This is a genomic window from Singulisphaera sp. GP187 (assembly GCF_900129635.1).
In the GTDB taxonomy this organism is placed as follows: Bacteria; Planctomycetota; Planctomycetia; order Isosphaerales; family Isosphaeraceae; genus Singulisphaera.
Genome location: NZ_FSRB01000001.1, coordinates 828,186 through 885,469, shown reverse-complemented (window position 1 = coordinate 885,469; position 57,284 = coordinate 828,186). Strand labels below are relative to the sequence as shown.

The following is a 57,284-nucleotide window of genomic DNA, read 5'->3' as shown; positions in this document are numbered from 1 at the left end:
TCCCAAGTTTCGTTTCGTTCAAGACGGCTTGTTAACCACTTTGTGTAATTTGACGACCCTGCCCCAATCCGCTTTCCAGCCCCGAGCGGTCATGAAATCCTCAAAGTACTGACCACTTCCGTACAACACATCGTCCGTTGCAAGCCAAACGGTGTCGCACTCCGTACACATGAAGGCCTGCTGATCCAGATCTTTGAGAAGGACTTCCCAAACGTAGTCCTGCCCACAGTACGGGCAGATCAGCCACGAATCGCCTTGGCTCTGGGATGGGGATGGGGATGGGGATGGGGATGGGGATGGGGATGGGGATGGGGATGGGGATGGGGATGGGGATGGGGATGGGGATGGGGATGGGGATGGGGATGGGGATGGGGATGGGGATGGGGATGGGGATGGGGATGGGGATGGGGATGGGGATGGGGATGGGGATGGGGATGGGGATGGGGAATGCGGTGACGTCATTTGTGTTCCATCTCTACAGCGGTTTTCGTTGTCATATGGAATATTGTTAATTTTTTGCATAAAAGCCCGCTACACCTCGTCCACAGACCCAGCAAGTCTTAACTCCATCAACTTACTAAATTCCAGGGGCTTGTGCCCCTGGTCATGATTCGTCGTTGACCGATTCACGGCCCCTTGGTGTGGAAGATGAGCAGGTACGGCACCGCGGAACGCCCCTCGGCATCTTTGAAATTGCCGAACTTCGGAGAATTGAGCCAGAGCGCGTACGTCTTGCTCGGCTCGAGTTTCACCGGCAACACGCAAGTCCGCTCGTCCTTTGTGTAGCTGGGCTCTCCCGCGAGTTCAGGGAACGTCTTCTTCGAGTGCTGAGCCCATGACCAGCTTTTATTCATCATCTCCTTGCTGAATGTCACCTGGATCTGTTTCAGGCGGGGATCGACATCGGTCGTGCCCGTGGGCGGGACGGTCTTGACCACAACCGCGGGGAATGGCCCGAAGACATCCTCATCCGCGTCGGCTTTCGATGGTTCGAGGTTCGACGCGAGTACGGTGGTAACGGCGACCGTCGGCTTCGGGGTCGGCGCTTTCCGGGGGATTGACGCCGCCTGTTGGTTGCGCGCGGGCGGACGAGATTCCGCCTGCTGGCTCGCGTGGGTCGCCATGCCGATGAGAGTGCCTGCCAGCAGCGACGCGAGGATTGCGATCTTCGTCATAGCCATCGTCCTCAACACTCCAGCAACTAAGATCTCGACGCTGACCGGGACCACCCCGGCCAGCGACCGACCGGCCACGAGTCGCGTCGCGGCCTGGACGGTCGTGCTGAACAAGGGCTCGGGCCGACCCGACGTCGGAATCAGCACCGAGGCGAGCATCGAGGCCTCCGGGGCGAGTCCCCGGCGCTCCAGACGAGACCGCAGTAAGTCGCGGCCGCGGGCGAGGCGACTCCGGACCGTACCGACCGGGCAGGACAAGCGACGGGCGGTCTCTTCGTGGGTGAGCCCCTCGAAGTAGCACAAAAGGATGGCCAAGCGATATCGCAAGGGCAACCGCCGCAGTTCCTCGTCAATCCGCAGGCGCACTTCGAGATCCGGGTCAGCGACTCGGGCGGCAGGCTCCGCCAGTTCCGCATTGGTCCGCTCACGTCTTCGCCGGCGGATCGCGACGGTGCGCGCCCGCTTGGCCACGCGGATGCTGACCCCGTAGAGCCAGGGACCGAGTGACTCGTCAACCCGGACCGAGGCGGCCCGCCGAACCAGGACGAGGAAGGTGGCCTGGAACGCGTCTCCCGCGTCGGCGTGGTCCCTGAGGACGCGCTGGCAGACCCCCCAGACCATCGACCCATGCCGGTCGATCAAGCCCGCAAACGCTGCCTCGTCATGTCTTTCAACGAACCGCTCCAGCAACTGACGGTCCGTCAGGCCGGAGACCACGCCCCCGCCGAAAAGGCTCTGAAACTCGCGTAGTGACCCACTCGACCACTTGTTTGCCATCAGGCCGGCCCTCGTGACGATGCTCGTCTCTTGGCACTATGCACGCAACTCGGCGAACCAATCCCAAAGATTCCGCGGATTCCCCTTTTTTTTCCTGGCCCATCCCATCGATCTGAAGTGAAGGCTCGCCTCACCCCTCCCAGAAAGATTCACGCAATTCCAACAATTGGACCTAATCACCTGTGCCGCCTTGGATCAACAAGACCAGCGGACGGCACGGATCGGATTTGGTAAAATCGCCCCCCGCAGTCTGCTGACATTGTCCAGGAGCGACCCCAGATGCAACGCCTGTTCGCCGGGACCCCCTTCGATCGGCCCCCCACCTGCGAGCGCTGCGGGCGGTTGGAAGCGGAGTGCACGTGCCCCCCTCCGATCCTCGAGCCGGTCCGGATCGCTCCGGACAAGCAGACCGCTCGGGTCCGTCTTGAGAAACGGGTGAAGGGGAAGGTCGTCACGGTCGTGGCCAACCTCTCCGCGGAAGGGAATGACCTTCCCGAGCTTGCCGCGAAGCTGAAAGAGAAATGCGGCTCGGGAGGGACGGTCAAGGACGGCCTGGTCGAAATCCAAGGGGACCACGTCACGACCGTCGAGAACGCGCTGAAAGTCCTCGGTTACCGGACGAAACGCGGATGATTCGCCAGGCGCGAGCGACGGCGTTCGGCTTGGGCTTGGCGGTACTCGGCTGGCAGGGGTGGAACGCGCACCAGGGCCGATTCGTCCACGCCTTTCTCGTCGCCGATCTCGTCGTCGGTCTCTTCCTGGTCGTGGCCGCCGCGTGGCCAAGCGATCGGACCGCGACAGCGCTCATGATGGCTGGGTTCTCGGCGATGGCGGCGGTCTTTCTGTCCGCCACGACGGGGCGATTGCTCCTGGGCAACGCCTTCGATCCCGGAACCGTACTGACGACCGTCGGGCTGGTCCCTTGCCTGGTCGGAGCCATCGTCCTGGGGCAGCGCCTCCTGCTTCGCTGAGAACGGATGACCCGCGAGTTGGCTCCGGCTGAGGCGGCTGGGCTCTCGGTTGCTCGGGGTCGTTGGGATTCCATCGAAGCTGCGGGAGTTGCGGTCCCGAAGTTGCCAATCGGCCGAGGGAAGGCTTTAATGGTCCAAGGGCCGGCCTGAACCTTGCGCCTCGTCGGTCCCCCCTCCCCATGATTATTGTGCTGTCGTGCCTTCTGCCGGATTCTCGAAACCTCGGAGATCGGACCCGCGATGACCGTTCATGCGATGCCGGTGATGCTGGGCGTCCTGGCCATCTTGGCCGTGGCCTACCGCTACTACAGCGCCTTTCTGGCAGCGCGGGTCGCGGCGCTCGACGACTCGCGGACGACCCCCGCGCATCTCCAATACGACGGCCAGAACTTTCACCCCACCAATCGCTGGGTCCTGTTCGGCCACCACTTCGCCGCGATCTCAGGAGCAGGTCCGCTGATCGGGCCGGTCCTGGCGATCCAGTTCGGCTACTTGCCGGGCCTGATCTGGCTGATCGTCGGCGTCTGCCTCGCCGGGGCGGTGCAGGACATGATGGTGCTAGCCGCGTCCGTGCGCCGCGGTGGCCAAAGCCTCGCCGGCATCGCGCGGGCGGAGATCGGCCCGGTCGCCGGCGCGGCCACCACGATCGCGATTCTCTATATCATCATCATCGCCCTGGCCGGCCTGGGCATCGTCGTGGTCAAGGCCCTCGGGGGCGAAGAGGTGCCCATGAAGGCGGGCACCAAACTGATCTACCCCGCCGACGCCTCCTTCAGCAAGGAAATCACGAAAGGGCAGCCGACGATTTACCCCGTTCCGCCGGGATCGACCTACCGGTTCGGTGAGGCAGCCGACGAGGAGATGACCTTCCAAGAGCCGTTTCGACTCGCCGTCCCCGCGGGTTCGTGGCTCGAGCCGAAGACGGGGGGCTATGTCTTACCCAAGGACTCCAAACGGCTCGTTCCGGGCAGTTCCTGGGGCACGTTCACGATCGCCTGCACGATTCCGATCGCCCTGTTCGTCGGCTGGTATATGTACAAATTCCGGAAGGGCAAGGTCGTCGAGGCCTCGATCGTCGGTGCCATTGCGGTCCTGGCCGCCACCGTCGCCGGGGCCTGGATCCCCGACTCGAATCTCCAGCCTTTCTTTGAGCTGACGCGCAACCAGACCATCGGCGCGATCGCCGCCTACGGGTTCATCGCCTCGGTCTTGCCCGTCTGGCTCCTGCTCTGCCCGCGCGATTATCTCTCGAGCTTCTTGAAGATCGGCACGATCGGCCTGCTCGTCATCGGCGTCATCGTCGCCAACCCGACGCTGGAAGCGCCGATGGTCAACGCCCACTTCCAGAACGGCGGCGGCCCCTACTTCGACGGGCCGATCTTCCCTTACGTCTTTATCTGCATCATGTGCGGCGCCATCTCGGGGTTCCATGCCCTCGTTTCCTCGGGAACCACGCCCAAGATGGTCGACCGGGAATCCGACATCCGGATGATCGGCTATGGCGCTATGCTCATGGAAGGGCTCGTCGGCATCGTCGCCCTGATCGCCGCGGCGGCCCTGCCGAACTCAATGTATTACGACATCAACATCGACCTCGCTAAACGCCCCCAGTTCGCGCAACAGCTCAAGGCGATGGAGGCCGACCACGACGGCCATGGCGGCGATGCCGGTGAGCTCGTCGCCATGGAAAAGAACGTGCAAGAGTCGCTCCACGGCCGGACCGGCGGAGCCGTGACCCTGGCCGTCGGCATGGCGCGAATCTTCTCGCGGGCGATTCCCAAGATGGACTGGCTGATCAAGTACTGGTATCACTTCGCGATCATGTTCGAGGCGCTCTTCATCCTGACGACGATCGACACGGGGACCCGGATCGGTCGGTTTATGGTGCAGGAGTTCCTCGGCAAGTTCTGGAAGCCGCTGGGAGACCTCGATTGGCTCCCCGCCTCGATGCTGGCGACGTCCCTGGTCGTGTTCGGCTGGGCCTACTTCATCTGGTCAGGGTCGGTTGAGACGATCTGGCCGATGTTCGGCATGGCGAACCAACTCTTGGCGGTCATTGCCCTGGCGATCGCGACCACGGTGCTCGTGAACTCGGGCCGAAGCCGCTACGTCCCGGTGACCTTGCTCCCGCTCGTGTTCGTGGCGATCACCACGACGTCCGCGGGTTATTACGAGATCACGGGCAAGTTCACCAAGATGATCCAGTCGGGCGCAGTGCTCCGTGGCTGGCTCAACATCGGCCTGACGCTGATGCTCTTGACCTGCGTTTCGGTGATTCTCATCTCGGCGCTGATGAGGTGCGTCTCGGGCGTGAAGCCCGTCGAAGCCGAGGTGGAGGCGGAGGTCTGAACGGCCAAACTCAGACGATGCGAACGCTCGGCTTTGGCGAGCGAGCGAAAACCCTTCGATCCGCATGACGCGGATCGAAGGGGGTTAAAGTTCTCTTGGCTGAGCTTTAGACCAGCTCGTTATCCACGGAAACCGTGACGGGCTTTTCTTGGCCGAGCCGGCTGTGGTGCATTCCGTACAGGAAGTAGATCGCCAGGCCGATCGCCATCCAGACGATGAGGCGGAGCCAGGTATCCCCGGGCAAGCCGGCCATCAAAAAGATCGCGAACAAGGCACCGAGGGGAGCCGTCACCCAGACGAGTGGGGTCTTGAACGGGCGTTCGATCTCCGGTTGAGTAATCCGAAGGACAAGGACGCCCACGCAGACGACGGCGAACGCGAACAGCGTCCCGATCGAGACGAGTTCGCCCACGATGCTGATCGGCAAGACGGCCGCCGCGACCATGACCACCAGGCCGGTGATGATCGTCGTGATGTACGGCGTGCCAAACCTCGGGTGGAGTTTCGACACGAACGCCGGCAGCAGGCCGTCGCGCGACATCGAGTAAAAAATCCGCGGCTGGCTCAGCAGCATGACGAGGATCACCGAACTGAGCCCGGCGATCGCCCCAAGCTTCACGATCGGTGAGAGCCACTTGAGTCCAATCGCGTCGACGCCGACGGCGATCGGGTCCGGGACATTGAGCTGCTTGTAGTTCACGACCCCCGTCAGCACGAACGAGACAAGGATATAGAGGATCGTGCAAATGACCAGCGACCCGAGAATGCCGATCGGCATGTCGCGTTGCGGGTTCTTGGCCTCCTGGGCCGTGGTCGACACGGCATCGAACCCGATGAACGCAAAGAAGACGACCCCCGCGCCGCGGAGGATACCGCTCCAGCCGTAGACCCCAGGGCCTTCGTTGGGCGGAATGAACGAACCGCCCCAGTTGTCCGTCGAGACGAAGCCGATGCCGGCCGCGATAAACAAGAGGACGATGCCAACCTTGATCACCACGATCACGTTGTTAACGCGGGCCGACTCCTTGATCCCGAAGACCAGCAGCGTGGTCACGGCCGCGACGATAAACATCGCCGGAACGTTGAGAAACGCGGTGGAATGGGCGAATGAGCTCCAGTCAATCTTGTTCTTGACCAGGAGATTCTCAACCCCGGAGAGGGCCATCCAACCCGAAGCCAGATGGAGCTTGGCGGCAATCGCGTCGGGGATGTTGATCATCTTCGTCCCGGGCGCATTGGCAAAATGCGGCGGGATGTTGATGCCGATGTTGTGCAGAAAACTGACGACGTATCCCGACCAGCCGATCGCCACGGTGGTGGCGCCAAGCGAGTATTCGAGAATGAGGTCCCAGCCGATCAGCCAAGCAATGAATTCGCCCATCGTTGCGTAAGCGTATGTATAGGCCGACCCACCGATCGGCACGGTGGAGGCCATTTCAGCATAGCAAAGCCCGGCGAAGGCGCAGGCGACTCCTCCCAGGACGAACGAAAGCGCGATCGCCGGTCCGGCGTTGGACGCCGCCGCGGTCCCGGTCAACACGAAGATCCCCGCGCCGATGATCGCACCGATGCCGAGCATGGTCAGGTCAAACGCCGTCAGCGACCGCTTCGGTCCCTCCAGATCGCTCGCCTCCGCTTCGGCCTTGAGGGAGGCCATTGACTTTCGAACAAACAGATTCGCCATCGTCACCTCTCAAAGATTTGCGTCGCGCTCCGAAACTGGCTCTCCCCCTTCGGGACGAGCTTCGGGCGAACCCGTGAGCTCGCCCGAAGTTCTCCCCTATCATAATCTCTTTCCGACGACCGATCACTTCGAGTCGGGCAGTTCCATGACTTCGACCTTGCGAATCGTCACTTTGCTGCCGGGGTCGTGCTGCTGGAAGGCGAAGTGGCCCTCTTTCCAACTCCGGTTGTGGTCGAGGAACTCGTAGAGCACCTCGCCATTGACCGAGACCTTGATATGCGTGACGATTTTGCCCCGATAATCCTTGTCCACAACCTCCACCTCTTGGGTGAAGAACGTGTCGGGAGGAACGAGCTGCTTATACACGTGAACGAACGTATAAATCGAACCGGTCTTGATCGGGTCGGTGTGACTGCTGTTGACCTGGATCTCGTAACCCTTGGTGAACGTCGGCTCCTTGGGAGTCCGAATGTACATGCCCGAATTGCCTTTGTCGTTGATCTTCAGCTCAGCGCGATAGCGGAAGTTCTTGTAGTGCCCCTTGGGGCTGAACAGCATCGACTGCTTGCCCGTACCCTCGATCAGGCCGTCCTTAACCACCCAGTGGCTCGTTCCCTTGCCGGCGAGTTCCAGCGAGGTCCATCCTTCGATCGATTTGCCGTCGAAGAGCGAGACCCACTCCCCATCCGCGGCACAGGCAAAGCCCGGCGCAACGAGTCCCAGGACTAACCAGCAGCAGCCGCTCCGAAGCAGTCGGTTCATGCAACGCGTCCCTTCAAATCAAAAAAAATCTGGTGGAGACCGTGAAGTCCGTCGCGGAACGCGGCCCGCTCGATTTTCGGACGAGAGGCGCAAGGCGTTCCCCTGGCAAGGCGAATCTTAAGCGCCGAAGGTGGCGTGTGGCTAGGGGTTAGTGGTGAAATGGGGGACGAGATACGGAGGAATTCGGTGTTGAGGAGAAACGGCGTTCCCATGGACCACCAACCGCGACCAACCGTCCTCGAAGTGATTGCCCAGCGCCGGACGGTTCGCCGGTTCGATCCCGGTCGTCCCTTGGCCGACGACCTTTTGAGGCAAATCCTCCACGCGGCGACGCGCGCGCCCTCGGATGGCAACTTGCAGCCCTGGCGATTCCTCGTGGTCCGCACCGAGTCCAACCGCCGGCGGCTCCGCGGCTGCGCGTTCCAGCATCCGCGAGTGACCGAGGCCCCGGTCATCGTGATCGCCCTGGGCTACCACCACCCCCATCGCAGCCATCTCGACGCCATGCTCGAACGCCAGCTCGCCCTGGGAGCGATCACCCGAGCCGAGCACGCCGAGATGCGTGCCAGGACGGCCCGTGCCATGGAACGCAGGAACGACTTACCGCTCTGGGCGACCCGCGCGACGATGCTCGCCATGGCCACACTGATGCTGGCCGCCGAATCGTTGGGGGTCGGCTCGTCCCTACTTGAGTTGTTCGATGGGGGGAAGCTCAGGGAGGCGTTCGGGATCCCCGACGATCACACCGTCTCCGGCCTGATCGCGCTCGGCTATCCGGCTCGAGACGTTCCCTTTCCCGGGCGATTCGGCCTGGGGGAGGTCTGCTTCGAAGAGCATTTCGGCCAGCCCTGGACGATCGACGAAACAGGCCCCGCGCGGCCGCTGGACCAGGCCAGACGCGCCGAGTAGGATGGCGAGCCTGGTGTCGGACCCCGGTCGGTCCACGGCACATTTTTTTGTCCCCTCCGTCGTCTCGGAAAGGTTCGCGATATGCACGGGCTTTCGGGCAGCCTGAGAAGTCGAACACTCGTTCTGGCGCGGGCAATCACGCTGATCGCCGTCGTCACGGGGCCGTCCGCATGGGCGCAAACCGCCCCGGAATCGTCCACCACCCCCGCGCCGCGGGCCGGGTTGTGGATGCAGCGTCACGAGGCGTTTCTCGAACGCGCCAAGCAGGGAAACATCGACCTACTGTTCCTGGGCGACTCGATCACGAACGGCTGGAGCGGGCGCGACAAGAACGGGGAAGGACCGATCGAGGTCTGGGAGCGGCACTACGCCCCCCGCAACGCGGCCAATTTCGGCATCGGTGGCGACCGCACCCAGCACGTCCTCTGGCGCATCGAGAATGGCGAGATCGACGGCATCAGCCCCAAGGTGGCGGTGCTCATGATCGGCACGAACAACGCCGGCGCCAACAGTTCGGATGAGATCGCCGAGGGCATCGAGGCGATCGTCAAGTCGCTCCGCCAGCGGCTCCCCCAGACCAAGATCCTCTTGCTTGCCGTTTTCCCTCGCGGCGAGAAGCCAGGCCCGGTGCGCGAGAAGCTGGCGGCCGTCAACGAACGGATCGCCAAGCTCGACGACGGCCAGACGGTCAAGTATCTCGACATCGGCCCGAAGTTCCTCAATGAGGACGGCACGATCTCAAAGGAAATCATGCCCGACTTCCTTCACCTGAAGCGCAAGGGCTACCAGATCTGGGCCGACGCCGTCGAACCCACGCTCTGGTCGCTGCTCGACGAAGCGACGGTCAAGCCCTGATTGGTCCCCTGAGGCCACAAGCGTTTTGCTCGCACGTGCGTGGAATAAAACCAAATGGATTTGATTTGAATTCCCCTGGGACCGCAGGCGGCCCGCCCGCTCTTGAATTGTATTGGAATTGAATGGAATCACATTCATTGCGGTGTCGGGCGTGCCAAGCAAGTGAAACCCTTCTCCCCAGGCGCAAGAGAAACGATTGGCGCTCTACAGCGGTTTACGTTTGGGTGGATCACAGGCCGAGCGATCAGGGTGGCTGGGGTCCGTACTCGGCCCCCGGTCTTCATGATGGCTCGCGTACCGGGGTCCGAGTACGGACCCCAGCCACCCTGACGTGCGCCATTCGAGGGTAAACCGCTGTAGGATTGTAAATTGTTCCCCAACTTACGGGGAGGTGTACTTAGTAAGCGTCGGCGGAGATGACTTCACCGCCGTTTCTGGTCGCAAGGGCCTGGAACACGAGGCTCGACGGCGAATAAATGGTGCTCCCATCCGGTCGCTCGCCCGAGTCTCTGAGCACCGTTTTCAGGAAGTGGACCGAGCCATCCGCGAAGACGAAGTTCCCGCCGCCGGGGTGGCGGCTTGAGAAGTCATCGAGCCCACCGTCGGTGTCGGTGTCGGTGTTGAGCAGGTGGGCGTGGGCCTGGATGAGCGTCGCGGCGGGATAGAAGAGGGCACCGGTCGTTGGGCAGGGGTTCTGTTGGCCGCGGCGGGTGACACCGTTCGTCACGACGCCAGCCCACGTGCCTTTCGCGTTCGACCACGCCCGCTCGCCGACCATGAAGGTCTGGCTCGCACCGTCCGTGAGGTCGGCGAGACGGATGCGGCTGTTCCGGAACATCACGCCGCGGCCGAGACCGTCGTTGTTGTTCCCGGTGGTGGTGTCGGTCTCGTCTCCTCCTACGGACGCCGCGTAGCTCGACGGGCTTGCCTTCGCCAGCACGTTCCCTGAAGGGTCGGTGACATCGAACGGACCGCTCGTCAGGTCGGACGGGCAAAGGTAGGCGGTCATCGCCGTGCCGATGACGGTCGAGTTCTGCGGGGCTTCGACCGGGAGGCCGAAGTTCACGGCATTGAAGATCGGCCCCTGTTCGAGCTGGGGCAGAATCATCGTGCCCCATCCCCATCCGGGTGCCGTGTCGGTCGCTCCGTCGGTGAATCGGCTCCGAGAGGCGTAACCCATCGGGAAGGCTCCGAGGGCGTCGTGGTAGTTGTGGAGAGCGAGGCCGAGTTGCTTCAGGTTGTTCGTGCACTGGGCCCTTCGTGCGGCCTCGCGGGCGGCCTGCACCGCGGGCAAGAGCAGGCCGATCAGAACGGCGATGATGCTGATGACAACAAGAAGCTCGATGAGCGTGAAGCCGCTTGTGGCTCGCGTTGGAATCGGGGTGCGACTCATGGCCGATGGGTCTCGATGCAAAGAGTCCGGAATCGCCGGACCACGAGGGGGGAACTAAGCACGCCCGCCGGGACTTGGGCCCCACGATCGCCTGAACGCCAAGCGGAGTGAGGCCACGACGGCCGTAATATCAGTTGCAACTTCTCCTCTCCGTCCGTGTTCGGGACGGTGCTTCTTCAGTAGGCGTCGCTACTGATGACCTCCCCGCCTCCCACCGTCCCCAGCCCTCGCCACGTCTGTCCGTTGATGCTGTCCTTGATGAAGCGGACCGAGCCGTCGCCGAAAAGCACATTGACCCCGCCGGGGTGGTAGCTGCGGGAGCCGACGGCGGCGAAGGTGGGCCCGCCCTTGCTCTCGGAGGCGCCGACGATGTTCAGGTCAGTCCGCCGGTCGGGGCCGCCGGGGACCTTGAAGTTTGGCGGCCAAGTGGTCGTAAAACCGGATTGGTGGACGGCCCCTTCGACCCACTCGGTGTGGCCGCTAGTGCTGATGGTGCAGCCGCCCGCGTACTCCGCGGGGCGGCGGCGAGCGGGTCGGCATTCGGGGGCGGGATGTTCGCGGGACCCGTCACGCCCGACGGTCGGCAGCCCGAGACCTGGGACTGGTACGCCTTGACCTCGGCGACGACGACCGTGTTGCTCAGGCCGTCGGTGAAGTCGGAGAGCTTGCGGCTGCGGTTGGGGCCGAAGGCACTCCGATTCTCGGGGCCGTTGAAGCCGCCCCAGACGTACCAGTCGCCCATGGCGAAGCCGTAATTCGTGACGCCGAACCGGCTGCCGTCGGCCCGCGGCCGGGGCTCGGGCTTGATTTCGCTCGGGCAGACGAAGACCGCGACGTGGGCCCCGGCGACAGTCGAGTTGTCCGGGGTGCCGTAGCTCAGCGTAAAGTTGATGGCGTTGAACATCGGGCCCTGCTCCAGGGAGGGCAGGATGCGGCCGTGGATGCTCCAAGCCCCCCACCATGTGACGGTCGAGCCCGAGCCGGACATGACGACCACGGGAGGCAGGGCCCCCATTCCGCTTTCGTAGTTTGCGAGGCCGAGCCCGAGTTGCTTGAGGTTGTTGATGCATTTGGATGCGGCGGGCGGCCTCACAGGCGGCCTGGACTGCGGGCAGGAGCAAGGCGATGAGTACAGCGATGATGGCGATGACCACCAAAAGCTCGATGAGCGTGAAGCCGCGTGTCTCAACACGGGTTCGCACGGAACCTACCCCTCTCGTCAAAACGTAGGTCTCCCCGGCTGGACCAGGACCGGCGGGTTGACACGGCAAGTTGCTACTGAGATTCAATCTCAGCTCGACCGAGATCTCGAGTATCCGGATCCCTCGGTCCGGCGTCAAGAGGCCGCTCGCGAAAATTCGCGCCGGTTACCCCCAAGCGGGCCATGACCTGGGGATCACCCGGGTCTCAACCGGGCAGGCCGAGCTTGAATTACATGACTACTTCTTGATTTTATGAGGGTAGGCGGACGGCGACGTTTGCCGCGATCTTCTTTGAGAATGACCAAAGCGAGCACCGATTGAATAATTAGCGAGATTGGTTGTCCGTGTGAGGAGACCGTTCGAGATGCGGCGAGTTGGCTCGACACACCTGGTACAACGGCTCGGGATCACGCTGTTGATCCTCGGCCTTGCTCATGTGCCGCTGCCGATCGTCGACATTCATGTCGTTCGCCATACCCACGGTAAGGGCCAGGTCTGCCCGATGCACAACCACCTGCTGCGGTGGCACGCGTCGGACGCCTCGCCGGAACGGGCCGTCCTTCACTTCCATTGGGCATTTCTCGCGGGTTCACCGCCCGTCGATGCAACTCATGGGCCGGCCATTCACGCCGACGCGCCCGCCCCCTTCGGCCTTGGAGTGCGTGACGACGTCCCTGAGCCTTCCTGCACGGATCCGGAGCAATCACTCGTCGCAAAGCCTCTGCTCATCCTCCTCGCCGATCTTCTTCCCTTTGCCGATGCCGATCGGGTTCGACAAGCCATGTGTGCTTGTTCCGCCCCGCCGTCGCGCAACTTCGGCACGACCTTCCCGCCTCGCCACTCCGTCGCCTCCCGCCTCCAGCGCGGGGTTTGCTGACGCCACCGAGCGGAGTGTGATTCCGAGCATCCGCGCCGGGCGTGCATACGCGTTATTCTCTCGCGAACGCAAATGCTCGGGCTTGCTTCGCCCCGTGCGTCTTCGCCAGGCCATCTGATGGCTTCGCGACTCCATGCGCACGGTTGCCGGACAACAAATCCATTCGAACCTCCGTTGATGAGCGGCCTCGGCCGTGAATCGGCGAGTTCTGGCTGACCCATCATTCCTAGATTCATTGGCGTTCACACGCCGATCGGAGGCGGCCCATGCACCGGGGCACCATTCAAGCGCAGCATGATGCTGGCTTCATCGATCCATGGATGAGGAATTCGGACGACAACGACGGCGTTAACGGGCGGGAGTGGCCGGACGGACTGGCGATCTTCGGCCTCGTTCATGTCCCAGGGGCAGGCGACTCGGCTGGGGATGAGCTGGCGCGCTTGGGACTCTGTTGGAAGGTCCTCGAAGTGAGGAGCGACGGTCGTTTGATGTAACCCGATCCGAACGGCGTCGGCGGTCGACGACGAGAACGCCGACGCTTTCCGGCATGTTCAGCACATGCATTGCCGCGAAATCCTGTTAATTATTTGATGAATGTAGTGATGGCAAAAGCAACGAGGATCGTTCTGGTCGCTACATTCCTCCTCGGGTGCGGCCTCGAGGCGTCGGATCCCCTCACGGCCGGGAGCCAAGCGGTCTTGAGCGACCCGAGGAGCTCGCCGCTCGACGTCATCGTGTTCGATTACCCCCAGGACGGCGGGGAACCCACGCATCGCACTCGAACGAGCCCGCACTGAGTGTACCGGCGGGCGCGGTGATCGAGGTCGACGGCCGCCCGGCGGTCTTTATCCCCAACCGCGACGGCCATTCCTTTGCCCTCCGCCCGGTCGGGGTCGGCCGTGAGTCGGACGGCCGGCGGGTCATTACGGCCGGTCTTCGGGCCGGCGAGCTCGTGGTGGCAAACGGCACCTTCCTGCTCAAAGTTAGGCATCTCGGTCGTGACGATCGTCTTCCACGAGGGAACCAGCCTCTATCTTGCCCGACAGCTCGTCAGCGAGCGGCTCGTGAAGGCCGCCGCGGAACCCAGCCGACCCCCTGTTCGGGGGGAGGACGGTGCTGGTCAGCGTGATGCAAGGGCTGAGCGTCCTCTCCGTCGTGCTCGCGGTGTTCGCAATCGCCCTCTATCGGGGCCAAGGCGAGCACGATGCACGGGCCCTGACGTTCACGACGCTCATTGTCGCCAACCTGGGACTCATCCTCGCCAACCGCTCATGGAGTCGGACGCTTCTCGAGAACCTACGAATACCGAAGCCTGCGATGTGGTGGGTCTATGGGGGAGCGACCGTCTTTCTCTTCGCCGTCCTGTTCATCCCCTTTCTCCGCGACCTCTTCCATTTCTCGATTCTGCATCCGAACGATCTCCTCCTCTGTCTGGCAACAGGGGTCGTGAGCCTGCTCTGGTTCGAAAGAGTGGAAATTCGTGCGACGTCGGGGACCTTCTCAAGAAGTGGGCTGATAGTGAGCACTCCGTCAGCTAAAGCAGACGGCTTCTTGGGCGACGCATGCCGGTGCTACGTTACCGCCCACTGGCCCGCTCCGGGCCAGCCAGCCCGCGAGGGCTGGGGTTCGCTCCGGGGCCGTCTCCCGACGGTCCATCGCGTAGAGGAGGTTGACCCCCGATTCTTGCACGGGTGGTTACGGCGAAGCCATCGGAACGAACAACAGTGTTCTTAAGTTTACTTGATTTCGCTTATTGACTCAAGGGCGGCGATTCCTCCGTTGCTTAAAAGCAACGGTCCCCTCGCCGAATTTTATGGCTGGGATTGCGGACGGGACGCCCGTGGTACCAGGGAAGCAAATCCAATCGAAGAGGTCGGGACGCCCGCGGTACCAGGGGGGGGGAAGCAAATCCAATCGAAGTGCGGGCGGGGCACCCACGGTTCCAGAAGGAATGCCCGACCAGTCCATGTCAAGAGTGGCATGTCCGTTGGGATTGTTCAAGAGAGTTGGAGTTGACGATCCGCCAACCCGTCTCCCGCACAGCCCGGTTCGCTTGACCGTCCGGCGTGTTAGCCTGTAAGATGCCGTGGGGTCTGGCCTTTCAGAAATTCAATAGGATACTCCCCGTCTCCGATCCGGGGAATAAATCGAGGCTGAGGATGAAAGACGAGCCGCGCACGCCGTTGAAGCACGAACATGAACACGCGGTTCCGACCGTTATTCACCATCCCGAGGAGGATCTTCCTCTGCTCGCGCGCTGGTTGAAGCACGCGATGGAGAACCCGCTTCGGTTCTGGAGCCTGATCATCGGCCTGGTCGTGGTCGTGGTCGGACTCTCGCTGCTGAGCACCGGGTTGGGATCGGGCCGCACCGCCTCGAATGTAGCCTGGACCGAGTTGGAGGTGGCCAAGACCGCCGGCGAGCGCGTCGAGATTGCAAACAAATACCCCAATACGGCGGCGGAACGCTGGGCCCTGCTCCAGGCGGCCACCGAGTACTACAATACGGGCTTCGCCGACCTGCCGGCCAATCGCGATGTGGCGCTCGCTCAATTGAAGCTGGCGCTCAAGTATTTTGAGCAGGTCGCCAAGGAGTCGCCGAAGGACGCCCCGCAAGCTCGTGCCGCCGCGTTCGGAGTCGCGCGAACTCACGAGGCCCGCAACGAGATCGAGAAGGCGGTCACGCAATACCAGTCGGTCGCCAAGTCGTGGCCCGACACCGAGGAAGGGCGCGAAGCGAAGAAGCTGGCGGAACTGCTCCAGAAGCCCGAAAACGTGGCGTTCTATAAGGAGTTGTACGCGTTCAAGCCGGTGGAAACGACCCTGCCGCCGCTCGGTCAGGGATCGATCCCCCTGCCCCCCGGCCATCCGTCCACCGGTACCGGTTCGCTGCTCCTGCCCCCGCCGCCGCCCAGCAGCGTCGAGACACCCAAGATGCCCGCCGGCGACGAGGCCACCAAGGCCCCCGCACCCGCACCCGCCGGCGACGAGAAGCCCAAGGCGAACCCGGCCCCGGCGTCCGGTTTGCCCGACGATGTCTTTGCCCCGTCGGCGACGACCCCGACCCCAGCCCCGGCGCCGACCACCACCCCCACCCCCGAGCCGAAGAAGGATGAGCCGAAGCCTTGATCTTCGACCTCGAAGGTGGCGAATCGGCCGGATCGCGGAATGCCTCCCGAACTCTCCAGCACCCCCTGTGATTTTCAGGTCAAGGCCCGGATGGTGGGCAAGCGGATCGACGCGTACCTCGCGAGCCGCTATCCCGACTATTCTCGGTGCGTGATCCAGAAGGTGATCGACGCCAAGGCGGTCCTGATCAATGGGCAACCGACCAAGGCGTCCTACAAGGTCCGCCTCGACGACGCGATTCGCGTCTGGCTTCCCGAACTGGCCGACGAGGCGCCGATCCCCGAGGAAATCCCGCTCGAGGTCGTCTACGAGGACGAGGCGCTGACGGTCGTCAACAAACCGCCGCGGATGGTCGTTCACCCGGCCAAAGGACACTGGAGCGGCACCCTGGTGAATGCCCTCCAGTTCCACTACGACACCCTCTCGACCGTGGCCGGTGAGAACCGGCCCGGCATCGTCCATCGCCTCGACCGCGACACGACGGGGCTCTTGCTCGTCGCCAAGGACGACTTCGCGCACCGCAACCTCGCGAAACAGTTCGAGCAACGCACCGTGCGCAAGGAATACCTCGCCATTGTCTCGGGCGTCCCCTCGCGCGATAGCGACTACATCGAGAAGCCGATCGGGTTCCACCCGACCAATCGCGAGAAAATGGCCATCCGGCTCCCCGAAGACGGCGCCAAAGAGGCGGTCACGTTCTACGAAGTCCTCGAACGGTTCGACGGTTTCGCCTACGTTCGCTGCAAACCGAGGACCGGCCGAACCCACCAGATCCGCGTCCACCTCGCCCACATCGGCCACCCGATCGTGGCCGACAAGGCGTATTCAGGCCGCGATCACCTGACCCTGGGCGACTTGCTCGGCGCCGGGACCGCCGACGCCGATCGGGTCCTGATCGATCGCCAGGCGCTCCACGCCCACAACTTGTTCATCCGCCACCCGTTGTCGGGCGAAGACCTGGCGTTGAACGCCCCCCTGCCCGATGACATGGCCACCGTGCTCGCGGCCCTGAGGTTGCATCGGCCCAAGCCCCAAACCGGTCATCGCTGAACCGGCGAACCCGCCGGCCGATCCCCTTCGCTCCGTCAGACTTGCCCTAAGCCGTTGGCCTCGGTTTGCATTGAGTTTCTGATGGGCGAGCGCAGGGATGCAAAGGCCGCTGGGTGCCACGGGTTGGACTCAACCCGTGAGCGATCGCCCAGGTTTCTGGCTCACGGGTTGAGTACAACCCGTGGCACCCAGGGCCTGCACATCATTTCACGCGATCACTCCCTGAACGACCTTTCCTTTCACGTCGGTCAGGCGCATCTCGCGACCGGCGTATCGGTAGGTCAGCTTCTCGTGGTCGAGCCCGAGCAGGTGCAGGATGGTCGCGTGCCAGTCATGAACATGGACAGCTCCTTCGACGGCCTCGGAGCCGTACTCGTCGGTTTTGCCGTAGGCGAGGCCGCCGCGGACGCCTCCTCCCGCCATCCAGATGCTGTATCCCTTGTGGTTGTGGTCGCGACCGTCGTTCCGCTGCGCATAGGGGGTTCGCCCGAATTCGCCCCCCCAGACCACAAGCGTGTCATCGAGCAAGCCACGCGACTTCAAGTCGGTGAGTAAACCGGCGATCGGCCGGTCGATCGCCAGCGCATTTCTGGCGTGAGCCTGCTTGAGGTTGAAGTGCTGGTCCCAGCCGCCGTGACAAATCTCGACGAACCGGACCCCGGCTTCGGCGAACCGCCGCGCCAGCAAGCATTGCCGGCCAAAGTCGTCGGTCGTCGACTCGCCAATCCCGTAGAGCTTCCGGGTCGCTTCCGACTCATGGGTGAGGTTCATCAGGTCGGGCAACTCGCCCTGCATCCGGAAGGCCAGCTCGTAAGACTCGATCACTCCGTCGATCGCCGGGTTCACCCGGTCGCGCTCGAGCGTCTCACGGTTGAGCGTCTGCACCAGATCCAGTTGCCTGCGCTGGTCTGCCCCCTGTCGTTTCGGATTCTTCAGGTTGCTCACGACCGCATCGGCGACCGGCATCCCGCTGTAGCCGATCCGGGTCCCTTGGTAGATGGCCGGCAAGAACGAGCTGCCGTAATTGGCCGACCCACCGTTGTTGATCGGGGGACAGATCGTGACGAACCCAGGGAGATTTTCGTTCTCCGTGCCGAGCCCGTACTGCAACCAGGAGCCCATTGAGGGGCGAGGAAACTGGAAGATCCCGGTGTGCATCTGCTGAAAGGCTTGCGGGTGATTCGGCAGGTCGGTCTGCATGCTGTTGACGACGCAGAGGTCATCCGCGCATTGGGCGACCTCGGAGAACAACTCGGAGATCCAGAGCCCGCTCTGCCCGCGCTGGCGGAATTCCCAAGGGGAACCGAGCAACTTGGCCGAGGCCGCCCGCCCCTTGCCGAAGGTCTGACCGTCATCACGGGAGAGCTTCGGCTTGTAGTCGAAGGTATCGACATGCGACGGTCCCCCTTCCATGCAAAGAAAGATGACCCGTTTGGCACGCGCGGGGAAGTGAGTCGGTTTCGGCCTCAGTGGGCCGGCCTCTTTCTCCGCGGCCCAGGTCGAGAGGCCCGCGAAGGCGAGGTAGCCGAACCCCGAGGATGCCGTCTTGAGCAAGGTGCGCCGGGATAGGATCGAGGCGTGAGGGTCCTGGTTCATCCGAATTCGTCTCCTATGACGGGAGCCTGTGGGCCAGATCAGGCGGTCAGCTTCGATAGAGGAACTCAGCGCTGGCGAACAGGGCCTGGCAGAACGCCGCCCATCCGGCTCGACCCGGCTCGGAACCGGCCGGCCGGCGCGGCGAACCGTCGCCTGATTCACCTTCCAAGAAGGCCCGGGCCGCCCTCTGCTCCTGGGCGGTGGGGGGCCGGCCGATGGTCCGCAAATAGGCCTCGGCAATCCGATCGCCATCGTTGGGAACGTCGCGGAGCAAGCCGTCGGCGAGCGCCTCGGCCTGGCGAATCACAAACGGGCTATTCAGCAAGTACAATCCCTGCGCCGGGACCGTGGTCGTGGCACGTTGGGCGATCACCAGACTCGGGTCGGCAAAATCAAAAAGCGCGAGTGATTCCAAGAAGTGATTGCGAATCACCGGCAAGTAGACCGAGCGGCAGGTGAGCCGCAAGTCGTAGTTCCCTCCGAACCGTTGCAACGGGGCGGTGTTTCCTTCCCCAGCGCGGGCGACCGGAGATCCTTGGGGAGGCTCAAGTTTGAGCTCACCACTGATCGCCAGCATCGCATCGCGGAGCGCCTCCCCTTCGAGCCTCCGCTTGCTCATCCGCCAGACCAGGACGTTGTCCGGGTCGGCCTCGTTGTTGGTGGCGTCAAAACCCGACCCCATCTGATAGGCACGCGTGAGCACCACTTGACGGATCAGCCGTTTAACGGACCAGCCATCCTCCATGAACGAAACGGCGAGGGTATCGAGCAATTCCGGGTGACTCGGCGGCTGACCGGCCGCTCCGAAGTTATCGGGGGTCGGGACCAGGCCGCGACCGAACAGATGGAGCCAGACCCGATTGGTGAACACCCGGGCCGTCAGCGGATTTTTCGAGGACGCCAGCCAGTCCGCCAGCTCGAGGCGGCCGCTCCCTTGGCGAATCTCGGGGTTCTCCCGGCTCACCACCCGCACCAGGCCGCGCGGGACCACGTCGCCCGGCTTGTCGATCTCCCCGCGTTGATAGAGTGGGCTGTCGACCGCGGCATCCCGGTCACGCACGCCCATGGCACGCGACTTCGGGGTTCCGTCGGACTCAAACGAGTTCAGGCGACTCTGGAGTAAGGCGAGCCGGATCGTCGTCATCAGGCCTTGCTGATTGCCGAACAGGTTTCCATTTTTGATCAAGTCGGCACGTGTCTTCTTGAGCTGATCGATTTGCCGCTGGAGTTGGTCCCGCGCCTCGGCCGTCAGAGGTTCCTGGGCGGAGGCTTGGCCGGAATCTTTCGGGAGAGTCAGCAGGTCGGCCGCGTTCGGATTCTGGATGACCCGGACCGTCCCGTAGCAGGTCTCTGTGCTCCGGAAGATTCCGGCCAGTGCGTAATAGTCGCTCTGCGGGATCGGGTCGAACTTGTGGTCGTGACAGCGAGCGCAGGCGATCGTCAAACCGAGGAACGCCTGCGAGGTCGCGTCGATCTGTTCGTCGACCAGATCCATCCGGAACTGCAACGGGTTGCGTTCAACGTGCGACTTGGGGCCGAGGGCGAGAAAGCCCGTGGCGATCTGCTGCTCGGCGCGTTGCCGGTCTCCGTTAGCCGGCAGCAGGTCGCCCGCCACGTTCTCGCGGATGAAGCGGTCGAACGGCTTATCTTCATTCAGGGCGGCAATCACATAATCACGATAGCGCCAAGCGTTGGGATAGTTAATGTTCACCTGCTTGCCGCTCGACTCGGCGAAGCGAGCGACGTCGAGCCAGTGCCGGCCCCATCGCTCGCCGAACCGAGGCGAAGCGAGGAGCCGGTCGACAACGCTCTCGAAGGCGGTCGGAGATTGATCGTCGAGGAAGGCCGTGACTTCGGCGGCGGTGGGGGGCAGACCGATCAGGTCGAACGAGACCCGGCGGATCAGGGTGCGTTTGTCCGCATCGGCGCCCGGCTTGAGGCGGTTCGCCTCGAGCTTGGCCAGGAGGAAGCGATCGATGGGGGAGCGCGGCCAGGCCTCGTCCTTGACCTCGGGCGGTTCGCTCTTTTTTGGCGGCTGGAACGCCCAGAACCGGCGGCCCGCTTCGACGTCGATCGCCTTCGCCGCCACCGACGACGTGCCGTTGCGTGGGTCGGGCGCTCCCATCGCGATCCAGCGCTCGAAATCCTCGATCACCGCGTCGGGGAGCTTCTGCTTGGGCGGCATCTTCAAGTCGTCGTCCGTGTACCGGATCGCCTGCAGGAGGAGGCTCGCGGCCCCTGGGTCGTCCGCGACGGCGGGGCCGCTGTCCCCTCCGCTTCGCATTCCCTCGCGGGTGTCGAGAACGAGTCCTCCCTTGATCTTCTTGGCCGAGGAGGCGTGGCATTCATAACAATAAGTCACGAGCGCCGGGCGGATCTTGGTCTCGAAGAAGGCGAGTTGTTGGGGCGTGATCGGCCCCTGCGGCTTCGGGTTCCCCAGGGGGTCGCTCGGCTTGGCTTCCCCCGTCTTCGCCTGCGGTCGCGCGGCCTTCTTCATGAGCCCCGGACCGCCCGGACGAAGCGTTCCCAGTTTCGCGAGTTCGCGAACCGACAACGAACCACTCTTGTCGGAATCAAGACGAGCGAAGACCGGGTTGATCATCTCGGGCCGGGCCTTGAACTGCGGCCGATTCGCTACCAGGGTTTGAAACTCGTCCCGGCTGAGCGCACCGTCGCCGTCGAGATCGCCGTAGAACAAGGCGTTCTGGGCGCGGGCCTCGGCTTCATCGGCCTCGTCATCGGCTGCGCGCGTCAGGCCCAGCAGGACGCCGAACAGTAAGAGGCCGACCGAGGCCCCCGTGATCGTGTTGCGGATCATCACGTACGCCCTTCCCCGTTGTTCGTTCCGGGAACCCGGCCCTCGAATCCGATCGGCCTGGCGGAGAGGTAGGGCCGATCGATCTCAAGGCGGATCCTCACCACCGGAACCAAAGCGCTCACTCTTGTTGGGTCGAAACGTCCAAAAGAAGAGGATCCCCTGCCGCAGCATCGCGACCTGAGATTCGAGGGGAGTAAACCACCCGATCCGAAAGAAGTGTCTCGCCTCTCGCAATTATTTTTTCGAGGCCAAGGCCTCCCCACCCGCTCTTGTCCGAAATCCTTGGGGGAATCCAACCGCCTCCATGACGTCGTGTTTCGAGAGCCTTGCAAACGCACCCAGCGGACCGACCTTCTCGATCGACTCAGACGAATTACAAAAGACTCATCTCTTTTCCTGATTCTCTCACGCGGCTCAACGGCTCGGGGCGAAAATGGCAAATTCTCCCCAACCCTAACCTGCTGTTCGTGTTCCGTATGCCAGCCCGCGGCACGAATCTCCGACCTCAACCCACCCGCTCCACGCCACTCGAGCGGTTTATTTTGGAAGAACCCTCTTGACGGCGGAGGTGGGGACTCGGTTTAGTATTATGAATTCCGATATCTCATTCAGCGCAGTATCAGCGAAATGCCGATAGGCAAGATGTAGGGCATGCAGTTCGAATCGATCAAGATCTTTTGCGACGTGGTGCGTTGGGCCAGCTTTTCGCGCGGTGCGGCGGAGAATCAGATCTCCCAGTCGTCGGCGAGTCAGGTCGTCCACCAGCTTGAGACGCGTTTGGGAGTGAAGCTGATCGATCGATCGAAGCGTCCCTGGGTGCTGACTCCGCACGGCAAGGTTTATTACGAGGGCTGCAAAGAATTGGTGGGTCGCTACCTGGAAGTCGAGAACCGGGTCAAAGCACTGGAAGACGACCACAACGTGGTCGGCACGGTGCGGCTCGCCTCGATTTATTCCATTGGTTTGCACCACATGAGTCAGTATGTCCGGACGTTTGGAGAGCTCTACCCAGGCGCGACCGTGGAGTTGGAGTACCTCCACCCGACGCGGGTGGTGGAAAGCGTCTTGGCCGAAGAGGCGGAGCTCGGCCTGATCTCGTTCCCTCGCAAGTGGACGGACCTCACGGTCACCCCCTGGCGGGAGGAAGAAATGGTCTTGGCGGTTCATCCCGGTCACCGGTTTGCCGGGTGCGCGAGCGTCTCGGTCGCCGACCTCGAGGGTGAGACGTTCGTCGGTTTTGACGCCGACTTAGCAATCCGGCGGGCGATCGACCGGTTCCTGCGCCATCACGACGTCCAGGTCCGGGTCGCCGTGGAATTCGACAACATCGAGAACATCAAGCGGGCGGTGGAGATCCCGGCCGGCGTGGCCATTCTTCCCGCACCGACCCTGGCCCGCGAGGTCAAGGCAGGATCGCTCACCGCGGTTCGTCTTGATGGCCAGGACCCTTCGCATCGGCTGACACGTCCGCTGGCGATCATTCGCCGACGGAGCCATCAACTCGGTTTGACGGCGTCGCGGTTTCTGGAACTGCTGACAGCCACTGAAGAGAGTGTTCCGGCGACGGCCGGCGCCGCGACCGGTGCGAGCGCCAGTCCAACCGAACGTAGCGACGCGAACGCTTGAAACCAGCGCGTCGGGAAGGATCCCGGGGACAGCGCCCGCACCCGCAGCGGTGGGGTGGTGTCCGCTGGATCGGCTTGGTTTGTGCGACGAGTTTGCAGTGCCGTTGATCCCGATCGTTCCAGGTCACGGATAGCGCCGTGAGGGGTGAGTCATCATGAGTTCAGGGTCTCCCAAGCAACAAGGCCTCTATGACCCGCAGTACGAGCATGATAGCTGCGGCGTCGGCTTCGTGGTCGACCTCAAGGGGCGGAAAACGCATAGGCTGGTCCACGACGGCCTGACGGCGCTGATCAACCTGAACCATCGCGGCGCTTGTGGATGCGAGGACAACACGGGCGACGGCGCGGGGATCCTGATCCAGATCCCGCACGAGTTCCTCGTCGCACGCTGCCGGGAAGCTGGCATCGAACTGCCGGCCGCCGAAGAGTACGGCGTCGGCGCGTTCTTCACCTCGCCCGATCCCGAGCAACAAGCCTTCGGCATGGGCCTGTTCGAGCAGATCGTCGTCGAAGAAGGCCAGCAATTCCTCGGCTGGCGCAAGATCAAGACCGACAATTCGCTGCTCGGCGACGGCGCCCGGTCCGTTGAACCGACCATGTATCATGCCTTGATCGGTCGTGGGCCGACCATGACCGACGCCGATCGGTTCGAACGCAAGCTGTTCGTCATCCGCAAAGTCTTCGAGACCCGGGTCGAGCGCTCGGGCCTCGATGATCATAAGTTCTTCTACTTCTCGAGCCTATCGTGCCGCACCGTGGTCTATAAGGGGATGCTCACCCCCAACCAGGTCGGACCTTATTTCGCCGACGACCTCGACGATCCGCTGCTCAGCAGCTCGCTCTGTCTCTTCCATTCCCGGTTCAGCACCAACACGTTCCCGAGCTGGGAGCTAGCGCACCCCTACCGGATGATCTCCCACAACGGTGAGATCAACACGCTACGAGGCAACATCAACTGGATGCGGGCCCGCGAAGCCCTCTTCGAGTCGGATCTCTATGAGCCGGGCGACGTCAAGAAGCTCTTGCCGATCATTCGTGAAGGCCTGAGCGATACCGCATGCCTTGATAATGCGGTCGAGCTGCTCGTCAAGTCGGGCTTCAGCCTGCCCCACGCGATGATGATGCTGATCCCCGAAGCCTGGGAAAATCATGAGACCATGTCCCAGGTCAAGAAGGATTTTTATGCCTATCACACTTGCTTGATGGAAGCGTGGGACGGACCCGCGTCGATCGGCTTCACCGACGGCAAGAACATCGGCGCAGTCCTGGACCGGAACGGCTTGCGGCCGAGTCGCTACGTCGTCACGAAGGACGGCCTGGTGATCATGGCCTCCGAGGTCGGTGCCCTGGACATCGCCCCCGAGGACGTCGTCCTCAAGGGACGGCTCGAGCCCGGCAAGATGTTCCTGGTCAACCTCGAAGAAGGCCGGATCGTCGACGACGAAGAGCTCAAGCACTCGATCGCCACGGCCAAGCCGTACGGCAAGTGGCTCCGCGAGTTCATGGTCCCGCTCGCCGAGGTGCCCCCCGCGCCTCACGTGCCCGGTCCTGACCACGAAACCTTGCTCCACCGCCAACTGGCGTTCGGGTACACGCTCGAGGACCTGAAGTTCATCCTCGGCCCGATGAGCAACAACGGCGAGGAATCGCTCGGCTCGATGGGGACGGACACCCCGTTGGCTGTCCTTTCCGACCGCTCCCAGCCGCTGTTCAACTACTTCAAGCAGTTGTTCGCTCAGGTGACCAACCCGCCGCTCGACGCGATTCGCGAAGAGCTGGTCACCTCGGTCTTGACCGGTGCAGGGGGCGAGGAGAACCTGCTCCAACCGACCCCGGAGAGCTGCCGTCAGATCGCCCTCGACTTGCCGGTCCTCGACAACGACGACATGGCGAAGTTGAAGCAATTGGAAGGTTGGCGCGGGTTCAAGTCGGCCGTCCTGCCGATCCTCTTCCCCGCCGCCGAGGGGGCGGCCGGGCTGGAGCGGTCGCTCGACCAGATGTTCGAGAAGGCGGTCGCGGCGATCGAAGCGGGGTCGAACCTGCTGATCCTCACCGACCGGGGCGTGGATGCCGACAACGCGCCGATCCCTTCGCTCCTGGCCTGTGCGGGGCTGCACCATCACCTGGTCCGCCGGGGCTTGCGGTCCCGCGCCGGCGTGGTGATGGAGTGCGGAGACGCTCGCGAAGTGCATCACTTCGCGCTCCTGCTCGGCTACGGAGCGGGTTCGATCAACCCCTACGTGGCCTTCGAAACGCTTGACGACATGATCAATCAGGGTCTGATCCGACCCGAGATCAATCATGCCGAGGCGGTCTATCGCTATCGCAAGGCGATCAAGAAGGGGGTGGTGAAGGTGATGTCCAAGATGGGCATCAGCACCATCCAGAGCTATCGAGGCGCCCAGATCTTCGAGGCGATTGGGCTCAACAAAGAGTTCATCGACCGCTACTTCGAGAAGACTGCGTCGCGGATCGGCGGCGTCGGACTCGAGGAGATCGCCCACGAGACGCTGACGCACCACCGGGTCGCTTACAATGCTCGCGAAGTCGGGCCGACGATCCTCGAAGAAGGGGGCCAGTACCAGTGGCGCCGGGATGGGGAATTCCACCTGTTCAATCCCGAAACCGTGTACCGGCTCCAGCATGCCACTCAGGCGGGTCGATTCGACATCTTCAAGAAGTATACGTCGCTGATTGACGACCAGAACGAGCGGCTCTGCACGCTCCGCGGGCTCTTCCGCTTCAAGTTCGACGACCGCACCCCGGTTCCGATCGAGGAAGTCGAACCGATCGAGGCGATCCTCAAGCGGTTCGCCAGCGGAGCGATGTCATACGGCTCGATCAGCGGCGAGGCCCATGAGACCTTGGCCATCGCCATGAATCGGCTCGGCGGCAAGAGCAACACCGGCGAAGGAGGCGAAGACTCCGCCCGGTTCACCCCCCTGCCCAACGGCGACAGCAAGCGAAGCGCCATCAAGCAGGTCGCCTCAGGCCGCTTCGGGGTGACGAGCGAGTACCTCGTCAACGCCGATGAGATTCAGATCAAGATGGCGCAAGGGGCGAAGCCCGGCGAAGGGGGACAGCTCCCCGGTCACAAGGTCTACCCTTGGATCGCCAAGGTCCGGTACTCGACGCCCGGCGTCGGCCTGATCAGCCCGCCCCCGCACCACGACATCTACTCGATCGAAGACCTGGCGCAACTGATCCACGACCTCAAGAATGCGAACCCGAGAGCGCGGATCAGCGTCAAGCTCGTGGCCGAGGTCGGCGTCGGCACGGTCGCCGCGGGCGTGGCCAAGGCGCACAGCGACGTGGTCCTGATCAGCGGCTTCGACGGGGGAACCGGGGCCAGCCCGCTCACCTCGCTCAAGCACGCCGGCATCCCCTGGGAACTCGGGCTGGCCGAGACCCAGCAGACGCTCGTGCTCAACCGGCTCCGCGACCGGATCGTGGTGCAGGCCGACGGCCAGATGAAAACCGGCCGCGACATCGTGATCGCCGCGCTGCTGGGGGCCGAGGAGTATGGATTCGCAACCGCGCCGCTGGTCGTGATGGGCTGCATCATGATGCGGGTCTGTCACCTCGACACCTGCCCGGTCGGGATCGCGACCCAGAACCCGAAGCTCCGCGAGAAGTTCGCCGGCAAAGCTGAGCATGTGGTCAACTTCTTCAGATTCATCGCCCAAGAAGTCCGCGAGCTGATGGCCCAACTCGGTTTCCGCACGGTCGACGAAATGATCGGGCGGAGCGACTTGCTCGACATGAAGCCGGCCCTCGACCACTACAAGACCCGCGGGCTCGACTTCAGCAACATCTTCTACCGGGCGCCGATTGGCCCTGACGTCGCGGTTCGCCAGATCCACGCGCAGGACCACGGGCTCGACAAGGCACTCGACCAGGAACTGCTGGTCCTGGCCGCCTCGGCCCTGGAGTCCGGCACGCCGGTCGAGATCAACCTGCCGATCCGCAACGTCAATCGGACCGTGGGGACGATCCTCGGCAGTGAGCTGACCCGCAAGTATGGCGCGGCCGGATTGCCCGACGATACGATCAAGATCAAGTTCAGCGGCTCCGCCGGCCAGAGCTTTGGCGCGTTCGTTCCTCGCGGAATGACGATGTCCATCGAGGGTGACGCCAACGACTACGTCGGCAAGGGACTCTCGGGCGGCAAGCTGATCCTTTATCCCCCCAAGAACGCCAGCTTCGTGCCCGAGGACAACGTCCTGATCGGCAACGTCGCCCTCTATGGAGCGACCACCGGCCTGGCCTTCTTCCGCGGTCGCGCAGGGGAACGGTTCTGCGTCCGCAATAGCGGAGCCCGAGCCGTGGTGGAAGGGACCGGCGACCATGCCTGCGAATACATGACCGGGGGGATCGCCGTCGTCATCGGCCCGACCGGGCGGAACTTTGCCGCCGGCATGAGCGGAGGTTCGGCGTTCGTCTTCGATGAGTCGGGGGATTTCCCCCAGCGTTGCAACCTCGAAATGGTCGACCTCGAGCCGCTCCGTGAGCCCGAGGATATCGAGATCATCCGTGATTTGCTGTTCTCGCACGCGGGGTACACCGGCAGCAAGGTGGCCGCTCGGCTGCTTGGCGACTGGGACTGGGCCGTCGAGAAGTTCGTGAAAGTCATGCCCGTCGACTATCGCCGGGTTCTCGAAGAACAGAAGAAACTGGCCGAAGCCAAGCGACTGGACGCGCTGCAATTGGAGGTGAAAGGTGGGTAAGCCGACCGGTTTCATGGAGATCCCTCGCGAGTTACCGACCCGGCGGCCGATCCCGGATCGGGTCAATGACTACCTCGAGGTCTACAACCCATTCGCCGAAGACAAGCTCCGGGCCCAAGGGGCCCGGTGCATGGATTGCGGGATCCCGTTCTGTCACCAGGGCTGCCCGCTCGGCAACCTGATCCCGGACTGGAACGACCTGGTCTACCGCGATCAGTGGCGCCTGGCGCTCGAGCGTCTGCACGCGACCAACAACTTCCCCGAGTTCACCGGCAAGCTCTGCCCGGCGCCTTGCGAAGCCTCCTGCGTTCTCGGGATCAATAGCGATCCCGTGACCATCAAGCAGGTCGAGGCGAACATCATCGAGAAGGCCTGGGCCGAGGGCTGGGTCGTTCCCCTGCCCCCCAAGGTTCGGACCGGCAAAACCGTGGCCGTCGTCGGTTCCGGCCCTGCCGGACTGGCCACGGCGCAGCAACTCGCCCGCGCCGGGCATACGGTCACGGTCTTCGAGCGCGACGACCGGATCGGCGGCCTGCTCCGCTACGGCATCCCCGACTTCAAGATGGAGAAGCAGCACGTCGATCGCCGGGTCGCCCAGATGGAAGCCGAGGGGGTGATCTTCCGGGCCGGCGTCAACGTCGGTGTCGAGATCACGGCCGAGCAACTGCTCGCCGAGTTCGACGCGATCTGCCTGTGCGGTGGGTCGACCATCGGACGCGACCTCCCGATCGAAGGGCGCGCACTCGATGGCATCCACTTCGCCATGACGTTCCTCCCGCTCCAGAACAAGCGGGTCGCGGGCGACGTCATCGACGACGCGAACTTCATTTCCGCCAAAGGTAAGGACGTCATCATCATCGGCGGCGGCGACACCGGCGCCGACTGTTTGGGGACCGTCCACCGCCATGGCTGCAAGAGTGTTCATCAGTTCGAGATCGTGCCCCGGCCGCCCGATACCCGCACGCCGACCAACCCTTGGCCGCAGTGGTCGAACGTCTTCCGGGTCTCCTCCGCACACGAGGAAGGGGGCAGTCGCGAATACGCGATCAACACCAAGCGGTTCCTCGGCGAGAATGGCCGCGTGACCGCTTTGGAAACCGTTCGCGTCGAAATGAAAGTCGAGAACGGCCGGCCGCAGTTCGTCGAGATCCCGGGGAGCGAGAAGCAATACCCCGCGGACCTGGTCTTGCTGGCCATGGGGTTCGTCGGCCCCCAACGCACGGGTCTCCTCGAGCAGTTGGGCGTCGAGCTCGACCGGATGGGCAACGTCAAGGCCGGCCCCGACAAGCGCACCAGCGTCGATAAGGTCTTCACCGCGGGCGACATGACCCGCGGCCAGAGCCTGATCGTCTGGGCGATCGCCGAAGGGCGGCAAGCCGCCCACTCGATTGATGAGTACCTGATGGGAGAGTCGCTCCTGCCCCAGCCCCTCGAGCATGGCAACTCCGCGCGACCGTTCGTGTGAGCCGAGTGGGAGACCGTTGATCCGGTCTCCCCCCAAGAGTCAGAGGCTTTCCCGTTGGGCGGCCCGGGCACCTTGTTGTCCCTGGCCGCCCTTTTTTTTTCGGGATTCCAATGGCGAGGGGCATGCCCCAGGTGCCGCGAGTTGTCTTGGCACCGAGGCCCACGCCGCCAGCAAACCGAGAATCGCGACATTCAACCCAGCAAACAGCAACGGGGCTGGAGTAACCAAATCCACCCAGCCCTCTTCTCCAGGCAGTCCCTCCCAGTGGAAGAAGACGGAGGGGATGGGAGTGTCAATGCCCCTGAGCTGTGGCAAAGCCCGGTACTCGAAGAAGAAGCCGCCGACCACCCCCAGGCACCCTCAGCAATCCACGCAACGGTCAGTGCGGTCCACCAACCTGACCCACGGCCTTGGCAACGCTGGAGGCCCACGTTGATGCAGGCGAGTGGGACAATGCCCACGTAGATCATCAGGAATCCCATGGCACATCCGGGATCGTGCGCGTTGTGAAGTCCACCGGGATGGATGGGTTGGGATGGGGAGCGTTTTAGGATCTGTTTCCGGGGAGGGGGGGGCAGATCGGAACGCGATCGAAGGATTTCGCCGCGAGAGCGGCAACGCCTCGCGGCAACGGCCCGCGAGGCGTCAAGCTGGTTGTGCCGGGCGGTGAGTCAGTCGAACTTCGGCTCGGCAACCGGGGGTACATGACGCCAAGGACGAGAGGTTGCCTCCAAGTAGACGTCACGCCGCTTCGCGTGCCATGCCGCCGACTTGCGGGCCGCCTCCTGTTTTCTCTTGGGGAAGAGATCGTCGTCGAGCTTGAACGTCGCGATCTGTCGCGAGAGGTCGTGATAGAGCGCATCCCTCTGGTACGCCCGCGATCGATGCTTCATCGCTACGCCCCATCGGACTGCCGCCCCCGCGATTGCGACCAAGGCCACCGCGAGCAATGCCGTGCGGAGCCTGAATCGGAATTGCATGACTTCCTCCTCATACAATTGTATAATAAGCCTCGCTGGTGTACTCAGTGAACGTTTGAATATTTGTGGGGTCGTCCGGGTCAACCAGCGTGATCACGGTTCCCTTGATATTGGCGATTACCTGATCCACAAGACGGTTGACCTCCGTCTTGATATCCTTCAGGTCCTGCAACGCCTTCTTGGCTAAAGTGAGGTTATTCGATGCTTGGATCGCAAGTTCCCCCCACTTGTTCGCTTCCGCTTGGAGTGTGGGATCGCCGGGATTGGCCACGAACGCGGCGTCGACTGCCGCGTTAATAGGATCCACCTTGGCCTTCAAAGCCGTCGCCCGATCAACGGAGGCCTGGCGGCCCGCGATCTTCCCATCAATTTCCTGGTTGAACTGGTTGCGCAAACCATTAATCACCGCGATTTCTTCGTCCTTGTCGAACCTGTCCATCGCCGCGATGATGAGTTCGACGGACGCCTCGCTCGAATTGCCGAACTGATCGATCTCATCTTTGATTTCGTCATACTGCTCATCCGTCGGAGAGTCCGCCGGCATCGAGCCGTCCAATAATCTACGGGGCTCCAAGCATTCGGTGGTGAGGCTCGGGCGGAAGGCACGGGATCGCCTGTTCATGACATACGCCTTTTATATCGGGAATGCTTAGTGAATTGACGATTGCAAGCAGAGTAAATGCATCTACAGGCGTCAAGGAAAATTCGGGCGGGGGCCACGAATTTCATGTGTGCGATGCTGACGTAACGAGAGGAGGGCTTCGAGAATGCCCGGGCCGGTTGCGTGCGTAACATGTGTCGTACGGGTGGTTTAGAGCAGGGAGGCGAGCGAAAGGGGCATGGGGCGTTATCGGGGAAGGGCCGACGGTTAACAGACTGCCGGACTAGAGGACGGTCAGGCCCCCAAAGAGGGTACGCCGCGATCGCATCCACCTGCGACGGGCCGGACGCCCCCAAGGAGGTCGCGTCACGGGCGCCCCGCGCATGCGTAATCCAAGGGATGCAGCCCCGGTCTGCTGCAACGATTCCGGCTTGATCTGCCCCCCCCGGTCTGCCCCGACCTCGAGTTCAAAGTTGGAGTGTTCTTATGGCCCGGCCCAAGCACGTTGAAACATTCATTGAGGGAATCCTCCCGATCGCCCGGAAGGTCCGGGCCGAATACGGCGTACCGGTCTCGCTCTGCATCGCCCAGGGCGCCCTGGAATCGGGATGGAACCTATCCAACAAATCCGCGTTCGGCCATGCCATTGGCGGTGACCCGAGCAAGGGATTTGTGAAATTCAAGACGCTGGAAGATGCGGCGATGGCGTATGGCAAGAACCTGCGGGACAACCCGGTCTACAAGAGCGCCTGGGCTTTTAAGGACGATCCTGACAAGTTCGCCGACGAAATCGGGGAAGCCTATGCGCCGAAACAGAACTACGCAAAGACTGTCAAGTCGATCATCAAGAGCTTCAACCTCAAGGAGTACGACGTCGAGATCGTCGCCTCTGATGCTGACAGATCCGCCACGGAACTCGCCCCACGGCACAAATGCACCCTATTCCAGTGGTGGTAAACCGTAATCGGACGGCAGTTCCTTGAGACGGTATCGCGTTTGTCAAGCTGCCGAGCACGGCGGAGGTTGAAGTGGTCGCCATTGTCCAGACCACTTGGCCCGGCCACGGCTTCGCGCCGGAGCCGACGTCCTCCATGGGCCTCGTGATCTCTTAGTCACGGCCCCTGACATAAGCGGCCATCGCTTTGACCAACAGGACGAGGGTCTGTTGTTGGGACGACGTCAATGGGATCGATTCACGCGAACTGGCGTGGTCTTGATGTTCGCATTGACGCTGAGCGGCCCATCGAGACTCCAGACACGAATGGTGCAGTCGACGTGCGGGAGCCACAGTTCGAAACCTGTCTCGCCTCGGCGCAGCATGATTTGGTCAAGCGCAATCGCATTGTCGGGCTCCTCATCCGGAATGGCGGCGATCACGACGGGCCATTGGTTGCCGAGCCATACACCAGGCACTCTCGTCATCTGATCGGTGAATGCTCCGTGCCGATCCATTGGCTCCTGCCCGAGTCGAGGCGGATGAATCACGATGGCATCGACAGCAGGTTGCACTGACGACTCTGGGAAAAGCGTTTCCGTCACGTTCCGAGGTGGCGGGACCAGCATCACGGGCTCAGTGATCGGACCGATCCGGCGGACAAGATGACGATAGACATCATTCGGCAACTCGTTGGACAATTGCCATATCGTGAACGGTTCGTCGCCTGTCATCTTCCAGAGTCTCGCAGCCATATATCGCCCGACGTTATAAACTTCGTGCTTGAAGACGTGGCCGTGCCCGGCATGCACCACCATCCGGATGTCCGGTCGCGCGGCGAATTGTTGAGCCAGCGTGGCCGCCTGGTACTCTTCACGCCTGCCGAAATCGCCGTCCGCAAGGTCATAGCCGCCGACTTCGAAGCCAAGGCGCAAGGCCGTCCGCACCAGATTCCCGAACCGTGGATCGAGCGTGTAGAACCCTGTTCTCGACGTGGGATATCCGCGGGATTTCAGCGTCGAGCCAGATTCGGCGATCGCCTCGGCGAAATAGTGGGTGAACCCAGCCGCACGAAACAACCCAAGAGTCTGTTCGATCCACGCGCGATCTTCGGTGACGGTATGAGCCTCCATGATCAGGACCAGCCGGTGTTCCGCCGCGATCCTTGTCATGGCGTCTCGCCACGGAGTCACCACAAATGGCTGGACCAGATCGGGTGTGTCGGGCGTGTCCGACGGTTTCTGTCCGACGGCCTCGGGGAGAAGCGGAATCTCGCGCGCCTCTCGCTGACGGCCAAGGACCGCCAATGTTGTGCTCAATTCCTGGCGCTCGCCCCAGCCGATTCGACCCGAGGATTGTTCCAGCATGACGACACGCCGCAGCAACGCCTGGCGTGAATTCACTCCCTCAACCCGCCTGGCCACCCACATACAGAAGGCGACCAGCACCGTTCCCGTCACACCGAACACAACCCACCGGAACCGAAACACCCGGCACCCCGCTGAAAAAACCGCTGCGACAAGGGCGGCCGCCGCGATGTTGATGACACTGAGCACGACCAACGCAACCGCTTCCAGAGAGCGCGGGACCGGCCCGACGGCCGCCATCGGATCGAACCACCGGCGCCAGCAGTTGATCGCGAACATTGCCAGCACCGTTGCTGCAACCACCGCCGTAATCATCTTGCGTGGCTGCGACCTGGAGAACGCCGAACCGATCATCGAGAACATCGTAATCAGGCACAGCAAGACGAGCGCACGCGATTCAGCAGGCAATAGGTTGGACACAGCTCCAGCAGCGATATATGCCGTAGTGAAAGCCACGACCAGGAAACCGATTTGCCTCAGTTGCATCCTCATCCTCCAGCCAGCCGTCTGTTAGAGTCGCGAGGGGCCAACGCGTACATCCAATTGACACTGGCCGGCAAGATTCTCGTCCAGCGGTCGCCAGGGGATCGCCGCCACGACCGAGGGTGGCGATGCCCCCTCGGAGCCGCGGATTAAACTCATTCTCATGATAATATTCCACCTATGCCGGCCACTCCGATCGCTCCGGCCCGGGTGCGGAGCGAGGACGGAAGTTGGGCCGGCCTCCCGGTGATCACCATCGAGGCGGGGGGCGAGCTACTGCAAACGCCGGGAGGTAATCGGCCTCCGCGGACACACCGGCATCTGCGAGTGTGTGGCGTTTCGCCCGGACGGCGGACGCCTCGCCACGTTCAAGCGAGGAAGAAGTGGTCCCGTTCGCTGGGCCGCTGCTTCTTAATCCGAGCCGCGCACACAGCGCAGCCGAGTAAGCGATCACCGATTGACGTTCCGTGAGGCCGAACGAGACCGATTCGCTGACTCCGCTACGCTCCGTTGCGCGGCTCGGTTCAAGCGAGGACCATCGCCACGCCACATGTTGCGCAAATCCAATTTTGCGAACAAAACCAAAAATCGGGTGGCTGACAAGACCGAGGCGACAATGATCTGCTCACGATTGATTTGTGAGCAAACTCCATTGCCGTACCGCCTCGGCAATGGTGGCGACTTCCGCCATGGCGCCGAGCCCGACGTCGCCACAGGCGAGCCGCTTGGCCTGCGGGGGGACGAGCACGAGTCGAGGCGCCTGCCTCGCAAAGACTTCGGCCGCCTGGTTGAGATCCCAGCCGGCCTCGACCGGGCCGTCGCCACGGTCTTCGAGGAGTTGGCGCAGGTGGCGCAACGTCACCGGGCTCTGCCACATCAACGTATTCATCGCGGGTGCCAGGATCACGGGCTTGGTGAAATCCCAGGCCCGGAACAGGCAAGTCAAAAAGTTATCCGATAGCCCGAGCGCGAATTTCGCCAGACTGTTGGCATCGAGCGGGGCCACGATCAAGAGGTCGGCCCACTGACGGAACGCAATGTGAAGGACCGGGTCATCGCGTTGGTAGCGTCGGCCGGCGCCGGTCCACTCGTCGGCATCCCGAAAGAGCGGACCTCCCAGCGGATCCGACGCGTCGCGCACGAGCTCCGCGGGATCGAAAAAGTGGAGCGCAGGTTCGGTCGATACCACGCGCACGGCATGCCCTGAGGCGCGGAGCGACGCGTACAGCGCGGGGGTCCGCACGGCGGCCACCGAGCCGGTCACGCCCAAGACGATTCGCGATGTGGGAAGGGGGTTCATGGGATTCACAAGTCCAGCTCGCTCGACATGAGCGAGCTAGGCGATCACCAGAAAGGGCATCACTTCATAAAAAGAAAGGCAACGAGCCGTCAGCGGCGGTCCGCCGAGAGCGGTTCGACCGCATCATTGACGGCCTGAGTCAAATTGTTCCAGAGGGTGCGTCGGAGTTGCTGGGTCTCGCGACGGGTCAAGAGCAGGCGTTCTCCTGCCCGGTCGACGAGCGCCGAGACGATGACCTTCAAATCAGTCTGGAGCAGGCCCGACAAGTCTTCGAACTCGTTGGGCAGTTCCAGGGAGCGAAGCGGAGTCTTCGAGTTGCATATGGCCATTGAATCCCTCCATGGCTGGGGATCACCACTGTTGCGCGGACTCCTCCCGGGCGAACTCAAGCTAAACCGTGGTCCTATCCCCAGTCAAGTTTATTTCTTCGTTACTTCTACGTTCATCTTGGGCCCGAGTCCGACCAAGGAGCATACGTAACGGCATACTCCTCTCTCTCACACAACGACACAACGACCTCAGTGCAAGTTTCGCGCCATATTCTTGATTCCACTGGCGGACATGGTTTAGATATCGCTCGTATGGCGACCCATTGGGATTAAAACCATACCGGTTCGGGTTCTCGAGAGGAACCGGGACCAATGGCATCCTGAACCAGTTCGACCAGTCGGGGGCCGTCAATCAGTTCGATCGGGTGGTCGGCGACGAACTTTTCGGCCGCCAGTGAGAACGTGCGTGTCGTGACAAAGAATCCTTTGTGGCTGCGCGTGTGGTGGATCGTTCCCAGAAACTTTTGAAGTTCGGGCGAGCCCACGACACCGCGGCTCTGGTATTTGCATTGGACGACCCCGAGCAGTCCCTCGCGTTTCACGCGGAGGTCGGCCCCTTGGTCACCGGTTCCCCCGACCACCTCGACCTCGTAACCGAGCGCTTCAAAGACCTCGGCCACGAATTCTTCAAAGCCTTCGGGGGTCAACGTTCCGAGCTGCGCCAGTTTCAGGTCGGCCCGCTTGGCCTGGAGCCGGAGCCGCTCGGCGCGCTCGCGCGCCTCGCGCACTTCGTCCCGAACCTCGTGCAACGCATGCTCAACTTCCTTGCGTTCATTGCCTTCGAGGCGGTCAACGTAGCGTTCGATCTTGAACAGGACGTTCCGGATCGTATTGTCGAGTCGCGCCCGTTCGGCCCGGGTCAACTGGTTCTGATACCTCCGGAACACGGCATAGTGCAAATGCTCGAACGCCCCGGCGAGTTCATCGGCCGAGCGGATCGTCGGCGCCTCGTCCTGATACGGGAGGCTCGTCCAGAGCAAGCCCTGGCGGTTCCCGGACGAGGACGACGACGGCGACTCCGGCCCCTGGGAAGCCGTCGACGACTGGCTCCGCTCCTTGATCCAGTCCAGCAGCATCGAAGCACATTGCGGCCCGAGACACTCCATCGCCCTTCCTCTCCTTGATTGGATGAACGAATCGGCGGTCCTGGGAGACCGGTCCGTCCCGGTCGAGCCGGATCGACTGGACTCCACTTCCCGCCGCTCGTTCCTTCAGCATCTCCTGACCCGGCCGGGTGGGCAAACAAATTCGCCGGTGGCTCGGCGATCTCTCCGCCTTGGTTCTCGTCGTTGACAACACGGCGTTCCGGGGCCAACATTCAGGGTCTCGGGTCGGAATCACACCCGACCACCGAAATCAAAGGGGCCGATCGATGGGTAAGTTCGCCGTGATTCTCCCGGCCGCGGGGCGTTCGACGCGGTTCGGCAACGCGAAGCAGAAGAAGGTGTTCGCCGAGCTCGACGGCCGCGCGGTCTGGCTCCGCGCGGCCGAGCCGTTCGTCAATCGTGACGACGTCGGGCAGACCATTGTCGTGATCGCCCCCGAAGATCGCGAGCTCTTCGAGTTGCGGTTCCGGGCCAGCGTCGCCTTCTTGAACATCCGAGTCATTGAGGGAGGCGCGGAGCGGTCCGACTCGATTGCCAAGGCGTTGGAGATCCTCGAACCCGATTGCGAGTTCGTGGCGATTCACGACGCGGCTCGCCCGTGCGTGACCGCCGACCAGATCGACGCGGTCTTTGCGGCGGCCCGGGAACATGGCGCCGCACTCTTGGCCGTCCCGGTCGCCGATACGATCAAGCGAGTCGGAGCCGACCGGCACACCACCGAGACCGTCCCGAGGCGCGATCTCTACCTGGCGCAAACACCGCAAGTCTTCCGCCGCGAGCTCCTTCTCCAGGCCTACGCGAATCGGGCGCAGCTCGGGGCCGACGTGACCGACGACACTCAGCTCGTCGAAGCCCTCGGCCAATCGTGCGCGGTGGTCGAGAGCACGTCCTTGAACCTCAAGATCACGTCCCAGGCCGACCTCCGCCTCGCCTCGGCCGTCCTCCAGGCGCTTCCCAAGCCGAAACGCGACGGCCCCGTTCACCCATTCACCGACGAGCGGGCGATGTGGTAACTCGGGCTGGTGGGCGGTCGAGGTCCGACTGCTCTTCGATGCATCGGGGGCTTCGAAGAAAAATCGACGCCGGCTTCGTGATCGGCTGTCGATTTCCAGACCCGCCGATCGACCCCATGAGGAGCGAGACCGCAGCACGAGCGCAACTCCTCAGTCCGCCCTGAAAACGACCAAACCCAAAAAAAGGTGAGAGCATGTCCGGAACCGCCATTACCCCGTACCTCTTCTTCGGCGGCCGCTGCGAGGAGGCCCTCGAGTTCTATCGCAAGGCGCTCGGCGCGGAGGTCGAGTTGCTCATGCGGTTCGACGAGAGCCCGGAACCGCCGCCGCCCGGAATGCTCCAGGCGGGCTTCGAGAAGAAAGTGATGCATGCTTCGTTTCGCGTGCTCGGCATCCCGCTCATGGCGTCCGACGGATGCGACGACAACTCATCGAACTTCGACGGGCTCCGCCTGGCGCTCTCCGTCCCGACCGAGGCCGAGGCCCACAAAGCATTCGACGCCCTGGCCAATGAGGGCAGCGTCCAGATGCCGCTCTCGAAGACCTTCTGGTCGCCGTGCTACGGGATGCTGACCGACCGCTTCGGCCTCGGGTGGATGGTGATGGTCCCCGGCCCGGAGCGCTGACGGCGCGTGCCGATCCCGGCGGCCGCTTACGGCGTGAGACATGGGCGATCGGAGGGACGCAACGACTGCGGGTGCCACGCAACGTCAGTAACTCGGCGTCGTCAACAACGGATGTAACTCTCACCGGACCAGAGAATTACTGCCGCTCCGTGGCTGCGGTTCGTTCGAGAGAAGGGGGGGCAAAAAATCGCCGTTCTTCGTCATGATGGGTGCGGCTAGCAACCGGCACTCACCTGGATTGAGGAAGAACGGCGATGAAGGCAGCTCGGACGCTGCAAGGCTTGCAGCAACCGCAGTCGTTGATCGGCTATGTCCGACAGTTTCTCACCCCGACGGTCTGGAAGCAAGCCCGAGGGGTTGTTCCTCAAAGGCGGTCGGCGCCGCGGTGGGATCTCCAGCCACTGGTCGTGGTCATGCTCGCCATGACCTGGGCCACCGGCGACTCCGAGTCCGAGAGGTTTGAGAAGGCCCGGGGATACTACGTCGCCTGCCATGAGTCGCGAAGACGCCCGGGAAAGACCCTCGTCGGCTTCCAGAAAGCGATGCGACGCGTCCCCATGCGACAACTCAGGGCGTTGGCCGCGGGGGTTCGGCAACAGATCCACGCCCGACTGGGGTCGCGGCGGATTGTCGACGGCTTCGAGCCGATGGGCTGCGACGGCTCGCGGATCGAGTGCCCCCGCACCCCCGAGTTGGAACGGGGACTCGGGCAGGCCGGCAAGAACGACGCGGCCCCCAACGTCTGGCTGACGGCGTTCGTCCACTTGCCCACGGGACTGCTTTGGTCGTGGCGACTCGGCCCGGGCACCGCGGCCGAGCAAGAGCATTTGAGGCACTTGCTCGCCACCCTCTCGCCCGAGGCCCTGATCGTCTGCGACGCCGCTTATATGGGCTTCGATCTGGTCCGGGCGATCCTCGGTGTCAAGCGATCGTTCCTGTTCCGGATGTCGTCGCGGGTCGACCTCTACACCCTCGAAGTGGCGAACCTGGAGGATTGGACCGAAGGCCCTGTCTTGTACTGGCCGAACTATGTCCAGAAGAAAGGGGAAGCGCCGATCCAATGCCGCTTGATCCGGATCCCGGCCAAGGGCAAGGGTAAGGGGTCGGTCAAACGCGACGTCTGGCTCCTGACCGACGTCCTCGACCCAGCCCGGATGTCGGCGGCGACGGCCGCCAAATTCTACCGCTGGAGATGGCGTAATGAAGGACTATTTCGCACATACAAGCGTATAATCAATAAATTGAAACTCGCTAGCCGCACGGTGGCCTTGGTGCATCGCGAGGCCGAGTTGTCACTGCTGGCCACGCAGATCCTCCTGGCGCATGCCGACCTGGCGCTTCGGCCGGCGTCGGCGTCGGCGACCGATGGCCCAGTGATCAGCCCCCGCAAAGTTCTGATCGAGATCCGCAAGGAGATCGACGCGGCCGTGAAACCCAAGGCCAAGTGTTACCACAAGCGACTCGCGGGCTGCCGCGCCGGGTGCCGGAAGCAGAAGAGCCCGAAAGCCACACGCAAGTGGCCTCGTCGCAAACCGCATAAGCCGCCGAAACCGCCTGTGCTCCACACCCTGACTCAGGAACAGAAAGCCTTGCTAAACAAGCACATGAGTGCAGTAGGATGAGGCATCAGTAATCGACGTTGGGTGCCACGGGCTGGACTCAACCCGTGAGCGATCGCCCAGGTTTTTGGCTCACGGGTTGAGTCCAACCCGTGGGACCCTTGGCTTGCACATGATTCAATATCAAGGTAGACCAAGTCCACCTGCTAAAGCGGTTCCCGGCTGGCGCATTGCAACGGAAAACCGCTCTAGCTGAGAGGCTGAAACAGAGTTTGTTCGGCCGTGCGGGTAAGCATCCAGTCGCGGTCTTCGGGGGTCAGGAAATCGAGCCGGGTGCGAATCAGGTCGACGCTGTCGCTGTACTTGTCCCGATCGACTTGGAACGGACAGTCCGTCTCCCACATGCAGCGCTTGGCGCCAAACGCGTGAACGACCGACCGGATCAGCGGGGCCAGGTCGAGGTACGGGGCCGCTTTCTTCCCGAGGGCATAGAACGCCCCCACTTTGACCAGCACCTTGGGATGCTTGGCCAGGGCACAGAGGGCGTCGACCTGCTCGGCCTTGATCGTGCCGTCGACCCCGATCCTGCCAAGGTGATCGATGATCACCGTGGTCTCGGGGAATTTTGTGCACATCCGATCGACTTCGGGGAAGCCGTTGGGGTCGATCAGGCAGCTCAGGGCCTGCTTGGTCTCAGCGGCGGCGGCGAACATGGCGGCATAGCCGGCGGGCTCGAGCCAGCGTGCGGGGGGCAACTTGCTGTAGTTCGGGGCGATTCGGAAGGCGCGAACCCCCTTGGGTCGCAACGCCCGCATCGCCTCGTCGGGTTGGGGCGCGAGCGGATCGACGATTCCCGTACCGACGAACCGGTCGGGATAGAGCTTGATCATGTCGAGCATGTACGAGTTGTCAAACTCATAATAGCTCATCTGGATCAGGTTGACCCGCCCCACTCCGGCCGGCCGGCACTGAGCGAGCAACTCCTCGGCCGTGAACGACCGCGGTTGCATGTCGGCGACCGTGAACCCCTTGGCCAGCGGATAGTGCGCGACGTCAGGCGTCCAGATGTGTGAATGTGCGTCGATGTACGGTTCCAAAGCCATCCCCGAGCTCTCCAGGAATTCGCGAAGCCAAGCCAGGACAAAGGCCACTCAGGCTCGCTCAGGCGAGCACGTCGGTCACAACCTCGCTGTCGGGCATGAGGGCCATCGGACGCCCTTGCTTATCGACGAGCATGGTCCCGGGGTCGACTCCCATCAGGTGGTAAATCGTGGCGAGGATGTCCTTGGGAGAGACCTTACGCTCGACCGGGTCACTGGCGATCTTGTCGGAACGGCCGACGACGCGTCCCCGCGCCACGCCGCCGCCCGCCATCAAGACGGAGTAGCACCGCGACCAGTGGTCGCGGCCTCCCCCCCTGCCCTGGCTCAGAATCGGCGTCCGGCCATGCTCGCTCAGACAGACGACGAGCGTCTCGTCGAGCATGCCACGGCCGTCGAGGTCGAGCAAGAGCCCGGAGAGCGTCTGGTCGAGTCCCGGCAGGAGCTCATCTTTCATTCGGGGGAAGTGGTCCCAGTGGGTATCCCAGCCGGTTCCCGCCAGGCCGTACTCGTCCCAGAAGGCGGTGATGAACCGGCCCCCCGCCTCGACCAGGCGTCGCGAGGTCAGGGCCGCCTGACCGAACAGGGTCATGCCGTAGAGCTCGCGCGTCGCGGCGGTCTCCTGGTCGAGGTCAAACGCATTTCGAAGCCGATCGGAGCTGAGCAGGTTGTACGCCATCGCGCGATAATGATCGATGCCCGACCCTTCGGTGCCTGAGTCGAGGGCCCGGCGGGTCTGCTCGAACTGCTCGAGGAGGTTGCGACGGCGGTCGAGCCGGTCGAACGTCAGGTCGGGGCCGAGACTCGAGACCGAACCGAGTTGGAACCGGCTCTCGGGGGTGACCCCTCGGTACGGCTCGAAGTCGTTCCAGGTCTTGTCGGCAAGCGTCTTCGAGGCCTTCTTGGTGGCCTTACCGACAAATTCGGCCGAAACGGGGTCGTAGGACTGGCCGAGGAAGCCGCCGTAGGGACCAGCCCGCGCGACTTCACCCACCCGCTGGCTGCTGAACGCCCAGGGGAGCACGAGGTTATTCGGCACGTCAGGCTGGGTCGTCCCCGCCTTTGCGCGTTCGACGTAATCGATGACGGACCCGATGTACGGATAGTGCCCCTCGCCGCGCGGATTCAGCTCCATCGGAGCATCGATCCGCGGAATCCCGGTCGTTGCGTAGGCGACGCCGTGGAGCGGGTACGGGTGCGAGACCGACCGGATCACGGTGACCTTATCCATGACTTTCGCCATCCGAGGCAAAAGCTCACAGACGTCAAGTCCCGGAACGCTCGAGGCGATCGACTTCAGCTCACCTCGAATTTCCTCGGGGGCGTCGGGCTTGGGGTCGAACGTCTCGAGCTGGCTGGGCGACCCATAGAGAAAGAGGAAGATGCATGCCTTCGCCTGGCCGAATTGACCGGCCGTGGCCAACGGCGCGGCCGCAGCCGAGCGGACGGCACCTCGTCCCGCGAACCCAAGGCCCATCAGTCCGAGCGAACTGACCTGGAGAAGGTCACGACGCGTCATTCCATTGCAGAAGCGCTTCGGACCACCGAGAATGCGAAGCATGGCCACCTCGGAACAGGGACCACTGGCAGGGGAGGGAACCAGACTGCGCAAGTTTGGCAGCCTGGCAAACATCCATTTTAAGACGTTGCGACGACATTATGCCAGTTCAAGGCGGGTTAAACAACCTTGGGACACGGCTGCCTGGATTTTCGCACCGTCTCGAGCGACACAGGTCATCACGCCTTGATGACCAAGGTGCCGGCAATCATGTCGTGGAGCGTCTGTTTCCGTTCGGTGAACGCCGCCATGATGTAGCCGATCAAGAAGATGATGGCCGAAAGGAACTTGGCGAACTCGCGTCCCAATGCCCGTCCGAAAGTGATCCGGCGACCTCGGAGGTCAGTCACCTTGATACCCATCGCCAGCTTTCCGTAAGTGGCTTGCCTCTCGGCGCTATGCATGAGCGGGAAATAGCCGATCTGGATAATGGCCGAGAAAAAGCAAGAGATCAGCCACGCGATTACGGGATCCATCTTCATCGCCACCCCGGCGAAGATTATCGCGAAGCTGACAATCAGGTTGAGAACGAACAAGACGATCCCGTCAATTACCACCGCCACAAAACGAACCCAAAATCCCGCGTATTCCACGTTAGCGAGCGCAATATTCCCCAACGCCCCCGGCGCCCCCTTCGGTGCCGCATAGGGGTTGGATTCCACGTCATCGACAAAACTCATGGCCTGACTCTCCGTTTTCAATGTCCACGTGGTTTACTATGGCCACGCGGCCGCAATAACCCAGCGATCAAAGCACAACAGCATGATACCTCACATGTATGCTACAGAGAAAAAAAACAGGCGGAATCAGACGAATCAGTTGAAAGTAAATGAGTCGAGTGCGACCGCTCCACCCCGCAGCAGCACCAAGAGCGTCTCACAATAAATACAACGACCCGATCCAGGGCTAGGAAGCCTCGCGCGACTCGTTCCCACGGGGGACCGCTATGCCTTACCCACAAGTCGTAAGTCGTTAGCAATCCGGAGGTTACGGAAGGGGGCTGTGGCCCGAGCTGGATGCCACAACTGGAGGACTCTCAAGCACTTGCGCCGATCACCCTTGCTGGACACCGGGCCAGACCCCCACTTGTGGGTAATGCATAGCGGGTGACCGTGGGAACGAGGGTGATTCCTCGCTCTCTGGCGGGTCGTTGAATAAATACTGTGCGCGATGGACGTAGCACTCGCTGTGCGTCGTCGCTTCAGATCAAGCCCTGAGAGTACGGCCTAATCCCCACGGGCCGCCTCTCTGGGCTCGGACTGTTCTGACTCGAGAACCTCTTTCCTGGCGTTGCCCCGGGCTGACTTGGCCTGCCCCGTTGGGGGGGGAACAAAGCCTGACCGTATGGCAAGTGTGGAGGAGGACTGCACAACGCCCCCCCCGTCCATCGAGGATTGACGAGACGCTAGCGCACGACCGCCTTGAACGTCACGAACCCTTCGACCCCCGGAGCGATCGAGCCGGGGAGATCCCAGCGAAGTTCGGTCGATCCAACCTTGTTTTCACCCGCGGTAAAGACGGTGCCCTTCGGCCCCTCGGAACTGCCGGTGACGTATCCGAACCGCGGCAAAAGGCTGTCGATCACCGAGACCGAGCGGATCGGCGTATTGCCCATGTTGCGGAACTGAATGACGAAGGTGAGGGTGTCTCCCTGTTCGGCCTCACCCGCGCTGACCCGTTTGATCACGGCCAGTCCCGGTTTCTTGGGAGGTTCTTCGACCCCCACCGTCTCGCGCGGAGTCCAGGTCATGACCGTCTGGCCCGCCCCTTCCACGATCCCGGTCACCACGGCGCTCTCGGCCGTCTTGATTCCAAGTGCTTTAATATCCTCGCGGAGACTGATTGTCTTCTGGCGGTTGCTCGACTGCTCGGGGCCTTGAACCAGGCGTGCGCCCGCGATATGGGTCATGATGCTAAATCCGTTGAGCACGCGAATCTCGGAGTGCGCTCCGGCGAAGACGCGGCTGGCCATGCCCGAGGCACGAGCCCGATGCCGGCTGGCCTCGGCCGCCTCGTTCTTGACGAGCCGCTTCGCATCCTGCTTGACCATGAGGGCCGCCTGGGCCTCGACGATCTCGGCGCGACGGGGTCCTTCGACGGCCAAGGCCTCGTTGGGCCCGACGCTGAGGCGAACCTCGGCAAACCGAGGCGCATAAACACAGACCATGTTGGTCGGCAAGATCCGTGGGCGTTTGGCGTCCGAGAACTGGATGACCGCGTCGCGCGGGTCGATGCCGAGCAAACCACCGTCGCCGCCGAAGTGGGCCGGCTCGGCGTGGTCACCGCCGTCGCAGAGGTATTCGTCGCGGGGGATCCAAGGGCGGCCGGGAGGTGGTGGCGTTCCCCGCACCGGGCCGCAAGGGAGCTTGCACGCCCCGCCATCCGAACCCGAGAACGGACAGTGGTCGGGTCCCGACGGGACCATTCCGGGGCCGTAGATTCGCTCACCGTTCAGCTCATCAAGGGACGGCTTACGGCCACCGATTCGCATGATCGCCATGACGCGCCCCAGGGCCGCGCCCACGCGGAGCGGATCCTCCGACGGGGTGAGCGTTACGATCGGGATCTCGCCCTTGGGCAAGCTGATCGGCAACGCCTGCTCGGGGTCTTCGAGGTAGACGACCTGGGTCACGAGCCGGCCGTGGTCGACGGCATCGAGAAAGTCATCTTCACTGAAGTGGACCTGGATGGGAAACTTGACCGGATCCATCCCGGCCGGTCGATGGAGGTGGCCCACGACCTCAATGACGGGAAACAGTTCCGCGTCGGGCCGGCCGGGTAAATCCCAGAGCCGAAGCCGGTAACCGACTCCGACCTTCAACCCGACGACGCCCTCTACCGGACCCGTGGCCGCGGTGAAGTTAATCGGTTCGGGAGCGGGGCCGAGCACTTCGACATGCGCTCCCTCGGGCACCCGAAAGCGAACCACCTGGATGTTGGGAGGGAGGACGGGCACACCCACCCCAGGTTCCAGCACGACCGTACCGGGCTCGGAGGGGGAAGCCTCGGACGACAACGAAGTGGGGGCCGGAGTCGGAGCCGGGGCCGGGGCCGCGGGCGAAGACGGAGGTGTCGGCGCAAACGACTGGGCCTGGCCCCGGATCGGGCCGAGGGCAATGGCGATGGCGACCGCAACCCCGAGCGGCCATGCAAGGCGCGCCGTCCGGCTGCCGGTGCGGCGGATTGTTCCCTGAAGGCTCATCTCTTCATTTCCTTGATTCGTTGGACCAGGGGATCGCGATCTCCCGAGTCGCGAAGGCGCACCCATTTGGTGCCGGGGTGTCTCTCGGCGGCTTGGTCCGCTCCTTGGGCTGGCCGGGCCGCCCGTTGAGCGGCGCACGTCCTCGCCGAGGCGTGCGAAAAACCCCGGCGGATCGCGGTTCGAGCACGCGACCGCCGGGGCGATGGTGAGTCACGAGGGTTGGAGCCGGAGCTCCTCAGCCGCGATCAGGGATTGCCGGGCGGAGGCACCGTGTCGGTCGGCGGCGCCGCTGGCTCTGGGGCCGGGGCGGGAGCCGGAGCGGGAGCCGGAGGGGGAGCCGGGGCCGGCGAGACCGGAGCCGCTTCCAGCGGCACGTTCTCAAGGGCCGGTTGCGAGACGATTCCCGAGGGAAGCGTGCCGGGGGGAAGCGAGCCAGGAGCCAGGACCGTTCCGGGCGCCGTGGTCACGCCGCCGATCACGTTCGAGGGGACCGTCGATCCCGAGCCGGGCATCTCAAGGTCGATCGCACCGACCCGGACGATCAGGAGGATGGTCCCTCGCTTATCGGCCTCGAGGATCGGGTCGACACCGGGTTCCAGCCGGGTCGAGACCAGGGTTTCCACCCCGGCGATCGCCAGTTCCTGGAACTTGGGATCGGGCAGGTAGATGACCTTGGTCACGAAGTTCCCGCCGTCGACCACCTGGTCGAAATCTTCGGCCGTGAACTGGACCGGAATCGGGTTGTGGGTCAGGTAGGCGTCGGTCTGCGGCGTCGAAGGGGCAACCTCGAGCGTCGGGTAGAGCTGAACGCCGGGCCGGCCCGGGATGTCCGTCAACTTCAGGCGATAGATATACCCCTGCATGAAGTTATAACGAGCCGGAACCGTGAGCTGGGCCGGGACGTAGACCCGGTCGGGTCCGCCGGTGCCGGTCTGCCAGCCGATCTTCATGGTATCAGGGTCAAGGAAGTAGATCTGGCTCCGGACGTTGGGGAACCGCCGTCCTGCCTGAGCACCGGGTCCACCGGGACCGCCCGGTCCACCGCCGGGACCGCCCGGTCCCATGCAGCTCGGGCCGCCGTCGCAACCGGGATGGCCATGCGCACAGCCCATACCGGCTGCGCCATTCTGGCCGATCATGCCACCCGGCGGGGGCGGACCGTGCATCACCACATGCGGGCGAAAGAGCTTCTTCAAACCCACATTGGGTTTACTGTAACCATATCCGTCCCCAGCGGTCGCCGCCGCCAGGATCAGCAATCCGATCGTATGCATGGATATTCTCCAACATCCGCGACCGAGGCCGGCCGTCGCCAAAGCAAGGGCGAACGCCGATCGGGGAAAAACTCACCATCGTTCCGGAACCGCCGCAACCGCCTCGCCCATTGACGAGGCCCCTCGCGGGTGAGGGAGACCGGACACCAAAAGAATGCGAGCGTACGGCTCCGCCGTGCACCTCTCGACCCCCTTGGCCGGCCTTGCGTCGTATGACGCCTAGCGATATGATCGGGCATTCCTTTCCGACCCTTGAGGAAAAGCCCTACATCCCTACCATGCCCAAAAATCGGATCTTCCCCGCGACCGTGATCGCAGTCGCTCTGTCGGGACTATTCCAGGCGCATGGGCAGCCGCCCCAGCCCGTCCCAAACCAAGCGGGCGGCCCCCCCGCCGGTGCGGGGGCGACGCCGGTCAAGCCCGCGCCTCCGACCGAGGCCGAGACCCTGCTCGACGAGGCCATTAGTAAGGTCAAGGCCCTCAATTCGGTCTCGGCCGAGCTCGTCGAAAAAGTCGCGATGCTCGACCAGAAATTCGTGATCAAGGGCCGATACCGCAAGGCTTCCAAGGACCGGTTCTTCCTCAAACTCGAGGTCCACGACCTGCCCGATTCCTCAGGCCTCATCCAGCAGGTTTGCGACGGCACCACGTTCTGGGAATACCAAAAAGTTTTCGAGACCCAGATCTATCGCAAACTCGAGGCGGGAGCGATCCTGGCCAAGTTGAGGGGAATTGATCTCGACGAGGAGATGCGCGAACGAATCACGATCCAACTCGGCTTTGCCGGACCCGACGCCCTCCTGGTCGGCCTCCGCAAGACGATCACGTTCGACCAGAAAACCAAGGGAACTCTTGACGGTCGGCCGGTCTGGATCATCCGGGGAAACTGGACAAACCATGAAGGACTCGTTGCTCCCAACTTGCAACCGCTCCCCCCGGCCATGCGGCTGCCGTCCTATGTCCCAAGCTTGGTGACCGTCTACCTCGGTGAGGACGATTACTGGCCCTACAAGGTCATGCTCGTCGGGCAGCAAACGTCGCCAATCCTCGAAGACACCCGACCAACCGGGCCCAACGGCAAGCGGATCGGTTCCCTCCGATCGATTCAGAAGCCACTCTTGACCCGGATCGAGCTCATTTATTCCGACGTCAAGCTCAACGCCCCCGTGGCCGATCAGGAATTTGTCTTCGCGCCTCCGAAAGACGTCCAGGCCGACGACAGGACGAAAGAGATCCTCGACGGCTTGGAACAGGCTGCCACACGACAGGCCGCCATGAAAAAGGCGGAAGCCGCCAAGGGGGAGGATCCGCTCCTCAATCAGACGATCGACGTGCCCAAGTCGACCGCTCCCGGCGAAGTCGCCCCGCCAGCGGCCAAGAAGTAAGCGGCCCTCTGGGGGATTTGCCTTTTCCTGAGACCGCGGGGCCCCTGCCCGCGGTCGTTCTCTTGGTGCGACTCCGAGCCCCGGCTCCACGCCTTCAAAAGGCATCCGGCTCCAGCGCTCCCCCTTCGGGCAAGAAGGGTTGAAGCGGACAGCGCCCGCATTTGGCCACGCTCGGCTTGCAGAATTCACGGCCAACCCGTGCGAACCCATCCGAGAGTCGGTGGAGCGTCTCCGGATCGTCGTGGCCCGGCCGCTCCATCACGGAGCGGGCCTCCTCGTACTCGGCCGTCGGATCGAGCCAACCGTGTCGGACCAGAATCCGATAGGTCGCCCGATCGACCGGATAGACCCCCCGCTGGCCCGCCAGCAGGAGAATTTCGTCGGCCGTGGCCGGACCGATCCCAGCCAAGCCGCGCAGCTCTTCACGAAGCGCGCCGGTCGAGATCGATTCATCGCGGAGCGGGTCAAGAGCGTGAGCGCTCGCCTGGCGACTCACCACCCAGGCCGCCATCCTCCGGACCGGGCCGAGAACACGGGCCGGTAGGGAGACGCCGAACGCCTTGAACGCGTCGACGATCTCGGCAGGGTCAGCCTCGGTGAGCGGCTGGGGCTCGAGGAGTCCGGCTTCCGCCAGGGCCTCCAAGCCCTTGGCCACCTTCTTGGCGTCGATCGACTGCCCGAGAATCACCGCGATCGCCGTGGCGAAGGAATCAAACGATCCCTCAGCGATCGACTCGGGTCGTCCGAATCGTTCGCCAAGGGTCTGTTCGATCGAGGAGAAGGATTCGTCGAAGGTCGGCATCGCCGAGTCCTCGCCTCATCGCCGATCCTAGGCAGAACGAGAAGATGGAGAAGGTCGGCACCTTCCCGTTCTCAAGAACCATGCCAACATCAAGGAATTAGGCGGTGGCCTTTGCCTTGGCAACGGCCGCCTTGTAATCGCGAGCCAGCTTGCTCTTACGACGAGCCGCCGTGTTGGGATGGAGGACGCGGCGCACGCCGGCCTTGTCGATCTTGGCGGTCGCAAGCCGGAAGTCGGCCTCGCCCTTCTCGAAATCCTTGGCGACGACCGCCGCCAGGGTCCGCTTCACATAGGTCTTGATGATCTTCTTCGCGATCCGGTTGTGCATCCTGCGCTTGACGCTCTGCTTCAGTCGTTTAATCGCGGAAGGTGTATTCGGCATGACTTGTTCGTTCCAAAAGGCTTAATCGGTACGGTCCGGACACGCCCGGTTGGTTGGACGCGGCGGTAACGACCTTGGCCCCAGTCAGAGGTTCCAGTTTCGGCGAAACGGCGAGGATATCACGAACCGGGATCTCAGTTCAAGCTCTGAAGCCGTTGAGCGACGTCGAGATAGTTGTAGTCATTGGCGGCGACCTCGTTGTAATGCTCTTCGGCCACCTGCGGATTGCCCTGGGCCTCGGCGACCCGACCGAGCCGGTAGTGCAAGGCGTTGGTCACCGCCATGTCGGTGGAATCGGCCGCCTTCAGCGCGTCCTGATACATCCGCTCGGCCAGTTTCAACGACCCCTTGGACTCAAAGCTCAGCCCGCTCTGATGGAGAGCCTTCACCTTGTGGTCGGCGCTCGAGCGCGCTTGCTGAAAGGCGGCGATCGCCTCGTCGTGCTTGCCGGCCTGGGCCAGGCGGATCCCCAGTTCGAGCTGGATCCCCATGTCTTCGGGCTGGAGCGCGAGCCGGCGCCGAAACTCTTTGATCTGGTAGTCGTTCAGCAGGGTGGTGAACTCTTCGAGCTTCGCCTTGGCCTTCTCGTCGTCCGGCTTCTCGGCGAGCCTGCGATGGCAACGATCGATGGCCCCCTGGATCCGGCTGATCTGGATCTCGGCATGGGCGAAGGCCAGGTCCCGATTGCCGGGGTTGGCCTTGAGTCCGCGCGCCATGACCTTCTCGGCCTCTTCGAGCTGCCCGCGCAGCTTGAACAGGTCCGCCAGTTGGAGATAGGAGGAAATCCGCGTCGGTTCCTCAAGGATCTCTTTCTGGTAGCGTTCCTCGGGGCTCAGCTTCTGGGCCTTCATCTCCTCGAGTTCAGCCTCGCCCGGGCCGGCCGGAGTCTCGTCGCGCTTGTCGATCGCGTCGCTGATCCCTGACCGCTTGATCGACGCCTGGGCCGACAGCCCATTGATCTGCCGGTTTGCGTTTTCATCGTTGGGGTCGAGCTTCTTGACCTTCTCCCAACAGGCGATTGCCTTGGGCCAGCTCTCGTTGATCTCGTGAATGTGGCCGGCGAACCGGAAGAACTCGGCGTCGGTCGCCTGCGCTTGGACCGCCTCGACCAGCCACTGAGCCAGGCCGTTATAGCCCAACTGTTCGGCCGCTTCGGCGGCATCCCGAGAGACCGAGAGATCCCACGGATTGTTGACGAACGCCTCTTCGCAGATTTCCAGAACATTCTTCCAGTTGCTCTTGGCCTTCGAGGCCCGAGCGCGGAGCCGGATCGGCTGGTTCTTCGCACCGGCCAGGCGGCCGACCTTCGACGGGTCGTTGCCAAACTTTTTTTTCTCAATGCCACGGAGCGCGGCACGGTAGAGCAGATTTTCCACGTCGAGCTTGCACGCTTCCCGATACATCTGGATCGCGTACTCGAAGTTCTGCTTCATCGCGGCATCGTTGCCGTAATTGAAAAAAGTCTGGGCCTTGGTGAAATCCGATCCCGAGGACATCAGGGCGAACCCTCCGAAACCGAGACGTGGCGCAGTACTGTCGGGAGCCCACGCAATGCTCCAAACGACCCCCCGCGGCAGCGTTGCGAGGCACGACCCGACCTTCAATCCTAGTGAAACCGCACACAACCTGCTATGCAAGACTGAACTTCAGACGATGCGAGCCGGGACGACCAGACGGACGAATCCAGTTCCAGGCCGTGGATTTGCGCTTCTCGTCTCCCTAGGTTCTGTGTTTTCTTGGAAGAGCGAGAACCCTCGGTCGTCGAGCGGCTCCGCCCTAAATTGTGCAGGCTTCCGTGCCCGCGGTCAACTCCGGATAACAGTTTCTAGGAGGGTTAGCGCAATGACTCGGATTTTGCGGGACGCGGGGTTATCCCAGATTGTGGCCGAAGCAGAGCCCGAGCCACTGGCCCAGGGCCTGTTCCAGTTCACCGAGGGACCGCTCTGGTCGCCCGACGGTTCCGTCCTATTTCAAGACATCCGCGCCGAGCGGACCTACCGACTGCTGCCCGATCGCACGGTCCAGATCGTTCGCGAACAGACCGGCGCCGCCAACGGCCAGACCTACGCCGCCGACGGCCGCATCGTCTTCTGCGAACAGAACGGCCGGCGGATCTCCGCCATGAATCCCGACGGCACCGACGTCCGAACAGTCACTGAGACCTGGTCGGGCAAGCGGCTCAACAGCCCGAACGACATCGTGGCGCGCTCCGACGGCGGGCTCTACTTCACCGATCCCCCCTACGGCGTGGCCCCCAAGGACCGGGAACTGCATTTCCAAGGGGTCTACTTCCTCGATGGCCAGGGCGAAACGCGGCTCCTGGCGGACGACTTCGAGAAGCCGAACGGCCTGGCCTTTTCCCCCGACGAGCGAACGCTCTACGTCTGCGACACCGCGCGCTATCACGTCCGCGCCTTCGACGTGGAACCTTCGGGAACGCTCCGGATCGGCTCGAGCCGGGTGTTCGCGACCATGGATCCCGACCAGCCCGGCGGCCCCGACGGCATGAAGGTGGATCGCGACGGCCGGGTCTACGTCGCCGTCGCCCAAGGCGTCTGGGTTTACGATGCCGGGGGCACGCTCCTCGGAATCATCACCCTGCCGAAACGCCCCGCCAACCTCGCCTGGTCCGATCCCGATGCCAAGGCGCTGACCCTGACCGTCGTCGATAGCCTCTATCGCGTTCGCCTCAACGTCGCCGGCATCCTCCCGCCGTTCACCCCGCGCGGCCCGTCGGCCTGATCCGTCGACGCGATCGAGACGAGTGGACGAACGGTCAGGTGTTCGCCCACTCCGCTTTTTTTTACTTCGCGTAGTCCGCGTCGAGGTGGTAGAGCACGGTGCCGAGTGACCCGGGCGCCTGGTTCTGTTCCACCTTGAAATTGCCCGCGATGTACCGCAGGCCGGTGTGGTAGTCGAGGGCGAGCGGCTCCTTCAGCTTCACCTGGATCATGTCGGTGAGTTTGGGCTGTCCGCCGAAGCAGCAAGTCCCGTTGTCCCGGCAGAGGACGAACTCCTTGATGCCCGTCGTCTGATCGGTCGGGTACATATACCCCTTGATATACACTTTCTTGCCGTCGAGCTCCTTCGCCGACGCGGGGATCATCTCGCCCCCTTTCGACTGCAAGGGCTCGTAGGAAATGGGGATGCAACCCTCGGGCACGTCATTCGCGGCATGATAGCCCATGACGGCGCCGCCGGTCGCGAGCGCCAGAACGGAAAGGGCGAGACCCGCCTTCGCCGCCCCACGACCCGCCATGTCGTAGCGTCGAACGGCGGACAGGCCGCGAAACCCGGTGAAAAGACCCACCACGGACGCGAAGATGAAGGTGGCCACCCCCAGGTCGTACACCAGCGCGGCCGAGAGCAAGGCGAGCAAGCCCGTGACCACGCTCACTGCGGCGGCCGGGCTGATCGGACGGTAGGAGACAATCTCCTCAGGCAGATCCGCCACAGGCTCTCGAACGGTCATCGACTTCTCCATCGTTTCGTGCCTCCGTCCCGGCTCGTTTTCCTGGGACCATCAGGGATGATTGGGATTACCTCGGAATCGATTGCGAAAACTGGAACGGAACGGATCAAGGCGCTGAGGCCAGGGCCTTGGAAACGTCGGTTCGGTAGGCCGTCATCGCCGGCAGATAGCCGGCCAGGGCCGAGAGCACGATCAGGGCCGGGACGAGCGCCAACTCGGCCGGAATCAACGGCGCGAATCCGATCACGACCCCCGTCCGGGTCGCGATCGCCGGACTGAGTGCGGCGATCAGGGCACGACCGAGGATCCACCCTGCCAGGCCTCCCGACAGCGACAGCAGCATCGACTCGAGGAGCACGATCGTCCGCACGGTCGATCGCCGCGCCCCCAGGGCACGCATCACCGCGATCTCGCGCCGACGCTCGCTCATCGAATTGTAGATGCTGACCAGAATGCCAACCCCCGAAACCACCACGATCAGCCCCGTAAGCGCAAGCAAGACCGTCTCGATCGGTCCAACGATGACGTCGAAGAGCCCACAGATCTCCCGGACCGGCATCACGGCCTGGGCTGCCGACCCTTCGTTGATCAGGTTCGGCAATTGGATCGACGCGGCGGGCGAAGCCGTCCGGACCAGCACTGCCGTCAACTCGCGTTGGTCCTCAGAGAGCGGGGTATGGCCATGCTCGTGATCGTGGTCATGATCAGGGTCATGCTCATGCTCGTGGGCCTCGTGCTTTCCCCCTGCATGATCCTTGGGCACGGCCGCGGGCGCTTCATGGCCGGTGGCGATGTCCGTCGTTGGGTTCGGGCCGATGCCGACCGGCTTGGCATGGTTTTCGAGGAGATAGAAGCCCTCGATGTTGATGAAGAGAGCGCGGTCGTTCGGCGTTCCGGTGGGTTCGAGGATACCGACGACCTTGAAGGCCTCGTGTTCGTGCCCTTGGCCGTCGTCGCTCACGCCGTGGGTCGGCCGAAACGTGTCGCCGACTTTGAGGCCGGTTCGCGTGGCCGCCAGGGCGCCGAGGATTCCCTCGAAGTAGTGGTTGGACTGAAAGTTCCGTCCCGCGCTGAAGGCGTATTTTCGCCCCGGTGCGTACTGGGTCTCGGCGAACAGGGCGGGGACGGTGGCGACCACGCGTTGGCCTTCGTAATTATCTCCCAGGCAGTAGGGAATCGCCCGGGTCACGTAGGGCTTGAACTTACCTTCGCTGAGGTCGCGGTACACCGAGTAAGGGATGTTCTCGACGGGCGTGCTCAGGTGATAGACCGTGTTGAGCACGAGTTGGAGCTTCCCCCCCTTGGCGCCGACGATCACGTCGTAGCCCCCGCCGGCACCGCGCTGAAAGGAGTCGGAGATGACGTGGTAGGCGACCAGCACCATGACCACGAGCGCCACCCCGAGGGCCATCGAAAGGCCGGTCAGCGTCGAGGCCAAGGCCCGCTGCGTGAGGCTCCGCCAGGCAATCGCGATGAGACTCATATGAGGGCCGCCACCTTGTTGAGGTTCTCGAGTTGCACGATCCGTTCAAACCGGGTCGCAATCTCCGGGGCATGCGTGACCAGCAGCAGGGCGACGCCCTCCTCTTCGCAGGTCTCGCGGATCAGGTCGATGACCTGCTGCTGGTTCTTGGCGTCCACGCTCGCGGTCGGCTCGTCCGCGAGCAGGAGCCGGGGCCGGTTCGCCAACGATCGGGCCACCGCCACCCGCTGTTGTTCGCCGATCGAGAGCTGCGCAGGCTTGTGCCGCTGCCGGTGAGCCAATCCAACCCGATCGAGCAGTTCACGGGCGCGCGCGGTGTCGCGCCGGCCTTGACCGAACGCCATCCCGAGCAGAACGTTCTCCAGCGCCGTGAACCCGGCCAGCAGGTTGAACGACTGGAACACGTACCCGATATTCTCCGCCCGAAACCGGTCCCGCTCCGCCTCGTGGAGCCGCACAAGGTCACGCCCGTCCACCTGGATCTCGCCCGAGTCGGGCGTGCTGATCCCGGCGATCACGTGCAAGAGCGTGGTCTTGCCACAGCCACTCCGCCCGACCAGCACGACCTGCTCGCCCGCGTCGACCTGAAACTCCGCGACGTCCAGGATCGGGAGCCGGCCGCCGCCTGGTTCCGCGAACGATTTCTTCACATTCCTGAGGAGCAGCATCCGTCCGTTCCTGTGAAATCATCTAGCTTCAAGTCGGCACGATCCCGCGTCAAGAGCGATCCTCACAATCATAACGGTCATGATTCCCCGGCGACGGGAGAAAGCCGAAGATTGGGTGGAAGGGAAGAGAGACTTGGTGTTCGGTCGTGATCCAACCGATAAGATCAGAGTCAAGTCGCCGCGAATCTCGCAGGGTTCCCGCCGAGCCCTTCAAGGTCCACGGCGACCGAAATCTTTCGGGCGTTTCGCAAGGCACGAATCGACACCTAACCCAAGAGGCTTCCCGGGGGTTCGTCTCGGCGCAATTCGGCTTTGCGTTCGGAGATGAATAGAATAAACTCCCGCATAAGACCGTGGCGCCTGTCGGGGCGAGCGGCGAACGAAAGGGACCCCCAGGAGGAGGGAATCCACCATGCGACGGATCGCCGTACTAAATCAGAAAGGCGGGGTGGGCAAGACGACTTCGACCGTGAACCTCGCCGCCGCACTGGCCGCCGAGGGGCACCGAACGCTCGTGCTCGACCTCGACCCCCAGGCACACGCAACGCTCCACCTCGGTCTGCTCCCCGGCCGCTCGGGACCGTCGCTCTACGATGTCCTGACCCAGGGAATGCCCCTGGAAGAAGTCCGCCGCGAGGTCGCGCCCAACCTCTATATTTGCGGCAGCCATATCGACCTGGCCGGAGCGGAGCTCGAGCTGATCAACATGGTCGGGCGCGAGACCATCCTTCGCGACCAGCTCGAGGCCGATACCGAATCGTTCGAATACGTCCTGATGGACTGTCCTCCGTCGCTGAGCATTTTGACGCTGAATGCGCTCTGTGCCGCGAAAGAGGTGCTCATCCCGTTGCAGGCCCACTTCCTGGCGTTGCACGGGCTCTCGAAGTTGCTCGAGACCATCAACCTGGTCGCCAAGCGCGTCAACCGTGAGTTGCGTGTCGCCGGAGTGCTCCTCTGCCTCTACGACGCGGGCACCCGGCTCGGTGGCGAGGTGATCGAAGACCTCGACCGCTTCTTCGACGGACGCCGCGGCGCTCCGATGCCCTGGTCGGATGCCCAGGTCTACCGCACCCGGATCCGGCGGAACATCCGCCTGGCCGAGTGTCCCAGCTTCGGCCAATCGATCTTCCAGTACGCTCCGAGCAGCCGAGGCGCGGAGGATTACGCCTCGCTGGCGGCCGAGCTCCAAGGCCGCGAGCCCGCCTCGCTCTGGATCGGTTCCGGCGCTCGGGCCCACGGCTCGGACGGAGCCCGCGAAGACGCGCCGACGGCGCGGATCGCCTAAGTTTCCCAAGAAGGCGAGCGGGGAGCGGATCGCCCCCTTGCCTTTCTGCTTTTCGCTCCCTTTTTGAGAAACTCAATAAAAAAAGAGGACGATCCACCTCGAGCGGAACCACCATGCGTTGGGTAGGCATCGACGAGGCGGGCTACGGGCCGAACCTGGGTCCCCTCGTCATGACGGCGGTCATCGCCGAAGGCCCAGGGCCGAGTCCCCCCGACCTCTGGGGCGATCTCGCCTCGACGGTTGCCCGCGCCAAGGGCGCTCCGGATCGCCTCTGGGTCGACGACTCCAAGGCGATCCTCAAGGGCGGACGCGGTCGAGAACGACTCGAAGCCGGCTGCCTCGCGACCTTGGCGGCCGCCGGACTGGAACTCCCTGGCACGGTCGGCGACCTCCTCCAAGCGATCGGCGCCGGCACGCTCACCGACGTCGAACTCGCCCTCTGGCTCGACGAGGATGATAATCCGTCCTGGCCCCGAGCCGAGTCGCGCGAGCTCCACGATCGGTGGTCGGTCTCCCCACTCGCTGGAGTTCCCTGGCGGATTGTGGGGGTCCGGACCGTGGTCGTCGGCCCTGCCCGGTTCAATGCGGGCCTCGCGCCCGCGCAATCGAAGGCCAAGGTCCATTTCGCCGCATTCGCACAGCTCCTCCGATCCCTCTGGGAGCGAGCGGGCGATGGGACACCGACCGCCGTCCGCTCGGACAAGCATGGCGGGCGTCACTTCTACATGGAGCCGCTCCAAGCCCTCTTCGAAGACGTCTGGATCGACCGCGGCCCCGAAGGCCCAGCGCTCAGCCAGTACACGATCAAGAGCCCGGGCCGGCACCTCGAGCTGAGCTTGGTCCCCCGGGCCGACGCCGACGATGGCCTCGTCGCCTTGGCCTCGATCGTGAGCAAGACCGTTCGCGAAGCCTGGATGGACGCCTTCAACGCCCACTGGCTCGCCCAATTCCCCGACCTCCGACCCACCGCCGGATACCCCCTCGACGCCCAACGGTTCCGCCAGGCCATCGA

The 57,284-nt window shown here is 63.3% G+C and carries 46 protein-coding genes and 2 pseudogenes (1 of these 48 only partly in view); 21 read left to right on the top strand and 27 right to left on the bottom strand.

Annotated elements, in window-relative coordinates; translation table 11 throughout:
* Window positions 1-278: 278 nt before the first annotated feature.
* On the top strand, window positions 279-512 hold the full coding sequence (locus BUS42_RS42490) for a hypothetical protein (protein WP_159452157.1): 234 nt from the start codon (window positions 279-281) through the stop codon (window positions 510-512).
* Between the two features lie 114 nt (window positions 513-626).
* Here BUS42_RS42490 and BUS42_RS03550 read toward each other — a convergent pair whose 3' ends face one another.
* Entirely contained in the window at window positions 627-1,952 is a 1,326-nt protein-coding gene (locus BUS42_RS03550; protein WP_074305320.1) for an RNA polymerase sigma factor, read from the bottom strand.
* A gap of 279 nt (window positions 1,953-2,231) precedes the next feature.
* Between BUS42_RS03550 and BUS42_RS03545 the strand changes: the two genes are divergently transcribed.
* The 3 genes from BUS42_RS03545 (at window position 2,232) to BUS42_RS03535 (ending at window position 5,272) form a co-directional block, all read left to right on the top strand.
* Window positions 2,232-2,585 (top strand): translation initiation factor, encoded by a 354-nt coding sequence (locus tag BUS42_RS03545; RefSeq protein WP_074305318.1) that lies wholly within the window; start codon window positions 2,232-2,234, stop codon window positions 2,583-2,585.
* On the top strand, window positions 2,582-2,923 hold the full coding sequence (locus BUS42_RS03540; RefSeq protein ID WP_074305316.1) for a hypothetical protein: 342 nt from the start codon (window positions 2,582-2,584) through the stop codon (window positions 2,921-2,923). Before BUS42_RS03545 ends, BUS42_RS03540 begins: the two co-directional genes overlap by 4 nt.
* Window positions 2,924-3,163: 240 nt before the next feature.
* Window positions 3,164-5,272: a carbon starvation CstA family protein gene (locus tag BUS42_RS03535; protein WP_074310636.1), complete on the top strand. Its 2,109-nt coding sequence runs from the start codon at window positions 3,164-3,166 to the stop codon at window positions 5,270-5,272.
* 106 nt (window positions 5,273-5,378) lie between these two features.
* Here BUS42_RS03535 and BUS42_RS03530 read toward each other — a convergent pair whose 3' ends face one another.
* Together BUS42_RS03530 and BUS42_RS03525 are read right to left on the bottom strand one after the other, a co-directional pair.
* Window positions 5,379-6,956, bottom strand: coding sequence for an amino acid permease (locus tag BUS42_RS03530; protein WP_074305314.1), 1,578 nt, complete (start codon window positions 6,954-6,956; stop codon window positions 5,379-5,381).
* 123 nt (window positions 6,957-7,079) lie between these two features.
* Complete coding sequence (locus BUS42_RS03525) at window positions 7,080-7,718, bottom strand: 3-keto-disaccharide hydrolase (RefSeq protein WP_074305312.1); 639 nt, start codon at window positions 7,716-7,718, stop codon at window positions 7,080-7,082.
* A 210-nt stretch (window positions 7,719-7,928) separates the two neighbouring features.
* Between BUS42_RS03525 and BUS42_RS03520 the strand changes: the two genes are divergently transcribed.
* Window positions 7,929-8,627 carry a nitroreductase family protein gene (locus BUS42_RS03520; protein WP_074305311.1) on the top strand — a complete coding sequence of 233 codons (699 nt, stop codon included), beginning with the start codon at window positions 7,929-7,931 and terminating at the stop codon, window positions 8,625-8,627.
* Between the two features lie 81 nt (window positions 8,628-8,708).
* On the top strand, window positions 8,709-9,482 hold the full coding sequence (locus BUS42_RS03515; RefSeq protein ID WP_074305309.1) for a platelet-activating factor acetylhydrolase IB subunit: 774 nt from the start codon (window positions 8,709-8,711) through the stop codon (window positions 9,480-9,482).
* Window positions 9,483-9,879: 397 nt separating this feature from the next.
* Here BUS42_RS03515 and BUS42_RS03510 read toward each other — a convergent pair whose 3' ends face one another.
* The 4 genes and pseudogenes from BUS42_RS03510 to BUS42_RS46280 form a co-directional block, all read right to left on the bottom strand.
* Entirely contained in the window at window positions 9,880-10,875 is a 996-nt protein-coding gene (locus tag BUS42_RS03510) for a DUF1559 domain-containing protein (protein ID WP_074305307.1), read from the bottom strand.
* 176 nt (window positions 10,876-11,051) lie between these two features.
* Window positions 11,052-11,228, bottom strand: a pseudogene (locus tag BUS42_RS46290) (H-X9-DG-CTERM domain-containing protein); the annotation flags it as partial.
* A 20-nt stretch (window positions 11,229-11,248) separates the two neighbouring features.
* A complete protein-coding gene (locus BUS42_RS46285; RefSeq protein ID WP_410001671.1) occupies window positions 11,249-11,890 on the bottom strand; it encodes a DUF1559 family PulG-like putative transporter in 642 nt (213 codons plus the stop codon).
* Between the two features lie 103 nt (window positions 11,891-11,993).
* Window positions 11,994-12,077: pseudogene (locus tag BUS42_RS46280) on the bottom strand (prepilin-type N-terminal cleavage/methylation domain-containing protein); the annotation flags it as partial.
* 364 nt (window positions 12,078-12,441) lie between these two features.
* Between BUS42_RS46280 and BUS42_RS03495 the strand changes: the two are divergent.
* Window positions 12,442-12,954 carry a hypothetical protein gene (locus tag BUS42_RS03495; RefSeq protein WP_074305303.1) on the top strand — a complete coding sequence of 171 codons (513 nt, stop codon included), beginning with the start codon at window positions 12,442-12,444 and terminating at the stop codon, window positions 12,952-12,954.
* Between the two features lie 742 nt (window positions 12,955-13,696).
* Here the strand turns inward: BUS42_RS03495 and BUS42_RS03485 are convergent.
* A complete protein-coding gene (locus BUS42_RS03485; RefSeq protein ID WP_074305299.1) occupies window positions 13,697-13,945 on the bottom strand; it encodes a hypothetical protein in 249 nt (82 codons plus the stop codon).
* 122 nt (window positions 13,946-14,067) lie between these two features.
* On the opposite strand from BUS42_RS03485, the gene BUS42_RS03480 reads away from it, so the two are divergent.
* From BUS42_RS03480 to BUS42_RS03470, 3 genes are all read left to right on the top strand, one after another.
* The gene (locus BUS42_RS03480) at window positions 14,068-14,688 is read left to right on the top strand and encodes a cation transporting ATPase C-terminal domain-containing protein (protein WP_074305297.1); all 621 of its coding nucleotides are present in this window, start codon (window positions 14,068-14,070) and stop codon (window positions 14,686-14,688) included.
* 425 nt (window positions 14,689-15,113) lie between these two features.
* Window positions 15,114-16,082 (top strand): tetratricopeptide repeat protein, encoded by a 969-nt coding sequence (locus BUS42_RS03475; protein WP_074305295.1) that lies wholly within the window; start codon window positions 15,114-15,116, stop codon window positions 16,080-16,082.
* 39 nt (window positions 16,083-16,121) lie between these two features.
* Window positions 16,122-17,132: an RluA family pseudouridine synthase gene (locus BUS42_RS03470; RefSeq protein ID WP_074305293.1), complete on the top strand. Its 1,011-nt coding sequence runs from the start codon at window positions 16,122-16,124 to the stop codon at window positions 17,130-17,132.
* Between the two features lie 207 nt (window positions 17,133-17,339).
* On the opposite strand, the gene BUS42_RS03465 is transcribed toward BUS42_RS03470, so the two are convergent.
* Window positions 17,340-18,728, bottom strand: a complete 1,389-nt coding sequence (locus tag BUS42_RS03465; protein WP_074305291.1) for a DUF1501 domain-containing protein — start codon at window positions 18,726-18,728, stop codon at window positions 17,340-17,342.
* A 46-nt stretch (window positions 18,729-18,774) separates the two neighbouring features.
* Complete coding sequence (locus BUS42_RS03460; RefSeq protein ID WP_074305289.1) at window positions 18,775-21,546, bottom strand: DUF1549 domain-containing protein; 2,772 nt, start codon at window positions 21,544-21,546, stop codon at window positions 18,775-18,777.
* 651 nt (window positions 21,547-22,197) lie between these two features.
* On the opposite strand from BUS42_RS03460, the gene BUS42_RS03455 reads away from it, so the two are divergent.
* The 3 genes from BUS42_RS03455 to BUS42_RS03445 all read left to right on the top strand — a co-directional run bounded on the left by BUS42_RS03455 (window position 22,198) and on the right by BUS42_RS03445 (window position 29,363).
* Complete coding sequence (locus tag BUS42_RS03455) at window positions 22,198-23,172, top strand: LysR family transcriptional regulator (protein WP_074305287.1); 975 nt, start codon at window positions 22,198-22,200, stop codon at window positions 23,170-23,172.
* Window positions 23,173-23,326: 154 nt separating this feature from the next.
* Complete coding sequence (gltB, locus tag BUS42_RS03450) at window positions 23,327-27,898, top strand: glutamate synthase large subunit (RefSeq protein WP_074305285.1); 4,572 nt, start codon at window positions 23,327-23,329, stop codon at window positions 27,896-27,898.
* A complete protein-coding gene (locus tag BUS42_RS03445) occupies window positions 27,891-29,363 on the top strand; it encodes a glutamate synthase subunit beta (protein WP_074305283.1) in 1,473 nt (490 codons plus the stop codon). The genes gltB and BUS42_RS03445 overlap by 8 nt, the downstream gene beginning before the upstream one ends.
* A gap of 671 nt (window positions 29,364-30,034) precedes the next feature.
* On the opposite strand, the gene BUS42_RS03440 is transcribed toward BUS42_RS03445, so the two are convergent.
* A complete protein-coding gene (locus BUS42_RS03440) occupies window positions 30,035-30,343 on the bottom strand; it encodes a hypothetical protein (RefSeq protein WP_074305281.1) in 309 nt (102 codons plus the stop codon).
* 10 nt (window positions 30,344-30,353) lie between these two features.
* Window positions 30,354-30,887 (bottom strand): hypothetical protein, encoded by a 534-nt coding sequence (locus tag BUS42_RS03435; protein WP_254053279.1) that lies wholly within the window; start codon window positions 30,885-30,887, stop codon window positions 30,354-30,356.
* Between the two features lie 543 nt (window positions 30,888-31,430).
* Between BUS42_RS03435 and BUS42_RS03430 the strand changes: the two genes are divergently transcribed.
* Entirely contained in the window at window positions 31,431-31,901 is a 471-nt protein-coding gene (locus BUS42_RS03430) for a glucosaminidase domain-containing protein (protein ID WP_074305277.1), read from the top strand.
* Window positions 31,902-32,123: 222 nt separating this feature from the next.
* Here BUS42_RS03430 and BUS42_RS03425 read toward each other — a convergent pair whose 3' ends face one another.
* From BUS42_RS03425 to BUS42_RS03410, 4 genes are all read right to left on the bottom strand, one after another.
* Complete coding sequence (locus BUS42_RS03425) at window positions 32,124-33,731, bottom strand: hypothetical protein (protein WP_143206228.1); 1,608 nt, start codon at window positions 33,729-33,731, stop codon at window positions 32,124-32,126.
* 622 nt (window positions 33,732-34,353) lie between these two features.
* Complete coding sequence (locus tag BUS42_RS03420) at window positions 34,354-35,028, bottom strand: flavoprotein (protein ID WP_074305273.1); 675 nt, start codon at window positions 35,026-35,028, stop codon at window positions 34,354-34,356.
* A gap of 89 nt (window positions 35,029-35,117) precedes the next feature.
* Window positions 35,118-35,357, bottom strand: coding sequence for a hypothetical protein (locus tag BUS42_RS03415; RefSeq protein ID WP_074305271.1), 240 nt, complete (start codon window positions 35,355-35,357; stop codon window positions 35,118-35,120).
* A 269-nt stretch (window positions 35,358-35,626) separates the two neighbouring features.
* Entirely contained in the window at window positions 35,627-36,463 is an 837-nt protein-coding gene (locus BUS42_RS03410; RefSeq protein WP_074305269.1) for a restriction endonuclease, read from the bottom strand.
* Between the two features lie 266 nt (window positions 36,464-36,729).
* On the opposite strand from BUS42_RS03410, the gene ispD reads away from it, so the two are divergent.
* From ispD to BUS42_RS03395, 3 genes are all read left to right on the top strand, one after another.
* Entirely contained in the window at window positions 36,730-37,476 is a 747-nt protein-coding gene (ispD, locus tag BUS42_RS03405; RefSeq protein ID WP_074310634.1) for a 2-C-methyl-D-erythritol 4-phosphate cytidylyltransferase, read from the top strand.
* 194 nt (window positions 37,477-37,670) lie between these two features.
* A complete protein-coding gene (locus BUS42_RS03400) occupies window positions 37,671-38,102 on the top strand; it encodes a VOC family protein (protein WP_074305267.1) in 432 nt (143 codons plus the stop codon).
* Between the two features lie 254 nt (window positions 38,103-38,356).
* Complete coding sequence (locus tag BUS42_RS03395; protein ID WP_074304734.1) at window positions 38,357-39,724, top strand: transposase; 1,368 nt, start codon at window positions 38,357-38,359, stop codon at window positions 39,722-39,724.
* 185 nt (window positions 39,725-39,909) lie between these two features.
* Here BUS42_RS03395 and BUS42_RS03390 read toward each other — a convergent pair whose 3' ends face one another.
* The 5 genes from BUS42_RS03390 to BUS42_RS44240 form a co-directional block, all read right to left on the bottom strand.
* Window positions 39,910-40,764 (bottom strand): amidohydrolase family protein, encoded by an 855-nt coding sequence (locus BUS42_RS03390; protein ID WP_074310632.1) that lies wholly within the window; start codon window positions 40,762-40,764, stop codon window positions 39,910-39,912.
* Between the two features lie 58 nt (window positions 40,765-40,822).
* Entirely contained in the window at window positions 40,823-42,322 is a 1,500-nt protein-coding gene (locus tag BUS42_RS03385; RefSeq protein ID WP_074305265.1) for a DUF1501 domain-containing protein, read from the bottom strand.
* A gap of 176 nt (window positions 42,323-42,498) precedes the next feature.
* Window positions 42,499-42,999, bottom strand: coding sequence for an RDD family protein (locus BUS42_RS03380; RefSeq protein ID WP_074305263.1), 501 nt, complete (start codon window positions 42,997-42,999; stop codon window positions 42,499-42,501).
* 725 nt (window positions 43,000-43,724) lie between these two features.
* Window positions 43,725-45,521 (bottom strand): DUF11 domain-containing protein, encoded by a 1,797-nt coding sequence (locus BUS42_RS03375; protein WP_074305261.1) that lies wholly within the window; start codon window positions 45,519-45,521, stop codon window positions 43,725-43,727.
* 245 nt (window positions 45,522-45,766) lie between these two features.
* On the bottom strand, window positions 45,767-46,795 hold the full coding sequence (locus tag BUS42_RS44240; RefSeq protein ID WP_216821000.1) for a hypothetical protein: 1,029 nt from the start codon (window positions 46,793-46,795) through the stop codon (window positions 45,767-45,769).
* A gap of 227 nt (window positions 46,796-47,022) precedes the next feature.
* On the opposite strand from BUS42_RS44240, the gene BUS42_RS03365 reads away from it, so the two are divergent.
* Window positions 47,023-48,180, top strand: a complete 1,158-nt coding sequence (locus BUS42_RS03365; protein ID WP_254053278.1) for a LolA family protein — start codon at window positions 47,023-47,025, stop codon at window positions 48,178-48,180.
* 94 nt (window positions 48,181-48,274) lie between these two features.
* Here the strand turns inward: BUS42_RS03365 and BUS42_RS03360 are convergent, their stop codons facing one another.
* From BUS42_RS03360 to BUS42_RS03350, 3 genes are all read right to left on the bottom strand, one after another.
* Window positions 48,275-48,982 (bottom strand): endonuclease III domain-containing protein, encoded by a 708-nt coding sequence (locus tag BUS42_RS03360; protein ID WP_074305255.1) that lies wholly within the window; start codon window positions 48,980-48,982, stop codon window positions 48,275-48,277.
* A 97-nt stretch (window positions 48,983-49,079) separates the two neighbouring features.
* Window positions 49,080-49,364: a 30S ribosomal protein S20 gene (gene rpsT / locus BUS42_RS03355; protein ID WP_074305253.1), complete on the bottom strand. Its 285-nt coding sequence runs from the start codon at window positions 49,362-49,364 to the stop codon at window positions 49,080-49,082.
* 134 nt (window positions 49,365-49,498) lie between these two features.
* Window positions 49,499-50,860 carry a tetratricopeptide repeat protein gene (locus BUS42_RS03350; protein WP_074305251.1) on the bottom strand — a complete coding sequence of 454 codons (1,362 nt, stop codon included), beginning with the start codon at window positions 50,858-50,860 and terminating at the stop codon, window positions 49,499-49,501.
* Window positions 50,861-51,206: 346 nt separating this feature from the next.
* Between BUS42_RS03350 and BUS42_RS03345 the strand changes: the two genes are divergently transcribed.
* Window positions 51,207-52,106, top strand: a complete 900-nt coding sequence (locus tag BUS42_RS03345; RefSeq protein ID WP_074305250.1) for an SMP-30/gluconolactonase/LRE family protein — start codon at window positions 51,207-51,209, stop codon at window positions 52,104-52,106.
* A gap of 61 nt (window positions 52,107-52,167) precedes the next feature.
* Here the strand turns inward: BUS42_RS03345 and BUS42_RS03340 are convergent, their stop codons facing one another.
* The 3 genes from BUS42_RS03340 to BUS42_RS03330 form a co-directional block, all read right to left on the bottom strand.
* Window positions 52,168-52,836: a DUF3299 domain-containing protein gene (locus BUS42_RS03340; protein ID WP_254053277.1), complete on the bottom strand. Its 669-nt coding sequence runs from the start codon at window positions 52,834-52,836 to the stop codon at window positions 52,168-52,170.
* Between the two features lie 106 nt (window positions 52,837-52,942).
* Complete coding sequence (locus BUS42_RS03335; RefSeq protein WP_074305246.1) at window positions 52,943-54,319, bottom strand: ABC transporter permease; 1,377 nt, start codon at window positions 54,317-54,319, stop codon at window positions 52,943-52,945.
* Entirely contained in the window at window positions 54,316-54,987 is a 672-nt protein-coding gene (locus tag BUS42_RS03330; RefSeq protein ID WP_074305244.1) for an ABC transporter ATP-binding protein, read from the bottom strand. The genes BUS42_RS03335 and BUS42_RS03330 overlap by 4 nt, the downstream gene beginning before the upstream one ends.
* Before the next feature lie 412 nt (window positions 54,988-55,399).
* Between BUS42_RS03330 and BUS42_RS03325 the strand changes: the two genes are divergently transcribed.
* On the top strand, window positions 55,400-56,272 hold the full coding sequence (locus BUS42_RS03325; RefSeq protein WP_074305242.1) for a ParA family protein: 873 nt from the start codon (window positions 55,400-55,402) through the stop codon (window positions 56,270-56,272).
* A gap of 113 nt (window positions 56,273-56,385) precedes the next feature.
* On the top strand, window positions 56,386-57,284 hold the 5' portion of the coding sequence (locus tag BUS42_RS03320; protein WP_074305240.1) for a ribonuclease H family protein. 55 nt of this gene lie beyond the right edge of the window; 899 of the gene's 954 nt are visible here — the first part of the coding sequence; the start codon lies at window positions 56,386-56,388; the stop codon falls past the right edge of the window.

What these genes read in the sequence shown, in the direction of transcription:
- BUS42_RS46285 (WP_410001671.1), bottom strand. Translation starts at nt 11,890, where the DNA reads ATGGGGGCCCTGCCTCCCGTGGTCGTCATGTCCGGCTCGGGCTCGACC.
- BUS42_RS03435 (WP_254053279.1), bottom strand. Translation starts at nt 30,887, where the DNA reads ATGCCGGCGGACTCTCCGACGGATGAGCAGTATGACGAAATCAAAGAT.
- BUS42_RS03340 (WP_254053277.1), bottom strand. Translation starts at nt 52,836, where the DNA reads ATGACCGTTCGAGAGCCTGTGGCGGATCTGCCTGAGGAGATTGTCTCC.
- ispD (WP_074310634.1), top strand. Translation starts at nt 36,730, where the DNA reads ATGGGTAAGTTCGCCGTGATTCTCCCGGCCGCGGGGCGTTCGACGCGG.
- BUS42_RS03425 (WP_143206228.1), bottom strand. Translation starts at nt 33,731, where the DNA reads ATGCAACTGAGGCAAATCGGTTTCCTGGTCGTGGCTTTCACTACGGCA.
- BUS42_RS03365 (WP_254053278.1), top strand. Translation starts at nt 47,023, where the DNA reads ATGATCGGGCATTCCTTTCCGACCCTTGAGGAAAAGCCCTACATCCCT.
- BUS42_RS03395 (WP_074304734.1), top strand. Translation starts at nt 38,357, where the DNA reads ATGAAGGCAGCTCGGACGCTGCAAGGCTTGCAGCAACCGCAGTCGTTG.
- BUS42_RS03455 (WP_074305287.1), top strand. Translation starts at nt 22,198, where the DNA reads ATGCAGTTCGAATCGATCAAGATCTTTTGCGACGTGGTGCGTTGGGCC.
- BUS42_RS03410 (WP_074305269.1), bottom strand. Translation starts at nt 36,463, where the DNA reads ATGGAGTGTCTCGGGCCGCAATGTGCTTCGATGCTGCTGGACTGGATC.
- BUS42_RS03525 (WP_074305312.1), bottom strand. Translation starts at nt 7,718, where the DNA reads ATGAACCGACTGCTTCGGAGCGGCTGCTGCTGGTTAGTCCTGGGACTC.
- BUS42_RS03475 (WP_074305295.1), top strand. Translation starts at nt 15,114, where the DNA reads ATGAAAGACGAGCCGCGCACGCCGTTGAAGCACGAACATGAACACGCG.
- BUS42_RS03535 (WP_074310636.1), top strand. Translation starts at nt 3,164, where the DNA reads ATGACCGTTCATGCGATGCCGGTGATGCTGGGCGTCCTGGCCATCTTG.
- BUS42_RS44240 (WP_216821000.1), bottom strand. Translation starts at nt 46,795, where the DNA reads ATGCATACGATCGGATTGCTGATCCTGGCGGCGGCGACCGCTGGGGAC.
- rpsT (WP_074305253.1), bottom strand. Translation starts at nt 49,364, where the DNA reads ATGCCGAATACACCTTCCGCGATTAAACGACTGAAGCAGAGCGTCAAG.
- BUS42_RS03325 (WP_074305242.1), top strand. Translation starts at nt 55,400, where the DNA reads ATGCGACGGATCGCCGTACTAAATCAGAAAGGCGGGGTGGGCAAGACG.
- BUS42_RS03345 (WP_074305250.1), top strand. Translation starts at nt 51,207, where the DNA reads ATGACTCGGATTTTGCGGGACGCGGGGTTATCCCAGATTGTGGCCGAA.
- BUS42_RS03545 (WP_074305318.1), top strand. Translation starts at nt 2,232, where the DNA reads ATGCAACGCCTGTTCGCCGGGACCCCCTTCGATCGGCCCCCCACCTGC.
- BUS42_RS03520 (WP_074305311.1), top strand. Translation starts at nt 7,929, where the DNA reads ATGGACCACCAACCGCGACCAACCGTCCTCGAAGTGATTGCCCAGCGC.
- BUS42_RS03360 (WP_074305255.1), bottom strand. Translation starts at nt 48,982, where the DNA reads ATGCCGACCTTCGACGAATCCTTCTCCTCGATCGAACAGACCCTTGGC.
- BUS42_RS03530 (WP_074305314.1), bottom strand. Translation starts at nt 6,956, where the DNA reads ATGGCGAATCTGTTTGTTCGAAAGTCAATGGCCTCCCTCAAGGCCGAA.
- BUS42_RS42490 (WP_159452157.1), top strand. Translation starts at nt 279, where the DNA reads ATGGGGATGGGGATGGGGATGGGGATGGGGATGGGGATGGGGATGGGG.
- BUS42_RS03510 (WP_074305307.1), bottom strand. Translation starts at nt 10,875, where the DNA reads ATGAGTCGCACCCCGATTCCAACGCGAGCCACAAGCGGCTTCACGCTC.
- BUS42_RS03430 (WP_074305277.1), top strand. Translation starts at nt 31,431, where the DNA reads ATGGCCCGGCCCAAGCACGTTGAAACATTCATTGAGGGAATCCTCCCG.
- gltB (WP_074305285.1), top strand. Translation starts at nt 23,327, where the DNA reads ATGAGTTCAGGGTCTCCCAAGCAACAAGGCCTCTATGACCCGCAGTAC.
- BUS42_RS03440 (WP_074305281.1), bottom strand. Translation starts at nt 30,343, where the DNA reads ATGCAATTCCGATTCAGGCTCCGCACGGCATTGCTCGCGGTGGCCTTG.
- BUS42_RS03330 (WP_074305244.1), bottom strand. Translation starts at nt 54,987, where the DNA reads ATGCTGCTCCTCAGGAATGTGAAGAAATCGTTCGCGGAACCAGGCGGC.
- BUS42_RS03390 (WP_074310632.1), bottom strand. Translation starts at nt 40,764, where the DNA reads ATGGCTTTGGAACCGTACATCGACGCACATTCACACATCTGGACGCCT.
- BUS42_RS03415 (WP_074305271.1), bottom strand. Translation starts at nt 35,357, where the DNA reads ATGGCCATATGCAACTCGAAGACTCCGCTTCGCTCCCTGGAACTGCCC.
- BUS42_RS03495 (WP_074305303.1), top strand. Translation starts at nt 12,442, where the DNA reads ATGCGGCGAGTTGGCTCGACACACCTGGTACAACGGCTCGGGATCACG.
- BUS42_RS03470 (WP_074305293.1), top strand. Translation starts at nt 16,122, where the DNA reads ATGCCTCCCGAACTCTCCAGCACCCCCTGTGATTTTCAGGTCAAGGCC.
- BUS42_RS03385 (WP_074305265.1), bottom strand. Translation starts at nt 42,322, where the DNA reads ATGCTTCGCATTCTCGGTGGTCCGAAGCGCTTCTGCAATGGAATGACG.
- BUS42_RS03515 (WP_074305309.1), top strand. Translation starts at nt 8,709, where the DNA reads ATGCACGGGCTTTCGGGCAGCCTGAGAAGTCGAACACTCGTTCTGGCG.
- BUS42_RS03400 (WP_074305267.1), top strand. Translation starts at nt 37,671, where the DNA reads ATGTCCGGAACCGCCATTACCCCGTACCTCTTCTTCGGCGGCCGCTGC.
- BUS42_RS03420 (WP_074305273.1), bottom strand. Translation starts at nt 35,028, where the DNA reads ATGAACCCCCTTCCCACATCGCGAATCGTCTTGGGCGTGACCGGCTCG.
- BUS42_RS03380 (WP_074305263.1), bottom strand. Translation starts at nt 42,999, where the DNA reads ATGAGTTTTGTCGATGACGTGGAATCCAACCCCTATGCGGCACCGAAG.
- BUS42_RS03550 (WP_074305320.1), bottom strand. Translation starts at nt 1,952, where the DNA reads ATGGCAAACAAGTGGTCGAGTGGGTCACTACGCGAGTTTCAGAGCCTT.
- BUS42_RS03540 (WP_074305316.1), top strand. Translation starts at nt 2,582, where the DNA reads ATGATTCGCCAGGCGCGAGCGACGGCGTTCGGCTTGGGCTTGGCGGTA.
- BUS42_RS03485 (WP_074305299.1), bottom strand. Translation starts at nt 13,945, where the DNA reads ATGCCTAACTTTGAGCAGGAAGGTGCCGTTTGCCACCACGAGCTCGCC.
- BUS42_RS03350 (WP_074305251.1), bottom strand. Translation starts at nt 50,860, where the DNA reads ATGTCCTCGGGATCGGATTTCACCAAGGCCCAGACTTTTTTCAATTAC.
- BUS42_RS03460 (WP_074305289.1), bottom strand. Translation starts at nt 21,546, where the DNA reads ATGATCCGCAACACGATCACGGGGGCCTCGGTCGGCCTCTTACTGTTC.
- BUS42_RS03465 (WP_074305291.1), bottom strand. Translation starts at nt 18,728, where the DNA reads ATGAACCAGGACCCTCACGCCTCGATCCTATCCCGGCGCACCTTGCTC.
- BUS42_RS03335 (WP_074305246.1), bottom strand. Translation starts at nt 54,319, where the DNA reads ATGAGTCTCATCGCGATTGCCTGGCGGAGCCTCACGCAGCGGGCCTTG.
- BUS42_RS03375 (WP_074305261.1), bottom strand. Translation starts at nt 45,521, where the DNA reads ATGAGCCTTCAGGGAACAATCCGCCGCACCGGCAGCCGGACGGCGCGC.